This window comes from Lacinutrix sp. YIN62 (genome assembly GCF_057219185.1).
Genome location: NZ_JBXVVH010000007.1, coordinates 57672 through 115342, shown reverse-complemented (window position 1 = coordinate 115342; position 57671 = coordinate 57672). Strand labels below are relative to the sequence as shown.

The following is a 57671-nucleotide window of genomic DNA, read 5'->3' as shown; positions in this document are numbered from 1 at the left end:
CCTTAAGGGTGTTTCATATATGGTTTTGAACAAGTTAGGCGATATATTTTGTGATAACAAATACATCATTTTAGCTATTGCTGCCTCTGTAGTGATGTCTTTTCCTGAAATTATTCCTGTTTTTTTTAGTTTTTCACTTGTTTCATACTGTCCCATAATGACACTTCCTCCATAACACTGTGTTACGTTTACAATATGAACCCCTTTAGAAACCGTTTCTTTTAATAAAGAAATGAACCACTCTTGAGTTGTACAATTCCCTGCTCCATAGGTTTCCATAATAACGCCTTTAAGGTTTTTTGCATTAAAAACACTACGTATTAATGTTTCTGAAATACCAGGGAAAAGCTTTATTAAAGCAATATTAGAATCTAAATGTTTGTGAACAATTAATGTTTTTTTAGGTTTAGGTTTATATAAATACTCTTTGTTTACCTTTAAATGGACTCCAGAGGCTACTAAATCTGGATAATTAGGTGACGCAAAAGCCTCAAAATGCTCAGCATTAATTTTAGTTGTTCTATTGGCTCTGTAGAGTTTATATTCAAAATACAAACAAACCTCTTGAATTATGGACTTATTCCCTTTTTTAAGGGAAGCAATTTGTATTGAAGTAATTAAGTTCTCCTTTGCATCTGTACGCAAATCCCCTATTGGTAATTGTGACCCAGTAAATACGACAGGCTTTGCTAGGTGCTCTAACATAAAACTCAACACAGAAGCAGTATAGCTCATGGTATCGCTTCCATGTAATATTACAAATCCATCAAAGTGATCGTAACGCACCTCGATAAGCTCTACTATTTCAACCCAATACTTAGGCTCCATATTACTAGAGTCTATAGGCTCTTTAAAAGAAACCGTTTCTATATTGCAGTCCAATAATTTTAACTCTGGAATCCTAATTAGTAAATTATCGAAATCGAAAGCTCTTAAAGCACCACTTTCTGGATCTTTTATCATCCCTATTGTTCCGCCTGTATATATAAGGAGTATGTTTGGATTTTTTTTTAGCATATTTGAACTAATATTAAAAGAGGTCTTTCATAAATATTATAAAACAGAAACCTTACAACCACGTTAAATTAAACACCAAAAACAGTTTTCGAATTTTCTGTTGTTATCGCTGCAATTTCTTCTTCAGAAATATTATAAATCTCAGATAGTTTTTCTATCACCTTTATAATGTAACTACTTTCATTCCGCTTTCCCCTAAATGGCTTGGGTGCTAAATATGGGGCATCTGTTTCTAAAACGATATGTTCTAAACCTATCGTATTTAAAAACTGATCAATTTTACCATTTTTAAAAGTAACTACGCCTCCTATCCCTAGTTTCATATTTAAAGATACAGCCTGTTGTGCCTGCTTTAAATTCCCAGTAAAACAATGGAAAATACCAAAAAGATCATTGCCTTTTTCAGCCTCCAAAATTTCAAAAACTTCATCAAAGGCCTCCCTACAATGTATAACGATAGGGAGATTTTGTTTTTTTGCCAATTTAATTTGATATCGGAACGCCGCTTGCTGAATCGCTAATGTTGTTTTGTCCCAATACAAATCAATCCCTATTTCACCAACCGCATAAAACTTATGCTTTACTAACATTTCTTCCACATGCTGTAACTCTTCCTTATAATTCTCTTTAACATGAGTAGGATGTAACCCCATCATCAAAAATACGTTTTTAGGATATTTAAGCTCTAATGCTAGCATAGATTCGGTATAAGTAGAATCGATTGCAGGCACAAATAGCCTTGACACATTAGAATTGAGTGCTCTATCCATCATGTCATCTCTATCGTCATTAAACGACTCACTATATAAATGCGTGTGTGTATCTGTAATTATCATGCTGTAAAAATAAAAAAGTCCGCTTTAATTGCGCGCTTTAAAGCTCCTATTTTTACTTATTTGAATTTTATTGTCCTTTTTTAACACCTCCTATTCAATAAATATTTAACAACAAGATCAACACTTAACAAGGATGTTTTTTTTAAAATCGAGAGGCTAGAAACTATAAAATAATGCGGTATAACAATACTCCATTTTTTTAAAACAAATAAATATTAATAATATAAAAATTGCACGACTTATTGTAGTATTTTTACTTCGAGTATTCAAAAAAAGAAATGGAAAATACACTTCAGGAATTTTTACTAAGTAAAGGCTATAAAAAAATCAAACTAAAACTTACAAAAACTAATCATTTTGAAGTTAAAGCCTCGATTAACAATGTTAAAGGGTTATTTATATTAGACACTGGAGCATCTAGTAGCTGCGTTGGTTTTGAAAGTATTGATCTATTCAAGTTAAAAGTTAAGGATACCGATGTAAAAGCAGCTGGTGCTGGAACTACAGATATGGCAACACAAATCTCTAAAAAAAATACTATTAAAATTGGGAGATGGAAAACTAAGCGAAAATCCTTAATCCTATTTGATCTTACCCACATTAATACAGCCCTAACAAATCACAATGCAAAAGCTGTAAATGGTATCATAGGTGCTGATATTTTAAAAAAGGGGAAAGGCATTATTGACTACGAAAAGAAATATTTATATTTAAACCCTCTTTAATCACAGCTTTTTAATTACTTTTAGACTTAAGGCCTTCTAATAATAAATTTATTTTCGCGAATGAGTGTTTCCATTATTATAGCAGACGACCACCCACTTATGTTAAGAGGATTAAGTGGTTACATATCCTCTAAAGGATATAATATAATAGGTAGTGCCGAAGACGGCAAAACCGCATATAACCTAATTGTCAAATTAAAACCAGACATCGCAATTCTTGACATACAAATGCCCTTCTTAACAGGTCTTGAAATTGCTGCGCACTGCAAAAAAAATGAATTAAACACTAAGGTCATTTTAATAACTTTTGACAATGAAGAACAACTCTATGACAAAGCGATATCATACGGTGTTTATGGTTATATATTAAAAGAGTTTGCTGTTGAAGAAATTGAAAATTGTATTGAACATGTTAAAAGAGGTGAACCTTATTTTAGTGAAGAAATAGCATCCTATCTTAACTCCAAGATTAAGTACAGTAATTCTAAGATCATGGAACTGTTAACTAAAACTGAACTAAAAATTGTTCAATCTCTTTCTGAAAATAATACTAGCCTTCAAATAGCTGAGTCGTTAAATAGTTCTGTAAGAACTGTTGAAAAACATAGAAGTAATATTATTAAAAAACTAAAACTTGAAAAGTCTCATAATGCCTTAACTATTTGGGCAAATCTAAACAAAAAGCTTTTAAATAAATCTTGACAAAATACTGCTATTAGCATTGTTACAGCATGTATATAAAATACTATTTATAAAGCACTGTAATAAAAATTTTATAGACACTAGACTAAAAAAAATACGTAGTTCTACGTATTTCACAGTTAAGATATTCACTTTATCTTTGCATTGCAATTAGTTAATTCTTTAGAAAAAATCACTAAGCTCTATAACAATAACAACTGTTTATGGAGCTTTTTTATTTTTAATAAATAAGCTAAAACGAGCTACCATTTTATACCGTTTCTATTTAAACCATTTCCAAAAACCATCTAATAAAAAAAGGTAAAACCACTCATTTACAACACTTAAATAGCCAGAAAACACAAGAAAGAGTGTTAAAAAAAATACGTAGTTCTACGTATTTTTTTGTTCAATTAATAATCTTATCTTTACAATGCTATTAATTAATTCTTAGGGAGAATTATTAAAGAGCTTCAAAACGACAGCGTTCGGCTTTGAAGCTTTTTTTATTTACAAATCATAACTAACCGATAATTACTAATTAAATTCTCTCAGAACACATTATCTTTTCTTTTGTTTTTTAATAATCAGTTATACTATTCTTATTCCATTTAAAAATACGTAGTTCTACGTATTTCACAACTCGAATATTCATTCTATCTTTACAATGCTATTAATTAATTCTTAGGGAGAATTATTAAAGAGCTTCAAAACGACAGTGTGCGGCTTTGGAGCTTTTTTTATGTTTAAAATTAAATACTAAATTTCTTATCTAAATCACACTTAGAGCCATCATAACTTTTAAATCTATACTCTAACTTAGAACCCTATAGTTAGTAACAAAAAGCAACACAAATCGTATAGTAATCATTTTTTTTGTTTTAGTTAACTATTTTCAGATGGTAAGCCGAAGATGACAAGAAAAATAAATCTATTATTTATAGGCTATATAATCGTTTACTTTAAATGTTTACGAATTTTAAAAAGAGAACAAAAAAAACTAAACCACTAAAAAACAGCAGATTACAATCATGTAAAAATACGTAGTTATACGTATTTCACAGCTCAACTATTCATTTTATATTTACATTGCTGTTAATTAACTCTTAAAACAAACTACAAATAACATTTTACCGTTATAATATAGAAGGATTATCAGTTTAATAAAATAGCAGTCTAAGCTCTATTAATTATGGAAAAAATAAAAGGAGAAAATAATAAAAACCTAATCATAGGTGTTATGATTATTGCGGTTATTGTAATTTCAATAAATATTGTTGCTGGTTTCTTTTTAAACAACTAGTAAATATAAAGTATATAAAAAGCGCAATCTTATAGTTAAGATTGCGCTTTTTATATACTTTATATTAAATATTTTATAGCTCTAGAGCTCTTTTAATATTATTATCCATCAACAATTCTGCTGGATTCTCTAGCGCTTCCTTTACTGCCACTAAAAAGCCTACACTTTCCTTTCCATCAATGATTCTATGATCATACGATAATGCCACATACATGATTGGACGAACAACAACTTGACCATCTATCGCTACTGGGCGCTCTACAATGTTATGCATTCCCAAAATACCACTTTGAGGCGGATTAATAATAGGGGTAGATAACATACTTCCAAAAACCCCGCCATTAGATATTGTAAATGTCCCGCCTGTCATTTCATCAACTGTAATTTGTCCATCTCTAGCACGGATCGCTAAACGCTTAACCTCAGCTTCAACGCCTCTAAAGGATAAATTTTCAGCATTTCTAATTACTGGAACCATCAATCCTTTAGGTCCAGAAACCGCAATACTTACATCAACAAAGTCATAAGAAAGCATTTCTTTACCATCGATCATTGAATTAACGGCTGGATACATTTTCAAAGCTCTAACAACTGCTAACGTAAAAAAGGACATAAAACCTAATCCTACGCCATGCTTAGCTTTAAATGCTTCTTTATATTCTTTACGCAACTCAAAAATGGGAGACATATCTACCTCGTTAAAAGTAGTTAGCATTGCTGTAGTGTTTTTAGCTTCTACCAAACGCTCTGCTACTTTACGACGTAACATTGACATTTTACTTTTAGAAGTTCCTCTATTGCCTCCTGTTGGTGTCCCCATAGAAGGCACAGCTTTAACAGCGTCATCTTTAGTTACACGACCATCTTTACCTGTTCCCGAAATGGCACTAGCATCTATGCCTTTTTCAGCTAAAATCTTTTTAGCTGCAGGACTTGCGGTACCTGTTGCGTAGGTTTTAGACTCTATGGCTTTAGGTTTTACAGGCTCTGTTTTAGCTGTTTCTACTTTTTCAACTTTAGCAGGCGCATCTCCTCCTTCTGGTTTTGTTGCACTAGTATCTATTAAGCAAACCACTTGCCCTACTGCTACGGCATCTCCTTCTTCAGCTTTAAGTGTAATAACACCACTAACTTCTGCTGGCAGTTCTAATGTTGCTTTATCACTATCTACTTCTGCAATAGCTTGATCTTTTTCAACATAATCACCATCTTGAACTAACCATTCGGCTATTTCAACTTCTGTAATTGACTCTCCTGGAGAAGGCACTTTCATTTCTAAAATCATCGTACTGTAATTTTATGTATTTTAAGTCTGCTATAAATTAATTTAGACTAATTTGTTTTTTAATTCTTTTATTTTTTTGCGTTAGCCACAATATACAAGCCCCTTACACCACCGTTTTGCTCATTTAAACTTAAACGAACATCCATAATATCTTTATCGAATGTTGTTTTGTAAACAGCGGCATCATTCTTAAGGCTATAATATTCCATTGTTTTTATTTTACCACGAGAATCTTTAATCCTTTTAAAAAAAGCAACCGTTCTTTCCAATGGCATTTCGGCTTTCATCTTTCCATCAAACATATTAAAAATGGCTTCGTAATTAGAAGCGTTAAATGCTACTTGAAAATCATTAGCAGCTTTTTTGTTGGCTTCTGTATTGGCTTGTGAAAAGCCCAATGAGAAACATAATAAAGCAATAATTAAAAGTCCTTTTTTCATTTTTATATGTTTTAAAATTAAACGTTACTATACAACCCTATTTAACGTTGGTTATTTTGCGTTTTATCAAAGATAAAATCTATAACTTCCTGATGACGTTTCTTAGAACGTGTTGAACTTCCAGCCGAAGGCGCTCCATATGGCCTTCTTGATGCGACTCTAAATCCTCTTGCCTCATCTAAATGCATTAGCATATGACTATAGGCTCCCATATTTCTAGGTTCTTCTTGTGCCCAAACCACATCTTTCACACCTTTATAGGTCTCTAATACTTCACGAATTTCATTTACCGGTAAAGGGAATAATTGTTCAATTCTAACAATAGCCACATCATCTCTTTTCAATGCGGTACGTGCTTCATCCACATCATAATAAAATTTCCCTGTTAAAAACACTAACGTTTTCACGTTACTTGAAACAACTTCGGTATCTGCTATTACTGTTTTAAACGTTCCATTTGCAAAGGCATCTACAGTTGATACCGCTTTAGGGTGTCGTAATAAACTTTTAGGTGTAAAAACTATTAATGGTTTTCGAAACTCTGCTTTCATTTGTCTACGTAGCAAATGAAACATATTTTCTGGGGTAGTACAATCTACAACATACATATTGTCCTTTGCACATAATTGAAGATAGCGTTCCATTCTTGCAGATGAGTGCTCTGCGCCTTGATTTTCATAACCATGAGGCAATAACATTACCAATCCGTTCTGAGTTTTCCATTTATCTTCTCCTGCAGAAATATATTGATCTAGCATAATTTGAGCACCATTACTAAAATCGCCAAATTGTGCTTCCCAAATGGTCAATGTTTTAGGGCTTGCCATTGCATAGCCGTAATCAAAACCTACTACACCATATTCAGATAATAATGAATTGTAGATATAGAAATCGCCTTGTTTATCACTTATATTATTTAATAAAACAACTTCTTCTTCACTATCTTCAACTTTCACAACAGCATGCCTGTGTGAAAAGGTTCCACGTTCTACATCTTGTCCAGAAATTCTTATATTATATCCCTCGTCTAACAGTGTCCCATAAGCTAAATGTTCTGCCATTGCCCAATCCAATTGATCGGTATCAAACATTTTTTGTCTCGATTGTGTTATGCGCTCTATCTTTCGAATGAACTTTTTATCTTTGGGTAGCGTAGCAATAACTTTCGTTATTTCTGCTAATTTCTCCTTAGAGGTTGTTGTATCTACAGGTTTCATCATTTCTGCTTCATCAACACGTGAAAAATCTTCCCACTCGCCTTGCATAAATGGTGTGATCACCGTTTTATCTTCTTTACGTGAATCTATTAAATCTTCTTCTAAGCTATTTAAATATTCTTTTTCTAACTGCTTAACATAATCTTTCGTTACAACACCTTCTGCAATCAGTTTTTCGGCATAAATATCTCTTGGATTTGCATGATTCTTTAATGCTTTATACAGTTTTGGCTGTGTAAAACGCGGTTCGTCTCCTTCATTATGTCCATATTTTCTATAGCCTAATAAATCAATAAAGACATCACGTTTAAATTCCATCCTAAAATCCAATGCAAATAACATTGCGTGTACAACAGCTTCTGCATCATCTGCATTAACATGTAGTACTGGAGACAAGGTTACTTTTCCTACATCTGTACAATAGGTACTTGAACGTGCATCTAAGTAATTCGTTGTAAATCCTACTTGATTGTTAACAACAATATGAATGGTTCCATTTGTTCTGTAACCATCCAATTGTGCCATTTGCACAACTTCATAAACCAAACCTTGCCCAGCTATGGCCGCATCTCCATGTACAACTATAGGTAAAACTTTACTAAAATCCGCTTTATGATATTTATCTTGTTTCGCTCTTGCTATCCCTTCTACTACAGCGCCTACAGTTTCTAAATGCGAAGGATTAGGCGCGATACTTAAATGTATTTTCTTCCCAGAATCGGTCTCGCGATTACTTGTTAAGCCTAAATGATATTTTACATCACCGTCGAAAACTTTTTCTTCATAATCCTTCCCATCAAATTCACTAAAAATATCTTTTGCTGGTTTCCCAAAAATATTTGTTAATGTACTTAAACGGCCACGATGTGCCATTCCCATTACAAACTCCTTAACCCCTAAATCTGCAGCCTTTTCTATTAACGCATCCAAGGCTGGGATTAAAGATTCCCCGCCCTCTAAAGAAAAGCGTTTCTGGCCTACATATTTTGTATGCAAAAAACTCTCAAAAGAAACAGCTTCATTTAATTTTTTAAGAATATATTTTTTTCGTTCTCCAGAAAATCTTGGCTGATTATCATTAACATTTAGTCTATTCTGGATCCATTGTATTTCTTCAGGCTTACGTATATACATATACTCTACACCAATAGAATTACAGTAAATAGATTCTAAATGATCTATTATTTGCTGAAGTGTCTGCGGTCCTAGTCCTAAAATGTCTCCGGCATTAAAAGTTGTTTTTAAATCTGAAGCAGACAGTCCAAAATTCTCAACCTCTAAAGTAGGGGCGTATTTTCTTCTGGCCCTAACAGGATTCGTTTTGGTAAATAAATGCCCTCTATTGCGATAACCATCTATTAACTTTACTACTTGAAATTCTTTTTGAACATGTTCTGGAATCTGAGTTGAAACACCTTCAACGACCTCTCCTTCAACCCCATAATTCTCGCTACCAAAATCGTAACCTTGAAAAAAGGCTCGCCAACTGGGTTCCACAGAGTCCGGGTGTTCTAAATATTGTTCATATAAATCAGCAAAATATGCTGTATGTGCTGCGTTTAAAAAGGAATATTTATCCATATTATGTATTAGACGTGTTGTTCGCTTCAACAAAATTTCTTCAAAAATACAACTTTTAGTAAAAACAGTTACGCTTTTATTATATTTATAAGCTTTAGACTTAACAAATCTCATCTTTATAAAAACAACAACCATTTATTTTATGAAAAATATAGCATTACTAATCTTATCATTTCTTTTCTCAAGCTTTATCATTGCTCAAAACAACAACAGTAAAAACTATGGATTTTGGGATAATGTTAGTTTTGGAGGCGGCTTAGGTGTAGGTGTAGATAATGATTTTTTTAGTGCCACTCTTGCGCCTAGTGCAATATATCATTTCAATCTTCAATTTGCTTTAGGGCTTGGTCTTAATGCAACATATAATGAAAGTAAAAACCATTACGAATCTACTATTTTTGGAGGTAGTATTATTAGTCTTTTTAGTCCGATTGAAGCATTACAGGTTTCTTTAGAGTTTGAAGAACTACACGTAAACAGGAACTTTAATGATAATTTATTTATTGATGAGAGCTATTGGTATCCCGCATTATTTATTGGAGCTGGCTATAAAAATCAAAACATCACCATAGGCTTAAGGTATGATCTACTTTACGATGCTAATAAAAGTGTTTATGCAGATAGTTGGGGGCCTTTTGTTAGATTTTACTTTTGATTTTTTTTATTACTGTTGAGAATATTTATTTTTAAACCAAACTTTTTGCCATTCGCGCTTAAGGATTAAAAAACTAACTTCCTCAGATAGTTTTAACACATCACTACCATCTAATGCTTTCACTGCTTTTTCAGGAACATCTACAATATATAGTAAACTTAAATAGTCCGTAAACTTATCTTGCACGAGTCTAAATATAGTCTCATGTAAAACCAATTTTAGTTCCTTTGGCGAAACACATTCATCGATATCCAAATCTAGATTAGCAAACAAAAAATCTTTATTTAATTGATGAATAAGCTTTTTATACAAATCTAATCGATTTGCCTCTTCTAATAACGCCCCAAAAGTTAATGGTAATTGCATTTTAATTAAACTTTTTTTAGTTGTTTTAACACTGCAATTTAAACTTTACGAATCATTAATGTGTTACCAAATTGTTTTAAAAGTGATTTCTTTTCTTCAGAAATACTTAATTTATCTAAAACACTAAACGCTTTATTTGTGTAATTCTCTATTTCTTCTTGTGTTTTTTTTGCAGATCCGCTAGAGATAAAAAACTGCTTTACTGTCTCAATCTTCTCTATATTATCTTCAAGATTAAGCGTAAATAATTGTTGTAATTGCATACGTTTATAAGGCTCCAAAAACTCAATCGCTTTTAAATACAAATAGGTTTTCTTATTTTCAATAATATCTCCGCCAACCTGTTTGCCAAAGGCTTCAGGATCCCCAAAGGCATCTAAATAGTCGTCTTGTAATTGAAAGGCAATACCGAGTAGTTTTCCAAACTCATAAATTCCATCTTGATCTTTTTCTGATGCATTAGCTACAATTGCACCCATTTTCATTGCTGCACCAACCAAAACAGCTGTTTTATACTCTATCATTTTTAGATACTCCGGAATAGTCACATCATCACGTGTTTCAAAATCGATATCGTATTGCTGTCCTTCACAAACTTCTAATGCTGTCTTACTAAATAATTTTGCTAACAAATGAAATGTAGTTGGCTCATAATTTTCAAACAATTGATAGGCCATTATCAACATAGCATCTCCAGATAATATCCCTGTATTAACACTCCATTTCTCATGTACTGTTTGCTTACCACGTCGCAAAGGAGCGGCATCCATAATATCATCATGAACTAACGAAAAATTATGGAAAATTTCTATACTCAATGCCGCGTCTAAGCCATGCTTATAATTGCAATCAAAAATGTCAGTTGACATTAAAGTTAAAATGGGGCGCAGACGTTTCCCTCCTAATTTTAAAATATAATTAATAGGAGTATATAAGCCTTCAGGCTCCCTTTCTTTAGAAAAAGCCTCTAAGTAATCTACAAAATTAGCTTGGTAGTTTTGAATATCTTGCATCGGGCAAAAATAATGTAAAAGAGAACACTTAAGCAAGTTTTTAAGTTAATGTTAAAAAAATTACAAAACCCAGAAAACTATTTTTGTTTTTAAAGTTTCCTGAACTATATTTGCCATCCAATTTATGAGGAATCAAATAATAAAAAAAACCACCGAACTTTTTCTCACTCTAGGCTTTAAGAGTGTGACTATGGATGATATTGCTAGTGAGATGTGTATCTCTAAAAAAACAATTTACATTCATTTTAAAAACAAATCTAAACTTGTTGAAGCTGTTACTTATTTTCTTTTTGAAAATATATGCGACGGTATTGATGATATTTGTGAGACTTCTACCAATCCTATAGAAGAACTTTACGATATAAAAATGTTTTTAATTCAGCATTTAAAAAATGAAAAAGCATCGCCGCAACATCAATTAAAAAAGTACTATCCACAAATTTTTAATACCCTAAGGCTAAAACAATTTGACAAAATGCATGAATCTGTTATGATAAGTCTTCAAAAAGGGATAGACACTTCTGTTTTCAGATCTAACATCGATATAGATTTTATATCCCGTATGTATTTTAATGGAATGACCGGTATTAAGGATCAATCCATTTTCCCTCTAGAGAAATTCAATATGGATTATTTAATGGAAAGCTATTTAGAATACCACTTAAGAGCTATTGTCACAGATAAAGGCTTCAAAATATTAAATCAATTTATAAACAAAACGAATCTAAAATAAAACGAATGAGACACATTCAAATCATTACATTTCTCCTGGCCACATTCATTGGTTTTTCTCAAGAAGAAAAACAAAGCTTCACCTTACAAGAAGCTATTGATTATGCCTTAGCAAATAACCGTAAGGTAAAAAATGCTGCATTAGACATTGAGGCAGCAGAAAAACAAAAATGGGAAACAATAGCCTCTGGTTTGCCTCAAATTAATGGGAATATCGATTATCAAAACGCAATAAAACAACAATTTGAAGGCATCGATTTTAATGGTGATGGCGTTACAGATTTTGGAGCCAAACAGTCTGTAAACGCTGGAATAACCTTAACCCAAAAAATATTTGACGGATCCTATATCGTTGGCTTACAATCTGCTAAAGTTTTTTTAGAAACTTCAAAAAACGCAAAAGACAAGACCGATTTAGAAATTCGTAAATCTGTTATAAATGCTTACGGAAATGTATTGTTAGCAGACGAAAGTATAAAAATATTTGAACGCAATATAGAAGTCCTTAAAAAGAACTTAAATGAGACCACCAAAATCTATGAAAATGGATTAGAAGAAGAGGAAAGTGTTGAGCAATTACAAATTACGCTATCTGATATAGAAAGTAATTTAAACAAAACAACCCGTTTAAAGCATATAGCTACCCAAATGCTAAATCTTACCATAGGCTTAGACATAGAATCGGAAACAACCCTATTAGACAACCTAGAAACATTAACTACTCAAAACTTAAATTTAGAGATACTGGATGCGCCTAATGATGTAGAAAATAATATTGATTATAAAATTGCTATTAACGACAAGACCTCAAAAGAATTATTACTTAAACTAGAAAAAAGTAAAGCTTTACCTACAATAGATGCTTTTATAAATGGCATTTATATAGGTAACAACGATGAGTTTGAGTTTTTAAGCAACAATCAAGTATGGGCCGGAACTTCTGCCTTTGGTGTTGGGATAAAAATACCATTTTTTAGTTCAGGCATGCGTAATGCCGCAACACAACGCGCAAAAATTAATTTATTTAAAGCAGAAGACGATCTTATAGAAATAGAGCAAAGCTTAAAACTACAAATTACCTCTGCAAAAAGCGACTATCAATTCTCTATAGAAGATTACGAAAATAAAAAGAAGAATTTAAATCTAGCCGAACGTATTGAACTTAAGAATCAAACTAAATTTTTTGAAGGTATTGCTTCTAGTTTCGAATTAAGACAAGCACAAACACAATTATATTCTGCGCAGCAAGAACTGCTTCAAGCAATGCTAGATGTCATTAATAAAAAAGCCGAACTCGAAACTGCTTTAAATAGCATTCAAAACAATTAATCAATCCAAAAAAACAAAAAAACAATGAAAAACATATATTCAATACTCATCCTAACCGCCCTCTTGACTGCTTGTGGAGGTGGTAATAAAAAATCTGTTGAAGATATTATTGAAACTAAAGACCTAAAACTCATTAGGCAAAAAAAGACAGAATTAGATGCTTCTGCTCAAAAAATATCCGCTGAATTAAGATTACTTGAAAAGGAAATTAAAACCCTAGATCCCTTAGAAAAAATCCCTTTAATTACAACATTTACAGTTAAGGATACGACTTTTAATCATTACCTAGAATTACAAGGAAATGTTAGCACAAAACAAAACTTAGTAATATATCCTGAATTTTCAGGCGTTTTAACTCGTGTTTATGTAACAGAAGGACAGCATGTAAGAAAAGGGCAGCAATTAGCAAAAATTGATGATGGTGGATTGAGCCAACAAGTAGCACAATTACAAATTCAAGCGAATCTAGCAAAAACAACTTTTGAAAGACAAGAACGCCTTTGGAATCAAAAAATTGGAAGTGAAATACAATATCTTCAAGCAAAATCCAATTATGAAGCCCAACAAAAAGCAATCGATCAGTTACAACAACAGGTAGGAAAAACAATTGTTCGCGCACCATTTTCCGGAACAATAGACAACGTTATTACAGACCAAGGAAGCGTAGTTTCACCTGGACAATCCCAACTATTTAGAATAGTAAACCTAAACAATATGTATATCGAAACAGATGTTCCAGAACGCTACATATCTAATGTTATCCCAGGGAAATCGGTAAAAGTTGAATTTCCTATTCTTGGAAAATCTCTAAATGCAAAAATCCGTCAAGCAGGGAATTTTATCAACCCTTCAAACAGAACCTTTAAAATTGAAGTTGCAATTCCGAATAAGGATAAAAGCATCAAGCCTAACTTAACTGCAAAACTTAAAATAAATGACTATACAAACACTAAAGCGGTATTAATCCCGCAAAGTATTATTTCTGAAAACGCACAAGGTCAACAATACGTATACATCGTTATTGACAAAAAAGGTAACCTAGCAAAAGCAAAACGCGTTATTATAGAAACAGGTAAAACACAAGGGGATGATATAGAAGTTCTCTCAGGACTAAGCAAAGGGGATGAAATTATCGAAGAAGGTGCAAGAAGCGTAAAAAACAAACAAGAAGTGAAAATTCTTGAAATTAAAAACTAATTCAAACCTTTAAAATGACTAAAAAACAAAAAAAAGTAATTAAGGAGTTTGGGTTGTCGTCATGGGCAATAAATAATAAAACAACAATGTATGTTTTAATTACGCTCATTCTTTTCCTTGGGGGTTCTGCCTATTTTAGTATGGCCAGAGAAAACTTCCCTGAAATCAAAGAAACTAAAATTTACATTAGCTCTGTATATCCTGGAAATACCGCCGAAGATATTGAAAAGCTAATTACCGACCCTATAGAAGACAAACTTAAAACGGTTAGTAACATTGTAGAAATAACCTCTACTTCGCAGGAAGACTACTCTATCGTTATTGTTGAATTCGACGAAAACATCTCTGTAGACGCCGCCAAACAAAAAGTTAAGGACGAGGTAGACAGCGAAACCTCAAGTGAAGACTGGCCTACCTTTAACGATGCAAAAGTTGAGCCTAATATTTTCGCTTTAAGCATGTCTGAAGAAGTCCCTATCTTAAATATCAATATCTCTGGAGATTACCCTGTTGATAAATTAAAAGACTATGGCGAATATCTTGAAGATGAGATCGAAAGTCTTATGGAGATTAAGCAAGTAGATATTCGTGGAGCCCAAGAAAAAGAAGTAGAAGTTGCTGTAGACATCTACAAAATGATGGCTGCTCAAGTTAGTTTTAACGATATTATTGGAGCGATTAGCAATGAAAACCTAACCATGTCTGCTGGTAACTTAATTTCAAGTGGCCAACGCCGTACCATTAGAATTCTAGGTGAAATAGAAAAGCCTTCGGAACTTAAAGATTTTGTTGTAAAATCTGAAAAAGGCAACTCAATTTATCTTAAAGATATTGCAAAAATAACGTTTAAAGACGAAGATAAAACAACGTATGCCAGAGAGTTTGGGCATCCTGTAGTTATGCTAGATGTAAAAAAACGTTCTGGTGAAAACATGGTTGCTGCAGCCGATCAAATTCGCGTTATCGTAGATAAAGCAGTTGCAGAAGTATTCCCTCAAGACCTTGAAGTCACAATTGCTAATGATCAATCGTCTAAAACCATTGGACAGGTTGATGATTTAGTAAACAATATTATTTTTGGAATCATACTAGTTGTAACAGTATTAATGTTCTTCTTGGGTTTTAAAAACGCACTTTTTGTTGGTTTTGCAATCCCAATGTCTATGTTTATGTCCTTGATGATATTAGACTATTTAGGCTTCACCATGAATACAATGATTCTTTTTGGACTAATCATGGGGCTTGGAATGTTAGTAGATAACGGTATTGTGGTTGTAGAAAACGTATATCGTTTAATGGATGAAGAAGGAATGAGCAGAATTGAAGCTGCTAAAAAAGGAATTGGAGAAATCGCCTTTCCTATTATCATTTCAACCGCAACTACAGTGGCCGCATTTATTCCACTAGGACTATGGCCTGGAGTTATGGGACAATTTATGATTTACTTCCCAATTACACTTTCGGTAGTATTAGGCTCTTCATTATTTGTTGCAATCTTCTTTAATTCTGTATTAGTTTCTCAGTTTATGACTACCGAAGATAAGAATATGCCCGCAAAACAAATCATTAAAGTGTCTACTATTATGACCATAATAGGTGCCTTGATTTTTATTTTGGGTGACACCTATAGAGCTATAGGTTCCGTAATGGTTTTTACTGCCATTATGCTTTGGGTTTATAGATTATTCTTAAGAAAATGGGCTAACGGATTTCAAAACAAAGTATTACCACGATGGGAACGTTTTTATGAAAAAGTATTACGTGCAGCCTTAGGCGGCAAAAAACCAGCATTAATTACAATAGGTACATGTATTCTTTTAATAGTCGCTTTTATTGGTTTTGGCGCTTCTATTGGAAGTCAACGTACCAAAGTAGAGTTTTTTCCAGACAATACGCCTAATCAAATTATTGTATACATAGAATATCCTGAAGGTACCGATATAAAAAAGACCAACACAATTACAACAGACATCGAACAGCGGGTATATAAAATAATTAACGGAGAAGCTTATACTAATAATGATGGTTTCAATGTTTTAACAGAAAGTGCGATCTCTCAAGTTGGTGAAGGTGCCGGAAACCCACAAACAGATGGAGGTTCTTCGGCTGAAATGCCACATCGCGCAAAAATTACCGCAACAATGCGTGAATACAAGTTTAGAGAAGGCACAGATAGTCAAGAGTTACTTAAAAAAATACAATTAGCACTTAAGGATATTTATCCAGGGGTTGCCATTTCTGTAGAAAAAGATGCTGTAGGCCCACCTGCAGGGTACCCTATCAATGTAGAACTTGAAGGCGATAATTACTCAGAACTTATTACGACTGCTGAAAGAATGCGCGATTTTATTAATTCCAAAAACATTCAAGGGATTGATGAATTAAAAATAGATGTCAACAAGTCTAAACCCTCAATGCAAGTACAAGTTGACCGAAAGAAAGCGGGCGAACTAGGCGTTACTTCTGGACAAGTAGGCCAACAATTACGTAACGCTATTTTTGGAGCCAAAGCAGGAATATATAAAGAAGATGGAGATGATTATGATATCTATGTCCGTTTTAATGAAGAAAACAGATATAATACCAGTGCGCTATTCAATCAGAAAATAACCTTTAGAGATCTTGCTAGTGGCCAAGTAAAAGAGATTCCTGTTTCTGCTGTTGCGAAACAAAGTAACACCTCTGGATTTAGTGCCATAAAACACAAAGATGTTAAACGTGTAGTAACGCTATACTCTGCCTTAGCACCTGGATATACTGATGCTGGAGCCATAGTTTCTCAAATTCAAAATGAAATGCAAAGTTTTTCAGAAAAACCAACTGCGGTAAAAATCGATTATACAGGACAAATTGAAGAACAGCAAAAGCAAATGACCTTTTTAATGGGCGCTTTCTTTACTGGATTAGGCCTTATTTTCTTTATCTTAATCTTTCAATTTAACTCCATTTCTAAACCTGGTATTATTATGCTTGCCATTTTCTTAAGTTTAATTGGCGTGTTTGGAGGGATTATAATAACGGGAAGCTCTTTCGTTATAATGATGACAATGATGGGTATTATTTCACTAGCAGGGATTGTAGTAAATAATGGAGTCGTCTTATTAGATTACACACAATTACTCATTGATAGAAAAAAAGTAAATCATAGTCTAGAAGACAACGATTTCTTAGAAAACGATGATTTACTTGATGCCATAATAAAAGGTGGTCGCGCACGTTTACGCCCCGTTTTATTAACTGCCATTACCACTATTTTAGGACTTATTCCTTTGGCTACTGGTTTTAATATCAACTTCTTCACTTTATTTAGCGACTTTAACCCTAACATCTATATGGGAGGAGACAATGTTATCTTTTGGGGACCACTAGCATGGACCGTAATATATGGTTTATTAATAGCCACATTTTTAACTCTAATTGTTGTGCCTATTTTATTTTATCTCGTTACAAGGTTTAAAATGTGGCTACATAATAGATCGGCATCTAGAGTTATTACTCCCGAGTAACGATTTGGTGTTGTTACGCTTTAAATAACCAATAAAAAAGCCTGTGACCAATTAAATCACAGGCTTCTTTATACCGCTTTATTTCCAAAGCATTTAATTACGTTAAATACCTCAAGCTTTAGCTAAGAGATTATTGATTCTCTGTTGCAGGGATAGGGAACTCTACCCACACATCGTCATCTACTCGATCTATTGGTAACTCATCCAACCTGTTAAATCGCCTCATATCGACCCATCGGTGACCTTCCGCATATAAAGAATATCGTCTTTCATACAAGATACGATCCACATCTACAGATCCCGATACAACAGCACCTAATCCTGCAGCACTTCTTATTACATTTATCGCTGTTTCTGCCTCACCTGGATTAGAAGTTATATTAGCTTCAGCATATAGAAGAATGAGTTCTTCATTTCTTATCATAGGGATAGAAGACACGTTTGTAGGATAAACAAACACATCATAACTTCCTGTTAAACCATCAAAACTTAACGGCTCATCTCGTAAAAAAGTTTTACTTAACACTCTATTGTCATTAGGTTCTGCATCTGTTATAAAACTAGGCTGAACTATTCTAGCTCCTGCTGAAGTTGCGTTTTTAGGAAAAAACATTGGGTTAAACAAATCCCCTCCATTAGAAGAATATTCATAATAGACACCATTATTTAAATCCCCCGTTAAATCCAGAAAAGACTCACTTAAAGCAGACAATACTGCTGCATTATCCCCTCTATATATAGCGACCCTTGCAGCCAGAGCTCTATTAAACATTCTAAACGTACTTGGCGTATTAAATCCAACAAATCCATCGGTCATATTAAACGGAAAAACACTCCCACCACTACTTAAACTTGATGCCCCTTCATCCAATATTGCCGTTATAGCATTTAAAGATTCTGAATACCCCAAAAATGGTCCTAAATTCTGTGCGTCTACAACATCTACTCGTATTCCATTTTGATACATTAAATTTAAGTTTAAGAGTAACTCATAAGCTTGAATCGTTTTTGCAAAACCGACAACTGCATTCAATTCTTCAGCAGAATATGCTGGAGATGTATTTGGAATAGCCTGCAATATGATATTGGCACTTTTTACTGTCCCATATCGACCACTCCATGGTCCTGTTGTATAAAACGTATTATTATCTAAAACAGCACCTCCTTTCCCTAATAAATCGGATGTAAATCGTGGATCTGAACTCGAAAAACGATAGTACTCTCTACCTACAACGCCAACATCGTCATAATAGGTGCCCATTCTAATTCTCATATCACTCAACACCCCACCCACAAGGTCTTGAATATCACCACGAGTACTACTGTCTAGAATACTCTCTAATGTAGGCCCGTTCAAATCGCCTACCTCATCTATAGTACAAGATGAAAAAGCCAACAGGCTTAACGCTCCAATAGTCAATATTTTATTCAATTTTTTCATAATTTCTTTTTTTATAACCCCACGGATAAGTTAAACATAAATCTTTTAGAAGATGGAAACGGAGTGACCTCAACTCCAGTAGAAATCCCACCAGAACCAAAATTAGATACCTCAGGATCGTAACTATTATAATCAAAGATATTGATCAAGTTTGTTCCTGAAAATCCAAGCCTCACACTATCCAGATGTCCTCCCAAGATATTTTTTAAAGTTTCGTCTGAAAAATTATAATACAAACCAACTTCTCGCAATCTTAAATAAGAAGCATCTTCAACAAAAGGCGCTGCAGAAACACCTAATTGACTTAATCTATAATCCCCATTCCCTAAAACACCATCAGGATCAAGATCTACGGTATCGTAATCATGACTCGTACCATTTAAATCGGTTAAAAGAGGTGTAAGGTTGATATTATCTCCTCCTTTTTTCCAATGAAATAAAAATGAAAAATCGAAATTTTTAAAAGTCAACGAATTCTGAAATGACATTTGAAAATCGGCTTCAGCATTACCGTGTACTACAACACCGTCTGGACTAATACCTACAATTTGCGTTGCACTCTTCCCTTCTTCAATTCTGAAAGTCCCTAGTGTTGCACCAAAAGCACCGGTGTTAAAAGCAGGAACGTTAAGTTTTGTTATCTCAGATTCATTTTTAAAAAATGACAGGTTACTATTCCAAGTAAAATTTTCAGTCTCGAAAGGCACAGCATTCAATGCGATTTCTACCCCTTTATTTTCTAAATTTCCTACATTCACAACCTTATTCACAAATCCTGACGATGGCTCTATGGAGGATTGAATAATTAAATCATCAACTTTCTTACTGTAATAAGTAAATTCTAAGCCTATTCTATTATTTAAAGCCCTCACGTCGAAACCTAATTCTAATTCCTTTTGTCTTTCCGGCTCTATTTCAGTATTTCCTAATTGACCAACCAAAGTGATCCCGCTCAAACCATCAATCGTTGTATTTGTAAATATTGTTTTATTAGCTCCAAAAAACGGAAAATTACCAGCTTCACCATAAGCAACTCTAAGTTTTAATTGGTTAATCTTTTCCGACTCAAAAAATCCAATTTTATTCACATTTAATGCTAATGATGCTTTTGGATAATAGAAAAACTCATTTACATCTACATTGTTTGTAGATTTATCTCCTCTAACCCCTGCTGTAGCAATCAACATATCCTTATAATTAAACTCCTCTTGTACAAAAAACCCCATATCATGTTGTTCTAATCTATTCTGCACAGTATTTCTATTTGCTGCTAAATTTAAATTAGTTTGACCTGAAACCAGACCTGTAGCCGTTGTTAAAATACCATCCCTATCAAAGTTTTCTTTTGTTACTCCCAATTGAGTTCTAAAATTAAGATCATTATCCGTTTCATAATTATGCACTAAAAAAGCAGAATAATTAGTATTAAAAACCGTTGTTGACCCTTGAGCAGAGACACCACCTACACCGCCATTATCTGGGTTTTGAAATTGCAACTCTTTAGGAAAAATAGCTCTTGTTTTAAAAATATAAGTATCCAAACCTCCTTTAACAAGCAATTTTAGATCTGATTTATCACCTCTATATAAATTAATATCTAGACTTCCACCTGTAATAAAACGAGAGTTTTCCTCATTATTAGTAACAAGATCTCTAGTTTGCAACACATTAGATGCTCCAGAGGGGCTATCTGGATACACCCCATTCGCATCAGGAAATAAATAATCCCATGGTCTTGTTGCTGTTAAGGCAACCCCTATGGTTGTCCCTGTATTATCATTATTAAAAAAGCCTCTATCTGAAGACGAACGAATATAGTTACTATTAATGTCTAATTTAATGTTATCAGTAATTCGTTGTCCCAAATTCAAACGTATAGACGTTTTCTCATAGCCTGTTCGCTTTACAATACCCTCTTCGTCCAAATGCGATATTCCAGCATAAAACGTTGTTGTTTCACCACCACCACTAGCACTAATATTAGTGGTATTAATAAACCCTTTCTCTCCAAAAAGTTCATCTTCATAATTTGTATAAGTGCCATTTTCCACAGCATTATTAAACAAAGCTACCTGAGCATTAGCTTGATCCATAGATTGTTGATCCAAAACAGGGTCTGCATTAGGCACATAATACTGATTGTATACACGGTCTTCAGTCCAGTCTCTTAAACCTTGTAAATTTATTGCCTTAGCAAAACCTACCGATTGAGAAAAATTAACCTTCGTTTCTCCTGCTTTTCCTCTTTTAGTTGTAATAATCACCACACCGGCTGATGCTCGAGATCCATAAATTGCAGCTGCAGATGCTCCTTTAAGAATTTCTATATTTTCAATATCATCAGGGTTTATATCCGCAATTCTATTGGTAGGGTTATCTTGATTTGATGCACTGCCGCCAGCTGCTGCACCAGAGACCGTATTTAAACCTGCAGAAATTGAAGAATTGTCAATATAAACACCATCAACAATATACAACGGTTGGGAATTACCTGCAATAGAAGTGATCCCTCTTAGTTTTATAGATAACCCGCCTCCTGGTGCTCCAGAATTTGCACTAACTATGGCTCCTGTAAATTTACCATAAAGCGCTCCATCTAACGTTGAAGGTGGTGTCGTGCCTGTTAACTCTGTTGCAGAAATACTTGAAACGGAATTGGCTGCATTTCCTCTTTTAATTGATGTTGCTAAACCTGTAACAACAATTTCATCCAGAGATGTTGTCGATTCTAGCAACACTACATTTACAGTCGAAGCTTCATTAACGACTATTTCTTGTGATTCGTAACCTAAAGAAGAAAATTGTAAAGTTACTGGGTAATCCAAGATGCTAAGCAAATAATTTCCATCAAAATCTGATGTGGTTCCTATAGAGGTTCCTTTAATAATAACATTAGCACCTGGTAAAGGCGTGTTAGTTGTCCCCTCTGTTACAACCCCGGTAACCTGTTGAGAAACAGCTACAAAAGGGGCTAATAACAATGAGAACAAAAACATTTTTAAAGACAATGCTTTGTTCATAATTTTTAGTTTTTATTTATTAATCCCTTAAATATCTTAAATTTTTAGTTAAAAATTATTAAAAAATCGAATTATAAGCAAACAAATACATTTAAAACCTAAAAACATTTAAACTAAAAACTAGCATATCTAAACAACTTTAGAAATAACCTAATATGCTATTTTAAAACATAATATCTTAGTAAATTTGCATCTTTAAAATTACACTATGTACAGAAGTCATAATTGTGGTGAATTAAACGCATCACATATAAATACAGAAGTTACACTTTCAGGGTGGGTTCAAAAATCCCGAGACAAAGGTTTTATCATTTGGGTAGATTTACGCGATCGCTATGGCATAACCCAGCTTCTTTTCGATGAAGAACGTACTGCAAAGGATCTCTTGGAGCAAGCTCAAAAACTAGGTCGCGAATTTGTTATTCAAATTAAAGGAACGGTTATAGAACGCGCTTCAAAAAACCCAAACATCCCCACGGGAGAAATAGAGGTTCTTGTTTCTGAGTTAACCTTATTAAACGAAGCATTAACCCCTCCCTTTACTATTGAAGACGACACAGATGGCGGAGAAGATATTCGTATGAAATACCGCTATTTAGACATTCGCCGTAATCCGGTAAAGGAAAGTTTAATCTTTAGAGCTAAAGTAACTCAAGAAGTTAGAAACTACTTATCTAGCAATGATTTTATTGAAGTTGAAACGCCTTATTTAATAAAATCCACACCAGAAGGTGCTCGAGATTTCGTTGTTCCTTCTCGTATGAACGAAGGAGAATTTTACGCCCTTCCACAGTCTCCACAAACCTTTAAACAGCTACTTATGGTTGGAGGAATGGATAAGTATTTTCAAATCGTAAAATGCTTTAGAGATGAAGATCTTCGTGCCGACAGACAACCCGAATTTACTCAAATTGACTGTGAAATGGCATTTGTTGAACAAGAAGACATTCTAAACATTTTTGAAGGATTAACACGCCATTTATTAAAAGAAGTTAATGGTGTTGTTATTGAAAAATTCCCTAGAATGCTATATGATGATGCTATGCGTTTGTACGGAAATGACAAACCAGACATTAGATTTGGCATGGAATTTGGCGAGCTAAATGAAGCTACCCAGCATAAAGACTTTGGTGTTTTTAACAATGCTGAATTAGTTGTAGGAATTGCTGTTCCTGGAGGTAACACTTACACTAGAAAAGAAATAGACAAACTAATCTCTTGGGTAAAACGCCCACAGGTTGGTGCTTTAGGCATGGTTTATTCTCGTTGTAATGACGATGGTAGTTTTAAATCATCTGTAGATAAATTCTATGATCAAGAAGACTTAGCCAAATGGGCAGAAATCACTGGAGCTAAAGCCGGTGATCTAATCTGTATCCTATCTGGCGATAAAAACAAAGTTAGAGCACAATTAAGCGCTTTACGTATGGAACTTGCAGAACGCCTAGGCTTACGAGACCCTAAAGTATTTGCCCCGCTATGGGTTATAGACTTCCCGTTACTAGAATTAGATGAGGAAACGGGTCATTATCACGCTATGCATCACCCATTCACTTCTCCAAAACCAGGTCAAATAGAACACTTAGACACCAAACCAGGAGACGTAAAAGCCAATGCTTATGATTTGGTTTTAAACGGAAATGAGATTGGCGGAGGCTCGATTCGTATCCATGACAAAGCGACTCAATCCATTATGTTAAAACATTTAGGATTTTCTGAAGAAGAGGCTAAAGCGCAATTTGGATTTTTAATGGATGCTTTTGAATATGGTGCTCCTCCACATGGTGGATTAGCTTTTGGTTTAGACCGATTAGTTGCTATTTTAGGAGGGCAAGAAACCATTCGTGATTTCATTGCTTTCCCTAAAAACAATTCAGGTAGAGATGTAATGATAGATGCTCCTGCTCCTATAGACAAACAACAACTAGAAGACCTCCATTTAAAATTAGACATATAATAATAACATTAGTACCTATTAAACAACCGTTTATAGTATGTCATAAAAAAACCTGCAAAAAGCAGGTTTTTTTATTAGCTTTAGACAATGAAAGTAAAAAAAATAATAAAATTTACTATTTGGTTGCTTAGCATCTCACTATTAGTTTTAGGGGTTTTAATAGGATATTCATATTATCGTTTTTCCAAAATTTATAGTACAGAGAATAAACCTTATAAAAAATATATAGGTTATATCGACCAAAAAAAAGCCTTACTAAATGACACCTATAAATTATGCAATCAAGGTCAAATTTATCACACCTTTAGTAGCGCCTCTCTTAAAGCTTATTCAGGCTCTAAAAAGCAATTTAGAAAGGCTATTGCTTCAGAATACAACACCAATAATTACACCGACTCTGGTTATTTAAACTTTAGATTCCTAGTGAATTGTGAAGGAAATGCGGGTTGGTTTGAAATTATTGAAATGAATTTAGATTTACAGGAATCGCCTTTAGATACAAAAATGGTTGAAGAGCTTTACAAATTTACGATGCATCCTAAACATTGGAATATTATAACATATAATGAAGTCTCACAAAATTATTACATGTATGTCTCTTATAGAATTGAAAATGGAAAAGTTACAGAAATTATACCTTAGTCTATTCTGCTTATTACTGCTTTTTTCTTGTAAAAAAGACTCCCGAAATTTAAATGCCATTGAAAAAAGAGAGCTTGCAGAAGACACTTATAACGAAGCCATCCATTTCACTCAAGGCTCTACCCCTTTTCAGAATGGGATTGCAGAAGCAGTATCCATTGATTCGACCTTTGAACCGGCTGTTTATGAATTATCTGTAGCACACTTAAAAAGAGGAATGCCTCACAAATGGCTTCCGCAATACAACAAGTCCGTTAAACTAGACTCCATAACTAGAATCCCATGGCGAGGTTATTTATATCTTTGGTTTTATAGGGATTATAAAAAAGCTATTGAAGATTTTAACGCATCCGACTCATTAACGCCTAATTTTATAGATGCCCCACAAGGCCATAGTGTTGATTATTGGAGAGGTATCGCTTATTTAGGCTTAAAAGACTACAAAAACTCTAATGCCTATTTTGAAAAATACATCGCCAAAGAAATTAAAGATTTTGGCGAAGATTATATTGAGTTAACCGCTTTTTTATATAATGGCATCGCATATTATGAGTCAGGGGACACTATAAGAGCATTATACAACTTAAACAAACAATTAACACATTCTCGCAACCTAAGTGCGGATGCAAAATATTACAAAGCGTTAATTTTTAAATCGCAAAACAAATTAAAACAAGCAAGAGAAACAATCGTTTCTGCTATCGAAGATTTTGAACAAGGCTATAATAATAAAAGAGCATATGTAGAAACACTCCGTCAAATTTACCTTGAAGATTTAATTCATTTAAAAAAGAACCTTAAAGAGGAAAAGACAATTAACAACTAAATCTTTTCTAAATGGGGATTTTACAGTATTTTTAAATTGATGTCAGCAAAAATATCCTTAAAACGTTTTCTTATATGGAGATACAAACATATCTCTGAAAAAAACTTCACTTTTATACTAAGTGCTATGGTTGGCCTATTTGCTGGTTTAGCTGCAGTAACGCTAAAAAACATAACCTTTAGCATTGAAGCTTTATTACACAAAGGCATCGCTTTTTCAGAGAATCAATTGTATTTTATCTTGCCTTTTTTTGGCTTATTCCTTGTTTATCTGTTTACAAAATACATCTCTAAAAAAAAGATTGAACCCGCAATCCCGTCCATTCTGTTTTCCCTTTCCTTAAGAAGTGGCTTTTTACGACGCAGGAAAATATATTTCCCTTTAATTACTGCTCCCTTAACTGTTGGCTTCGGAGGTTCCGTTGGGCTATTAGGCCCTGCAATATCTTCTGGTGCAGCAATTAGCTCTAATTTAGGCAAGCTTTTTCATATTAACAGAAAAACAAGAACCTTACTAATAGGTTGTGCAGCTGCTGGCGCTATTTCGTCTATTTTTAAATCTCCAATTGCAGCCATTATTTTTGCTATTGAGGTATTTAGTCTAGACCTTACTTTTACCTCATTATTACCATTACTTATAGCCTCTGTATCCTCTGTAATAACATCTTATTTCTTTTTAGGAGACGATCTATTATTCAATTTTAATTTTTCAGATAAATTTGAAATTAAAGATACTTTTTTCTACATCCTTTTAGGAATCGGAACAGGGTTTGCGTCTATTTATTTTACAAAAATGTATTTTGCTATCCTTCAGTTTTTCAAGCGCTTCAAAACCCGCTTTCATAAACTTGTTGTTGGTGGGTTGCTTATTGGTATTATGCTATACTTTATCCCGCCTTTATATGGTGAGGGCTTTGGGTTTATAAACCATTTATTGGCAGGAGACCATTTAAAGGCACTAGGAACAACCCCTTTTGACGCTTTTAATGACAATATTTGGGTTATTATTATCCTTCTCTTTGGAATTACTATTTTTAAAGCAGTTGCAATGACTATTACTTTTGCTTCAGGAGGTGTGGGCGGCATCTTTATTCCTACAATGGTAATGGGAAGTGCTTTAGGTAATGTTGTTGCCAAGGTTATTAATAATATTGGCCTCGGCTTTCATGTTTCTGAGACTAATTTCACCCTTATTGGAATGGCAGGTTTAATAGCAGGTGTACTTCATGCTCCACTAACGGCCATTTTTTTAATTGCTGAAATTACAGGAGGTTACGAGCTATTCATTCCTTTAATGATTGCCGTAGGCATCTCTTTTAGTATCAAAAAAAGCACTATAGACCATACTATATACACGCGTGAGCTAGCAAAACGCGGACAACTTCTAACGCACAATAAAGACAAAAGCGTTTTAACCCTAATGTCCCTCGATAGCGTTATTGAAACCAACTTCATATGCTTATCTCCTACTATGACTCTCGGAGAAATGCTATATCAAGGTGTGGCTAAATCCACTAGAAACCTATTCCCTGTAGTTAATGAAAACCAGCAACTCGTAGGCATTATTCTATTAGACGATGTTCGTAATATAATGTTTGACCAATCACTATACGACACGACCTTAATACACAGTTTAATGCATAACCCTCCTAGTAGCATAGACCACTCAAAGGATTCAATGCAGATCGTTATGCAAAAATTTCAAGATTCTAGCGCCTGGAACCTTCCTGTAATAAAAGATGGAAAATACTTAGGGTTTGTTTCAAAATCTAAATTATTAACTGCTTATCGCAGACAATTAATTAACTTTACAAAACATTAATAGTAATACTAAAATGAAATATATTATTGGATTCTTTTTTATAGCCTCAGTTTCAAGTATTGCATTAGGCTATTTCTTAGATGTTGCCTTTTCGCAAAAGTTAATAGGCTTTGGAGTACTAGGGCTTTTTCTAATAACAATTCCTCTATTTTCTTATTATAGATGGAAAGATAGAGACCCTAAAGATTATATGCTTACCAAAGAAAACCTAGAAAAAATGCGAGAACGTGACGATCATAAACGTTCTTAATTTAAATTTCGCTTCTCAATAAAAAAGCGCTTCATTAACTTAGATGCTTCAGCTTCCATAACACCACCTTCAATTTTAGTTTTTGGGTGTAATTTTGTATTCAAATTAATACAACCACGACTTTCATCTCTAGCAGCATAGACTATTCTAGATATTTGACTCCAATATAAAGCCCCTGCACACATTTGGCATGGCTCTAGTGTAACAAACAATGTACACCCTTTAAGGTACTTCCCGCCTAGAAAATTTGCCGCTGCTGTAATAGCTTGCATTTCGGCATGTGCAGTAACATCATTTAATAATTCGGTTAAGTTGTGAGCTCTTGCAATTATCTTATTTTCTATAGCAATAATAGCTCCGACAGGTATCTCACCTTTTTCAAATGCTATTTCGGCCTCTTGAAATGCTTTCCGCATAAAATAAATATCGTCGTATGGTTCTATCATAGTTACAAAAATACAATTTCATTCAAAAACACTTACCTTTCTATAAAAAAGAACTACATAGTAAACATTTTATTTAAGACCTAACTCTATTAAAAACAAAAACAGGCTGCCCATCAGACAACCTGTTTTAATCTAATCTTTCAATAAACTAATTAGTATCTGCTACAGGGGTTTTAACTTCCCATTCACTAATACTAGTAATCGCATTATTGTTATAATCTATTTCTTTAAGAGTGGTATCATTCCAAAAAAACCACTTGCCGACTTTCTTACCATTATCATAATTTGCAGAAATTTGCTTTTTGCCTTCTGTGTTAAAACGAAACCATTCCCCTTGTAATTTACCATCTAAAGTATAAGCACCTTTTTGGCTTACCACTCCATTGTCATGATAATAAATAACTTCAATTAAATTAGTGTCTTTGTTAAGTTTTAAATCCCGCTTCTCTTGAGCATAAGATACCACAGCAATTAAAAAGGCAATTGAAAATAAAATTGTTTGCTTCATAATTATGGGTTTTTAATATTCATTATACATCAAATATAACTGTTTCGTAACATTTAAACAACTATTACGTAACATTAAATTAACATTGAAAAAATACCCTTTTCAATTATTTCATTTCAAAAGGCTTAATAATTACTTAATATTAGCGTTACAATTAGTTTAACTGCTTTGACCACCTTTGCAAAGTCTTAAGACAAAACAATTAGTACATCATATAATCTATTTAGTTTTTGTCGACTACTTATTATGATTTCTAATCAGGCTGCTTAGGGAGCTAGGCAGCCTTTTGTTTTTAATTTTATTAAAAAAATTAATCATTTAGAAACATTGAGTTAACATTAGAATTAGTTCTTTGCAGTGACAAAAAACTAAATAATTATAATGAAACTTAAAATTAGACTTACAAGTTTGCTTTTATGTGCATACTTTTTTACTTACGCTCAAGAAATTAGCGATACCAAATTTGGAAAAGGTATGATTAATTTCGTAGCCAAAGACAGTTCTTTTAGTGTTAAATTTGCCCCACGCTTTCAAGTACGCTCAATATCATCATGGGATCACAATGGAGATCAATACAATAGCCCAGAACACAACTTTATTGTTAGACGTGCACGTTTAAAATTTAGTGGTTTTGCATATACTCCTAAATTAAAGTATAAAATTGAGTTAGGTTTATCTAATAGAGATGTTTCAGGGGCCAACGAGTTTAATAGAGAGACCCCACGTATTATTCTGGATGCGGTTGCTAAGTGGAGTTTTGCTAAGAATTTTCAATTATGGGCTGGACAAACTAAATTACCAGGAAATGTAGAACGTGTTGTTTCTTCAGCTAATTTGCAATTAGTAGATCGCTCATTACTTAATAGTCGATTTAATATAGATCGTGATATAGGAGTACAATTACGCCACAACTCTAATCTTGGAAACGGATTTTTAATGCGAGAAAAAATAGCCATTTCTCAAGGAGAAGGCCGTAATGTTACCGAAGGAAACATAGGAGGCCTACAATACACTGCGCGCTTAGAACTTTTACCCCTTGGCGCATTCAAATCTAAAGGCGACTATATACAAGCCGATTTAAAACGCGAAGCGTCCCCTAAATTAATGCTCGGATTCACCTACAACTATAACCAAGATGCTGTTAGAGAAAGAAGTGGTTTAGGAGACTATATGTTTTTAAGCGATGGCACACTATTTGAGACCGATATTACAACAGTGTTTGTAGATGCTATGTTCAAATACAAAGGCTTCTCCTTTATGGGTGAATATGCAGACCGTAATGCCGAAACACCTGTTGCAATAGACACAGATGGTATTACACCAACAGGAGATGTAGTACTTGTAGGAAGCGCTACAAACCTACAAGCAGGGTATCTCTTTAAAACAGATTATGAGATTGTTGGTCGATTTACAACATTAACGTATGATGATGTAACGGAGAGTCTACCTCAAGAACAGTATACCCTAGGAGCTTCAAAATATATTGTTGGGCATAAATTAAAGGTACAAAGCGACCTAAGCTACACAACTGTAGATGGGAATGAAGATAATATAACCTTTAGAGTTGGATTCGATGTCCATTTCTAGTAAAAAGTTAACATTGAGATAACATACCCCTCAATAACACTAAAGATATTTGCAAACTTATTTTAATTAAAAATTATGGATAATATTTATTTGTTTATGTTAATTGCCATTACAATTTTAGCGATAGCTGATATTGTTGTTGGTGTTAGTAATGACGCAATTAATTTCTTAAACTCGGCCATTGGTTCAAAAGCCATTTCACTAAGAACGATTATGATTGTTGCCAGTTTAGGTATTTTTATTGGAGCTGTTTTCTCCAGTGGTATGATGGAAGTTGCCCGTAAAGGCATTTTTGTCCCTGCGATGTTTAATTTTCAAGAAATTATGTACATTTTTATGGCTGTAATGATTACAGATATTTTGTTATTAGATTTCTTCAACACATTAGGTTTACCAACATCTACTACTGTTTCTATTGTATTTAATTTATTAGGAGCAGCTGTTGTTATGTCTTTAATAAAAATTACTGCGTCAGATTCCCAAACGTTATCTGATTTAGGAAACTATATTAATACAGAAAAAGCAGTTACCATAATAAGTGGTATTGTAATGTCTGTATTTATAGCCTTTTCTGTTGGCGCCCTCGTACAATGGATCTCTCGTTTGGTTTTTACATTTCAATATGAAAATAAAATCAAGAATTTCGGGGCCATTTTTGGAGCCATTTGCTTAACAGCTATAACTTATTTTATATTTTTAAAAGGCTTAAAAGGCACACCTTATTACAAAGATCTTAAAGGCCTTGTTGAAGGGAATGAAATTTTCATCATTCTTGGGAGTTTCCTACTATGGTTAGGTGTTTCTTACGCCTTTCAATCCATAACAAAGAAAAGCATTTTACTAGTCGTGATTGCTGTAGGGACATTTGGTCTAGCATTAGCCTTTTCAGGAAATGACTTAGTAAATTTTATTGGCGTACCAATGGCCGCTTACCACTCGTATGAAGCAATGCAAGAGGCCTTTTTAACTTCTGGAACGCTACCTGCAGATTTTTCAATGGCTATTTTAGACAAGAAAGTTCCGGCAGAACCCTTACTATTATTTATCGCTGGTGCCATAATGGTCTTAACCTTATGGTTTTCTAAAAAAGCTAAGTCTGTAGCTGAAACAGAACTAAGCTTATCGCGTCAAGGAGATACACATGAAAAATTTGAACCTAATATATTATCAAGAGGCATTGTAAAAGGAGCGTCTTGGTTATCTAATGCAATTAGCTCAATTATACCCATTCCTGCTCAAGAACAAATTGCAAAAAGCTTTGAGAAGCCAGATGCTGTTGCCTTAACAAAAGACCAAAGTATAGATGCGCCTGCTTTTGATATGATTAGGGCCTCTGTAAACTTAATGGTTGCTGGTGTATTAATAGCCATAGCAACATCCTTAAAACTACCGCTATCTACAACTTATGTAACCTTTATGGTTGCTATGGGAACGTCCTTTGCAGATCGTGCTTGGGGTAGAGAAAGTGCCGTATACAGAGTTGCTGGGGTATTAAATGTTATCGGAGGCTGGTTCGGAACAGCATTAGGCGCATTTATTGCCGCTGGATTTGTAGTGTTTTTAGTTCAAGCAAATCCTACGGTTATGACGCCAATCCTATTATTATTAACTATAATTTTATTGGCTAGAAACTACTTATCACATAAAAAAAATGCAACTAAAGATATCGATGAAGATAGTTTAACAACCTCAGAAAGTAGTTCTGTACAAGGTGTTATTCACGAAAGTGCAAAAAACATTGCTAGTGTTGTAAAACGTGGAAATAGAATTTATACTAATGCGGTTAAAGGCTTAGCAAAACAAGACTTAATAGCACTTAAAAAGAACAAAAAACAAGTTGTTAAATTATCTGAAGAAGTAGACAACCTACGAGACAACATCTTCTATTTTATTAAAAACCTAGACGAATCTAGTTTAGGAGCTAGTAATTTTTATATAAATGTGTTAGGCTATCTACAAGATATGACGCAATCCTTAGAACACATTTCGAAAGCCAGTCACAAGCACATCAATAACAACCATAAAAAATTAAAATTTAGCCAAATAAAAGAGTTAAAAGAAGTTGATGATGTTTTAGAAGTTTTATTAAGCGATGTTAAGAGTGCTTTCGACTCTAGATCTTTTGACGAGATAGGAGCCATTTTAGGACGTAAAAAAGAAGTATTCGATTTAGTTACTTCTAAAATTGTTAAGCAAGTTGCACGTACAAGAACAGAAGAGTCTAGCCCAAAAAACACGACGCTTTATTTCGGGATATTATTAGAAACTAAAGATTTATTAACTGCGACAATGAATCTATTAGAAGAATATCACAATGCGCATGATAGGGATGTAACGCCTGCGACTCTAAAAAATGAAGAGTAACAGAACCCCCTCTAAATAAAAAAAAACGACTAAAAATATTTTTAGTCGTTTTTTTTTGAGTATAGGCCTCAAATAATATTATGTTTTTTTATTTATGTAACTTTAACTGAATCCGTTTTCTAGTAACATCTACTTCTAAAACCTTAACTATAATCTGTTGGTGTAAATGCACGTGCTCATTCACATCTTTTACAAAGCTATCTGAAAGATTTGAAACATGAATCAATCCACTTTCTTTAATTCCAATATCTACAAAACAACCAAAATTTGTAATGTTATTTACGATTCCTGGAAGAAGTTGTCCAGAATGCAAATCAGCTATATTTTTTATATTTTGATTAAAGGCAAACACTTTAGCTTGTTCACGAATATCTAAACCAGGCTTTTCCAATTCTTTAATAATATCTTCTAGTGTTGGCAACCCTACGGTTTCAGTACAATACTTTTTTAGGTCTATGCTTTGAAGCACACTTTTATTTCCTATTAATTCAGACAGAGAAACCTTCAAATCTTTAGCCATTTTTTCTACAATCTTATAACTCTCAGGATGCACGGATGAATCGTCTAAAGGATTTTTAGCTGCTTTTATTCTTAAAAAAGCGGCACTTTGCTCAAAAGCTTTCCCGCCTAAACGTGGTACTTTTTTAATCTCTGCTCTAGAACCAAAGCTGCCATTTTCTATTCTGTAATTAAAAATATTTTCGGCTAATTTTGGTCCAATTCCAGAAACGTAGCTCAACAAAGACTTACTTGCTGTATTAACATTAACGCCCACTGCATTAACACAATTCTCAACTGTTAAGCCTAATGATTTTTGAAGTTTATGTTGATCGACATCATGCTGATACTGCCCTACTCCTATAGATTTTGCATCAATCTTTACCAATTCGGCAAGAGGGTCTTGTAAACGCCTACCTATAGATACAGATCCACGTACCGTAACATCATAATCAGGAAACTCTTCTCGTGCAATTTTTGATGCAGAATAGATACTTGCGCCAGCCTCACTAACAACAAAGACTTGAACCTCTGTTTTAAAACGCATTTTACGCACCAAAGCTTCCGTTTCTCTGGAAGCGGTTCCATTTCCTATAGCTATGGCTTCTATCTTATAAGCATCGACTAAAGAACTCATTTTTTTTATCGCTCCCAGACTGTCATTTTTTGGAGGATGCGGATAAATAGTTTCATTATATTTTAAGTTCCCTTGGGCATCCAAACAAACAAGCTTACAACCTGTTCTAAACCCAGGATCTATCGCTAAAACGCGCTTCTCGCCCACAGGAGCCCCTAGCAATAATTGCTTTAAATTCTTGGTAAAAACAGTTATTGCAGATGCGTCTGCTTTATCTTTTGCATGGTGTAGTGCCTCCTTACTTAATGAAGGAAATAACAAGCGTTTATAGGCATCAGAAATTGCCAATTCTAACTGATCTGCACACGCATTATCACTACGTATAATTTTATGATCAATACGCTCTAAAGCACGGACATCGTCAACCTCAATTTTTACGCGTATGTAACCTTCACTTTCTGCTCTTAAAATAGCAAGCAATCTATGAGAAGGTATGCGACTTAATGCTTCTTCCCATTCAAAATAATCCCTAAACTTCTGTGCTTTTTCATCATCGGCCTTCGTTTTAACTACTTTTGTAGAAATCATAGCATAACGCTCCAGCTGATTTCTAAAATTATTTCGAATATCGGTACGCTCGTTTATCCATTCAGAAATAATATGCCGTGCCCCTTCCAGAGCACTATTTACACTAGCGACATCTCCAGTAACGTACTTATTAGCAATAGCATCTATATCTTTTGCTTTTTGCCCCATAATAATCTTAGCCAAAGGCTCTAATCCATTTTTACGAGCTGTTTCAGCTTTAGTCTTCCGTTTCTTTTTATACGGCAAATATAGATCTTCTAAAGTTGCAAGATCCATCGTATTACCTAACTTCAGTTTTAATTCATCATTTAAAACGCCTTGTTCTTCGAGCGCTTTAAAAATAGCTGTTTTTCTTTTTTCTATGGCTTCAAATTGCTCCTTGTATTTAACAATATCGGCAATTTGTACTTCATCTAGATTACCTGTTCGCTCTTTTCTATAACGTGAAATGAAAGGGATTGTACAGTCTTCATTTAAAAGTGTAATCGTATTTTTTATTGAAGTCTCAGATAGTTGCGTCTTTGAGGTTATGAAACCTATTAATTGAATCATTACAGTGTAAATTTTAAAGAAGCAATGTAATTACTAGTCCCTAAATAAACAATAAAAACTATCAAATATCCATTTATAATAAAGTGATGCGCTTCACTATTATCTTTTTCAGGCATAGTGAATCCCCTTTACTAAATAAAGGCTTTTATACAAACTAAAAAACACACCCTAACTTAGTATATCAATATTAATTTATAAATTTTATAATATTACAGCTTTTACCTACTTTGTTCACGACTCCTAAAAACAGATTGTTTTTATACTGAAATAAGTTTTTTGTATTTATATCCCTTTCCTTACCATCTAAATATTTTGAAATCTTATGAAAAACATCATCAGAAACAGAGTCGTTTACAAAGTTAAAATTTTCATTAAAAACTGCTGAAATCGTATGATCAACAATCTCTTTTTCGGTATCATAAAAACCAATAAAAGAACTTGTTAACGAGACATAATTAAAAACTATATTTCCTCTAGCACTCATTGAAATTGTGGCAAAGTTATTTCCCGGCATAGCATAATTATAACTCGGTTCTTTATAAATCTCATAAGAACCAACATTTAGTTTAAACCCCTGAGTAGACTTCTTAGCCCTAATTCCCATAATTTTACTAGCGGCGTTTTTTAAAAAGTTTTTTGTATCTCGCTTCTCTTTATTACTTGGTAATACTGATGCGGTCTCATTTAAGATTAATTTACGCCCTTTCTTGATTACCACTTCTTTTATTTGGTCTAAATTATTTAAATTTTTGATACTGAAAATAAAATTATTTTTAATAATTGAGGCTTGAAATATAATATCATCGACAATAAAAGAATTACTATTTTTAAATTTCAGAGCCCTGTCGTCTTTTTGATTCTGCATAACCTTACTTAGAGAATACGTAAAATCTTTTAAATTAAGCTTGATTATTTGTGTATACCCAAAATAATTATCTAGTGTGAATGTAACCATTTCATTACGAGGATAAACTTTAACCTTACGAAAAGAGTTTTGTAACGTATTTGGAACTTTATTACTTATTTTTGGTATTTCTTTTTCACCATTTACTTTAAACAGGTCGTATAAAGGAGTATTGTAATTAAACCTATTTACAAATTACTGCCTTGACAGGTCTATGATTTGTTTCTTATAAGAACCCTCTGTATCAAACACATAAACATTAAATATTGAACTATTTAAGCTGAGCGTTATTATTTGAAATGTATTATTATACATAAAAGCCTGAAGAAACTTCTCGCCTTCCAACTGTAAACTAATTTCCTTCGCTATGGACACATTATTTTCAAAATCGAAAGACTGCACACCAAAACTTGACTTGCGTTTATTTGAAAAATAAAGACTATGTTTTGAATCGGAAACGGCATTACCAAGAAAATGCTTGTATTTTTTCGGCAAAGAATGTGCTGTTTTTAATTCCCCTACTGCTATATATTTTGCATTTAATAAATAGCCATATATCGTATCCGCATCCTATAAATATATGGCTAATTTATCCGTATTCTGATCTACTGAAGAAAAGGTCTTTTTAATTTTTGAATTACTGGTTTTTAAACTATTCTCTATAGTTTTAACCTTTTGCTGAGAAAAAAGAGAAAATGTAATAAGAAAAGCAAAAAAAAATAAAAATTTATTCATTATTTAATTTAATTCGCTTAACTAATATGTAATCCGTTATTAACGCTAGTATCATCTGGGTTTACAAACACCAATTTACCTTCAGCAGTTTCCGTCATTAAAATCATCCCTTGACTTTCTACTCCTCTTAATTTTCTTGGTGCTAAATTTACTAAAACAGTCACTTTTTTACCAACAACCGATTCTGGTGTAAAACTTCCTGCAATACCAGAAACTATAGTTCTTACATCTATTCCTGTATCTACTTTTAAAACTAAAAGCTTTTTCGTTTTCGGCATTTTTTCTGCTTCTAAAATAGTTCCAACACGAATATCAAGCTTAGTAAAATCTTCAAAAGCAATGGTGTCTTTTTGAGGCTCTATAACTTTATTAGCAGCTTCGTTTGCCTTTTTACTGGCTTCCAATTTATCTAATTGTACTTGTATCTCTTTATCTTCAATTTTAGAGAATAGTAATTCAGACTGCCCTAATTGATGCCCAGCTGGCAATAGTACCGCCTCTGTAGCAATGGCTTCCCAAGCATTCCCCTCTGTGTTCAATATATTTTTTAGCTTAGTAGAAGTAAACGGTAAAAAAGGTTCACTTAAAGTCGCTAAAGCAGATGCAATTTGTAACGCGACATACATAATGGTCTGGGTACGTGCTTCATCTACTTTTATAACCTTCCAAGGTTCTTCGTCTGCTAAATATTTATTCCCCAACCTAGCCAAATTCATTAATTCCTGACTAGCTTCTCTAAAACGGTAACGCTCTATAGCGCTAGAAATAACTGAAGGATAAGCTTTTATTGCAGCTAGTGTCGTTTCATCTATTGGAGACAACTCGTTTGGTGAAGGCACAATACCATTATAATATTTGGTAGTTAATACTGCTACTCGATTAATAAAATTACCAAAAATGGCAACGAGCTCATTATTATTTCTTGCCTGAAAATCTTTCCAAGTAAAGTCGTTATCCTTAGTTTCAGGAGCATTTGCAGTTAAGGCGTAACGTAGCACGTCTTGTTTATCTGGAAAATCTTCTAAATATTCTGGTAACCAAACAGCCCAGTTTTTTGAGGTAGATAATTTATTACCTTCTAAATTTAGGAATTCATTAGCAGGAACATTGTCTGGTAAAATATAAGAACCTTCTGCTTTAAGCATAGAAGGAAAAATAATACAGTGAAATACAATATTATCCTTTCCTATAAAATGCACTAGTTTTGTGTCTTTATCTTTCCAATAAGGTTCCCAATCTTTATTTTCTTTAGCGGCCCATTCTTTGGTTGCCGAAATATAACCTATAGGAGCATCAAACCACACATAGAGTACTTTCCCTTCTCCTCCTTCTACAGGAACAGGAATTCCCCAATCTAAATCTCGCGTTACAGCTCTTGGTCGCAAACCCTCTGTAACCCAAGACTTAACTTGCCCATAAACATTAGATTTCCAATCCTTTTCATGGCCTTTTAAAATCCACTCTTTTAAAAACGCCTCATGTTTATTTAACGGCAAATACCAGTGCTTAGTTTCTTTTAAACTTGGCACGTTTCCTGTAATTGCAGATTTAGGGTTTATAAGATCTGTTGCATTGTGACTTGTCCCGCAACTTTCACATTGGTCGCCATAACTTTCTTCATTGCCACATTTAGGGCACGTTCCAATAACAAATCTATCGGCTAAAAATTGATTCGCTTCAGCATCATATAATTGCTCAGAGACTTCTTCTACAAATTCATTTTTATCGTATAAAGTTTTAAAAAAATCTGATGCTGTATCATGATGAATTTTCGCAGAGGTACGAGAATAATTATCGAAAGTAATTCCGAAGTCTTCAAAAGATTTTTTAATAATCTTATGATATTTATCTACAATATCTTGAGGACTCACTCCTTCCTTTTTAGCTTTAATGGTAATAGGAACACCATGTTCGTCACTTCCGCAAATAAAAGCAACATCATTCCCTGTTAATCGCTTATAACGCGCATAAATATCTGCTGGCACATAAACCCCTGCTAAATGCCCAATATGAATGGGTCCGTTAGTATAAGGTAATGCTGCCGTAATTGTATATCTTTTTGACATTTTTTTTCTTTTGAAGCCGTAAAAGTACGCATTTTGACTCCGATTTAGAAAAAAAATGTACATTTACAATATGTCAAAAAACACATTAATCACAGTGTTGTGTTGTGTTCTTTTCTGTTTTGAAAGCACAAATGTAACCTCACAAAACAATACAACACCAAAAACAAACAAGACTTTGATACAACCGCCTTATTTAAAAGCAGGTGATACTGTTGCTATTGTTGCGCCTTCGGGAGTTTTAAAAAACAGAGATAGAGAGATCGCACAGGCCAAAAAACTTTTAAAAGACTGGGGCTTAAATGTAATTATTGGCAACAATGTATTTAACCAAAATAATCACTTTGCTGGAACAGACGAACAACGTTGTGAGGATTTTCAAAAAGCACTAGACAATCCAAACATAAAAGCCATTTGGAATGCCAGAGGTGGTTATGGCTCCGTTAGAATATTAGACAAATTAGATTACATCAAATTTAAAGAACACCCGAAATGGATTATTGGATATTCGGACATTACAGCGCTACACAATCAAATACACAATCTTGGTGTAGAAAGCATACATGGGTTAATGTGTGTGAACTTAACTGAAGATTTGGAAGACATAAAAGAAAGTATTACTACATATAAATCGGCAATTTTCGGAAAGCCAATAACTTACAAAATAAAAAGCTCTAAGTTTAATAAAACAGGCAGTACTTCGGGACAACTAGTTGGAGGAAACCTAACTATTTTACATACAATGTTAGGCTCTAATACAAGTTTGGATATGAATGGAAAAATCCTATTTCTTGAAGAAATAGGAGAATATGCTTACCATATAGATCGTATGTTGCAAAGTTTAAAACGCGCTGGTTATTTTGAAAACTGCAACGGCCTTATTATTGGTGACATTTCTAAAGTTAGAAAAAACACAACCCCTTGGGGAAAACCAGTACAGCAGTTAATTTTAGATGTTCTTGCAGATTATGATTTTCCTATTGCGTTTAATATGCCTGCGGGACACGAAAAGGACAATCGTGCACTAATTTTAGGAAGGACGCTAACACTGAATGTTGACAACAACAAAACGACCATTGTTTTTAATGATTAAATAAAGACACATCATAGCTTAACAAAAAAGAAATGGCACAACATAATGAGCTTGGTAAAAAAGGAGAACAACTGGCTGTAGAGTTTCTTCTGAAGAAGGGCTACAAAATTATAGAGCGTAACTACCGTTTTAACAAAGCTGAAGTAGATATTATAGCACAAACAGAAGACGTTTTAGCAATAGTAGAAGTAAAGACGCGTTCTACATCAGATTTCGGAAATCCGCAAGACTTTGTAAAACCCAAACAAATGCAACGCCTTGTTAAAGCGGTTGACGAATACGTAACGGCAAATAAATTAAATGTTGAAGTGCGTTTTGATATTATTGCCATTATAAAAAAAGCCAAACATTTTAGCATTGAACACTTGGAAAATGCATTCTATCATTTTTAAGCATGCACATTAACGCTCTATTAAAACAAAATGCCTTTTCTAATATGTTCTAAAAAAAGTAAGAACAAAGCCTAACAAAGCCCCTACAACTATTGTCCAAATGGGGTTAATTTTTGTTCGAAACACCATAAAAGCAGTCGTTAGAGCTATTACCATACCTTTCCAATCCACTAATGTTTCCTTTGCCATTACAAAGAGTACAGCCAACATTACGGCAACTGCCGCAACATTTACAGCATCTAAAAAATAACGCAACACTCTTGATTTACGCATTCGCCCTATAAATGGATTCAATATTAAAACAAATAAGAATGAGGGTAAAAATATACCTGTAGTTGCAGCTAAAGCACCTGCAAAACCTGATAATTGATAGCCTATAAATGTTGATGTTGATAAAACAGGCCCAGGGGTAAACTGACCAACAGCTATAGCATCTATAAGCTCGCCTCTTGTTAACCATCCTGTAGTTACTAACTCTGCATCTAAATAAGCAAATAAAACATAACCGCTACCGTATAAAATGGCTCCAACTTTTAAAAACACAAAAAAAACATTAAGTGCAGAAACTTTAAAAAATGAGGCCCCGATACCAAAAGAGATAAAAAGAGGAGAAATACCATTTAAATTTGAGCTTGATTTTTCCTTGATATAAAAATACAACATCCCTAAAACTCCAGCTGAGAGTAACGCAAGCACCTCATTAACACCCAATAAACTAGCGATTAAAACTAAAGTTCCTAAAACAGCTAATTCTTTTGTTTTCACAGCTTTTTTACCCAACTTAAGAATTGCCGATGCAATAATTGCCAAAACTGCAGGTTTTATGCCATAAACAAAAGGTTCTACTTGAGGTAAATTTCCATATTCTACATATAGATAGGCCAATAGTCCTGTAATAACTATCGCTGGAAAAATAAATGCAATACCTGCAACAAACAAACCTGCATTTCCTGCACGTTGGTGTCCACAATGCATTGTCATTTCTGTTGAATTTGGTCCAGGAATTAAGTTTGTGGTTCCTATAAGATCCAAAAAGTAATCTCTTGTCATCCATTTTCGTTTAACTACAACTTCGTTTTCCATCATAGCTATATGGGCCGCGGGTCCTCCAAAAGCAAAACAGCCTAATTTAAAGAACACTAAAGCAACCTCTTTGAGAGATTTATTCATCAAAAATCTAGTATTATTTTTTAACTTTAAAAATATCTAAGCACAAGTTATAAGTGCAAGACTATTTTAAATATTCGTCTTGCATAAAAATTTAGCAACAACCGACTTTAAAACAAAGGTATCAAATTCAACGTCTCTTACAAACTGGTTTTTATACAAAAAAAAACAGTTTCTATTATTCTCCTAAAAAAGGGAATCTTCGGTTTCATCAGTTTAAGGAGGTTAATTATTTGGGGGCTCTAATATAGAATCTTAAATGTATTGCCCTCTTTTCTGTTTTTTTAAATATAAGCACTAATATTATCTAAGAGATAAAATAGAATCTTTTTTTTAATATATTTTGTTCTAAAACTTCTTAATCTAATTTTAAAACCCAATCTATTTTTACTTATTTTATTGAATTTCAGGATTTTTAAATCAAAAAACTATTTTATTAATTCTTTCAAAACATTTGAATGAAGGACATCATTAAAATTCATATATTTATAAAACATTAGAAATAATACAAACAGAAAAAATTGATCACAAAAAAAACACCTTTTCAGCCTCATATTACTTCTATTTCAAATTTAATTTTATGAAAACCATGTTAAGTAAAAAAGCAAAAAATAATGTAATGCTTATTATGAGCATTGTATTAAGCATTCCTGTAGTCATTAACTTAATTTTCGACAATGCTATAGGTAATAATGACCTTAATAGCACATTAGGTTCTGCAGCAGTTATATTTATAGCCATCTATTTTTGGGGGAGATATAAAATGAATTAAGTCTATAACTTTCCTTTAAACTCAAAAAACGGATTCACTTATTTTTTTGTAAAAACTATGGTTTTGAACCCTTCATTGAAAGCTTGCCACAAGATTATGCAAGCATTTTTGGAGAGGAAGGCATTAATTTGTCTGGTGGTCAAAAGCAAATATTGCCCCTAATAAGAACCTTGCACAAAAAGCCTCAATTATTAATTCTTGATGAGTTTACCTCTGCTATGGATAGGAAAACTAAAAAATTTGTATTGAACTTATTAAGCAAATTCATTTCACACAGATTACAGTCCTTGAAGCATTTGGCAGACCGAATCCACATCATAGAAAACAAATATGGAACGCACGATAAACTATTAGAAACCAATAATTTTTATAGCGCCTTTTGGAATGATTTAAAACTGAAAAGCGATTAAAAAAACCCCAAGCTAAAGACAAAACAATCCTTTTGTAAAATTTATTTTCAAAAAAAACCGAATCTCGAAATCCATTATGCAAATTATTTCGTATTTATGTTAAAAATATAAAACAGTATTTATGAGAATTATTTCAATTGCATTATTATCTCTTTTAATAATGACATCATGTGTTTCCAAGAAAAAATATTTAGCATTGGAAAAAGAAAAGGGCGAATTGACAAATGAACTTACTAAAACTAAGGTTGAAAAAGACGATTTAGAAGCAAAATTCAATAAAATTGAAGCGAGAGTAGAAGAATATAACACCAAAATTAACTCATTAACAGAAAATGTAGAGGTTCTAAAATTAGAAAACGACTCTAAAGTAGCTATTTCTGATGATGGCGCGGTTGCTTCTACCATTACAAAACGCAAAATGCGTGAAACATTGAAAAATGTAGATCCAAAAAAATTAAGCGAAGCTAAAACGCTAAAAGATTCTATGAATTTAGCTGTAGATTATCACCTAAGTAAAGCGATAGATACTAGCGCTTTAAATGAAGATGAAGATATCGCTGTTGATATTAACGAAACAGTTGTTATGATTTCTATTTCTGATAAAATGTTATTTAATAGCGGTAGCTACAGAATAAGTTCAAAAGCTAACAAAATTTTACAAAAACTAGCAGACGTTATTAACTCTGAGCCTAGTATTGATGTAATGGTAGAAGGTCATACAGATTCTAGAACTATTAGCACAGGAAAAATAGCAGACAACTGGGATTTAAGTGTACTTAGAGCGACTTCTGTAGTTCGTAAATTACAAAAAGATTACGGTGTTGCTCCAGAAAAATTAATTGCATCTGGAAGAAGTAGCTACCACCCTTTAACTGGAAATGAAACAAAAGATGGTCGTTCTAAAAACAGACGTACTCGAATTATAATCTTACCAAACATTAATAAGTTTTTCGCATTGATGTCATCTACAGATGATAAATAAAATTAACTTATATATTTTTACTAATAAAAGCATCCTAATTAGGATGCTTTTATGTTTTATACCCCTTGCTTGTTCACCGCTTTCCTTTTTAAAGTCCTTTTATTTATTTTCTCAAAGACTTACTAATACCGGCACGCTTTTAATGAGAATTCACCTTTAAGTTTTCGAAACAAAATAAGCCTCATCCACCTTTTTAAATTTACATATATAATTTATTAGTAAGATTTTAAGCATGCTATATTCTAACAAACTTACTGATCGTTTCAGCTATTAATAGCAAACAAAAAAAGCATCCTAATTAGGATGCTTTTTTTGTTTAATTATTCTTATTATTCAACAGGCTTTTTGCTAAAGTCCTTCTTTTATTCAATTACGAACCGCACATTAAACAATCGTCCCCTTCTCCACTTTTAGCTTGTGCAATAAGCGCTTTCATTTCTTCTGCCGTCATTGGCTCTACTACTTCTGTTTTTTCTTTAGCAAATTTAGCCGCTGTATTTACTGCTTTCTGTTGTTTTTTTACAACTTCTGCTTCCACTACTTTAACAGGTTGTTCTACCGGCTCTGTTTTTTTAGCTTTTGTTACCGTAAACTTAATAGCATCTACAGCACTTTTGGTACGCAAATAATACATTCCTGTCTTCAAACCACTTTTCCATGCATAAAAGTGCATAGAGGTTAGTTTTGCCATTGTAGCACCTTCTAAAAATAGATTCAACGATTGAGACTGATCAATAAAATACCCGCGCTGACGCGACATATCAATAATATCTTTCATACTCAATTCCCAAACCGTTTTATATAAATCCTTTATATCTTGAGGGATACTATCCACAGCTTGAATAGACCCATTAGCTCTCATTATCTCATTCTTTAAATCTTCATTCCAAAGCCCTAATTCTACTAAGTCCTCTAATAAATGCTTATTAACCACAATAAACTCTCCAGACAACACTCGTCGTGTATAGATATTTGAGGTATAAGGTTCGAAACATTCATTATTCCCTAAAATTTGAGATGTTGATGCTGTTGGCATAGGTGCAACCAGTAATGAATTACGAACACCATGTTTAAGCACCTTTTGGCGTAATTTATCCCAATCCCAAAGTCCGCTTAACTCACTATCTTCTATCCCCCAAAGGTTGTATTGAAACTCTCCTTTACTTATTGGGGAACCTTGATAACTCTCATAAGGGCCATCTGCTTTAGCTTCTTCCATTGAAGCTGTAACCGCTGCAAAATATAGGGTTTCAAAAATGTCTTTATTAAGTTTTTTTGCTGCTTCACTTGTAAAAGGCATTCTTAATTTAATAAAAGTATCTGCTAATCCTTGCACTCCTAAGCCAACCGGCCTATGGCGAAAATTAGAATTCTCAGCTTCTTCTACAGGGTAATAATTTCTATCGATTACACGATTTAGGTTTTTTGTAACCCGCTTTGTAATTCTAAACAATTCTTTATGGTCAAATGCTCCATTTTTAACAAACATAGGTAAAGCAATAGAAGCCAAGTTACATACAGCAACTTCATCTGGAGATGTGTACTCCATGATTTCTGTACACAAGTTAGATGAGCGTATAGTCCCTAGGTTTTTCTGATTAGATTTTCGGTTTGCCGCATCTTTGTATAACATATAAGGAGTCCCCGTTTCGATTTGAGATTCCAGTATTTTCTCCCATAATTCACGCGCTTTTATTGTTTTTCGTCCTTTTCCTTCTGATTCATACTTCTCATATAATGTTTCAAATTCTTCACTATGCACATCACACAATCCAGGACATTCGTTTGGACACATTAATGTCCAATTCGTATCGTCTTGTACACGTTTCATAAATAAATCGGGCATCCACATAGCATAGAACAAATCGCGTGCACGCATTTCTTCTTTACCGTGATTTTTCTTAAGGTCTAGAAAATCAAAAATATCTGCATGCCACGGTTCTATATACATTGCAAAACTCCCTTTTCGCTTTCCTCCACCTTGATCCACATAACGCGCAGTATCATTAAAAACCTGCAACATTGGAACAATACCATTACTTGTCCCATTGGTTCCTGCTATGTAACTTCCTGTAGCGCGTACATTATGAATAGACAAGCCTATACCTCCTGCCGACTGTGAAATTCTAGCGGTTTGTTTTAATGTATCATAAATACCATCAATACTATCGTCTTTCATTGTTAACAAAAAACAAGAAGACATTTGAGGTTTTGGAGTTCCTGAATTAAACAATGTTGGCGTTGCATGTGTAAAATATTTTTTAGACATTAACTCATAGGTCTCTATAGCGGCGTCCAAATCATTTAAATGAATTCCTATAGAAACACGCATTAACATATGCTGTGGTCGTTCAGCTATTTTCCCATTAAGCTTTAAAAGATATGAACGTTCTAGAGTTTTAAAGCCAAAATAATCATATCCAAAATCTCTATTGTATATAATTGTTGAGTCTAGACGCTCTTTATTGTCCATTATTACTTGATATACATCGTCTGCTAGAAGCGGAGCTTTTTTTCCTGTTCTAGGGTTTATGTACTCATACAAGTCATGCATAACATCACTGAATGATTTTTTGGTATTTTTATGCAAGTTTGAAACAGATATTCGTGCAGCCAAACGCGCATAATCTGGATGAGCAGTCGTCATTGTTGCCGCTACTTCTGATGCTAAATTATCTAACTCGCTCGTTGTTACACCATCATACAAGCCTTCTATAACTCGCATTGCTACTTTTAAAGGGTCTACTAGTTCGTTTAAACCATAGCATAATTTACGTACTCTCGCAGTAATCTTGTCGAACATTATCTGTTCTTTTCTTCCGTCTCTTTTTATTACAAACATACTTTACACTTTTTTATATTTTCTGAACGCACATTCAGAAAAAGGATTTGTTGGTTCTCCTGAATATATAATACTGCGCATTAAAGCGAATTACATATTCAAGTAATGAATTAATTATAAATGGGACTAATTGAGTTTCTATCTAGCACATTAGATTTTACAGAAACGCTTAGTTCTATTTTTTAAATGGTTTTATAAGGGATTCTTTTATATAGAGATGATGATACTTATTTAAAAATCAGCATCAAAACTGAATTTATCATCTTCTTCTTCTTTGTTAAGCACACCTGCTTTTTGATATTCTGACACTCGCTTTTCGAAAAAATTTGTTTTTCCTTGGAGTGAAATCATATCCATAAAATCAAAGGGGTTTGGTGTATTGTATTCTTTTTCACAGCCTAATTCACCTAAGAGTCTATCTGTTACAAACTCTAAATACTGTTTCATTAACTTCGCGTTCATACCTATTAAACTTGCAGGTAGCGATTCTGTAATAAATTCTCTTTCAATATCAAGAGCATCGATAAGAATTTCTCTTATTCTTTCTTTTGGCACTTTATTTATCAAATGTTTCTCATGTAGATGTACCGCAAAATCACAATGCACACCTTCATCTCTAGAAATCAATTCATTAGAAAAAGTTAAACCAGGCATTAAACCTCGTTTTTTTAACCAAAAAATAGAACAAAAAGCTCCTGAGAAGAAAATACCTTCTACGGCTGCAAATGCAATTAAACGCTCCGCAAAACTTGGCGAATCTATCCATTTAAGTGCCCAATCTGCTTTTTTCTTAATTGCAGGGAAATTTTCTATAGCATGAAATAAATTATCTTTTTCTTTTTCATCTTTTACATAAGTATCAATCAATAATGAATAAGTTTCGCTATGAATATTCTCCATCATTATTTGAAAGCCATAAAAGAATTTTGCTTCACTATATTGCACTTCATTAACAAAGTTCTCTGCTAAATTTTCGTTAACAATACCATCACTTGCAGCAAAAAATGCTAAAATATGTTTTATAAAATAGCGCTCATCGTCATTTAGTTTATCTCTCCAATCTGTAAGATCTTGATGTAAATCTATTTCCTCGGCCGTCCAAAAACTTGCTTCCGACTTCTTATACCATTCCCAAATATCGTGGTGCTGGATAGGAAATATAACAAATCTATCTTTATTTTCTTGCAATATTGGTTCAACGTTTTGAGACATATTATTTGTTATTTTTTTTGTAAAAAAATTAAGTTGAGTTACACCTTGTTTGAGACTAACAAAGATTAGAAATTACATCTAATTGTGAAAGGCATTTACACCTAAAACTTCACAAAGTTTTTAACACCGAATGTTGAAATGTAATGCCACAAGCATATTTTATTGAGGTTTAAAGTGGTTTTACATTTTTGATAATTTTTTTTCAATTTTATCAAAAAATTAAAGGTTTGATTTCTCAAAAACCTTAAAACGCTTTAACGACAAGGTTTTATGCCATTTAGAACTAAATTATAATTGATTTAAAAAAAAAGACGATATAAAATTGAGATTATTTTTTCAATTTTTCATTTGCAACCTTTTCTAGTTCAGCATACCAATCGTCTCCAAACCGTCTAATTAATGCTTCTTTTACGAATTTATAAATTGGCACCTGTAGTTCCTTTCCTAAAGTACATGCATCATCACAAATACTCCATTTATCGTAGTTTACTGCTGAAAACGCACTATAATCCTTAACTCTTATAGGGTACAAATGGCAAGACACAGGTTTCTTCCAAGAGATTTCACCTTGATTATATGCTTCTTCTATTCCACAAAGAGCTGTTTTATCTTTATTAAAAATAACATAACTACAATCTGCCCCATTAATTAAAGGAGTTTCTAATTCCCCAAAACCATTCGTTATAAAGGCACCTTGAGATTCTATAACCTCAATCCCTTCTTTTCTTAAAAAAGGCTTCACTTTTGGGTAAATCTCGTTTAACATCTCTGTTTCTTCCTTAGTTAACGGCGCACCAGCATCTCCATCTATACAGCATGCTCCTTTACAAGCCGAGAGGTTACATATAAAATCATTCTCTATAATTTCTTCTGAAACAATTGTTTTTCCTATTTGAAACATAAACATTAACTTTAATATCGTGCAAATATAGGTCTTATTAACACAAAAATACTACCTTTAAAAAGACTATAAAAGTTCATATCGTTTTATATGACATATGATGTTAATATACTATTTTCGCCAAAACTTTTAAAGGTACAAGCTATGCATTTAAATTTTAAAGAAATATTTACAGCATTTATGGTTCTTTTTGCCGTAATAGACATTATAGGAAACATTCCTATTATTATAGATTTACGCAAGAAAGTCGGACATATTGAAAGTGAAAAGGCATCTATTATTGCTGGAGTTATTATGATCGTATTTCTTTTTTTGGGTCAAAGCTTATTATCTCTTATCGGAATTGATGTAAATTCTTTTGCTGTAGCTGGTGCTTTTATATTATTTTTTATTGCTTTAGAAATGATTCTAGGCATTACACTTTATAAGGACGATGATGACTCTAGTGGTATTACAGCTTCTGTTTTCCCTTTAGCTTTCCCATTAATTGCAGGCCCTGGAAGTCTAACAACGCTATTATCCTTACGCGCAGAATTCAGAATAGAAAACATTATTATAGCTGTAGTTTTAAATGTTATATTTATATACGGCGTCCTTAAAACCTCTAAACGCATAGAACGTTTTATTGGCCCTAATGGCATTAAAATTATACGTAAGATATTCGGAGTCATCCTACTGGCCATTGCTGTTAAGCTGTTTACCCAAAATTTTAAAGCCTTATTAGCCTAAAGAAAGCTATTATATAACGAATAAAAACTTTAAACTAATGAAAATATTCACATACCTATTTAACATTGTTGCCATAGGTTTAATTATTTATAATACCACTAAAATTAATTGGAACTCCTCGCTAACTGAAGGTAACAATATTATTGGATTGATTACTATTTTTGCAGCACTTTGCGGTATTATTTTATTGCAAATTTTACGCATCTCTAAAAAAATAGATACACAATCTAAAAAACAACGATAGAGAGGAAAGCTATTAATTTAAATCGAGGGCTTTACTACTGTTTAGCCCAAGGACTTCTTTTATCATTACGTCCTTGTTATTAAGCACCTCTTCAAAAGCTCCTAAGCCATATAATTGATCTGCTAAAGCTGCTTTTAAGCATTGTTTTACTTCGGCTTTATAGGCGACAAATACAACACTGGTTCTTCGTTTTATTTTCAAATAATCTTGAAAATCTTCTATAATCGCATCATCAACTTCGTAATTATTAATAAAATCTGTCCTAGAAACATTTTCAAAAACAGCTCTATCTTTCTCCAATAACTCGAAAGCAAAATTATTTATATATCCTCTGTGTTGTAAGAATAGTATTGTTTCATTTTGCATATTAACATCTAACGGCACAAATACATCTGGAATTATACCGCCGCCGCCATAAACCACTTTCCCTTTTGGCGTTGTAAACTTTAACGAATCTGCAATTTCAATTTTCTCAGGATCTATTAACTCACCACTATTCAATCTAGAATAGTAATCTTCAAAATAATCACTATTTCCTTTTTTATACGAACGTTGTATAGAACGTCCTGTTGGCGTATAATACCTAGAGACTGTTAAACGAACCGCACTACCATCTCCCAATTTCATTTCACGCTGCACTAATCCTTTACCGTACGAACGTCTACCAACGATAGTTCCTTTATCATTATCTTGCAAGGCCCCCGCAATAATCTCACTTGCAGATGCTGAATTTTCATCTATTAAAACGTAAACATGTCCAGTCTCGAAAGCCCCACTTTTGGTAGCAAAACTCTTTTCTATTTTACCGCTTTTATTTTTTGTAAACAGAATAAGCTTATCTTTTTCTAAAAACTCATCTATAATTTGTTCTGCGACTCCTAAAAACCCTCCAGGATTCCCCCTTAAATCTAAAGCTAATGCTGTTGCGCCGCGACTTTTTAACAGCTCCAATGCCAACGTAAACTCCTTATAAGTAGATTCTGCAAATCTGTTTATTTTAATATACCCTAAGGTTTCAGTTAACATATAAGAAGCATCTACACTTTTAATTGGAACATGATCACGCTTAACCTTAAATTTCAATAATTCTGGCTCTCCTTTTCTATATATTTTAAGATGAACCTCTGTATCTATTGGGCCTTTCAATTTTTTAACAAAATCGCCATTAGACAAGCCTTTACCAAACAATGAATCGCCATTAGCATAAACAATACGATCCCCTCCTTTTATTCCTGCTTTGGCACTTGGGCCACCTTCAATTGCCCTAATTACTGCTATAGAATCTCTATATGGATAAAAACTAATTCCTATACCTACAAAATCCCCTTTCATATTCTCTGTAACACGTTCCATATCTTCTTTTGGGATATATACTGAGTGCGGATCTAGGTTTTCTAAAATTTCATTAACGGTTACATCTACAATACTATCTGTATTTATTTCATCAACATATTCGTAATCTATATAATCTATTAATCGGTTAAGCTTATCTTTTTTACTATTTGACGTAAATAGTCGATCTGAACCATCATTAAAATTTAATTTTCCACCAATAAAAATACCAATAGCAATTGCTATTCCTATAATTAAAGGCAAGTATTTTTTATATGTATTCATTAGGCTTTTAAATCTTCTATTTGCTGTAACTCTATACCTGCTTTTTCTAAAAACACAAGTCCAGCATCATCTTTATAACCGTCTTTATAAACCACTCTTACAATTCCAGATTGATGGATTAATTTACTACATTCTTTACAAGGAGACATTGTTATATATAGAGTCGCTCCTTTACAGGATTGTGTAGATGAGGCTACTTTTAATATCGCATTAGCTTCGGCATGCAAAACATACCATTTAGTATACCCTTCATCATCTTCACAAAAATTCTCAAAACCAGTTGGAGTCCCATTAAAACCATCGGAAATGATCATTCTGTCTTTAACAATAAGAGCTCCTACTTGTTTTCTTTCACAAAAGGACAGTTTCCCCCATTCTTCTGCAATTCTTAAATACGCTTTATCGTATCGATGTTGTTTGTGTTTTGGCATAGTTTTAATTAAAACTGTTTTTACTTGCTAAAATAGTAGTAAGAAATCCAACAAGCTATTCAACGCTCTCGTATACAAGTATTTTATAGCAATATAACATAACGAAGATAAGCGGTTCGTATTTTAATTACAATCTAAACGAAGAAGTTTTATGAAAACTTTATGCAATTACTTATAACACTTCAACCGTTTTAATTAAGTATAAAAAAATCAATTTAGAAGATATTTCTATTCAATAACATAGGAATAACTAAACCAACTACAATTGCCGAGACCACCATTACCCAATCGCGTTTTGAAAACCTAAAAACGGTTTGCATTAAATACCCTAAAAACAATACTACAAACACGATAATAACTTGTGCAATTTCAATCCCTAAAGCAAATTCTAAAAGTGTTACTAATTTATTATCACCTTTACTTACAAGAATAGTTAATTCTCTTGCAAATCCTAGACCATGAACCAAACCAAAAAACAAAGTAGAGAAAAACATAATCCCGATCTTCTCTTTTTGCGCTCCTTTACCTGCTGTAAACACATTAAAAAGAGCAACAACAAAGATGGTTACGGGAATTAAAAACTCAATGATATTAGCAGAGATTCTTACAGCGCCATAGGTTGCGAGAATTAAAGACAAAGTATGCCCTATTGTAAAAACGGTAACTAATAAAAAGACACGTTTCCAATCTTTAAATAAATAAGGCACCGTTAAAACGATTAAAAATAATACATGATCATATGCATTAATATCCAACACATGATTAATACCGTATTGTATGTTAAACCAAAGCTCTTCTAACATAAAAAAATGATTTTAGGATAATCCAAATATACACTAAAACACAACAACAACAACAACTATTCTTAGTTGTTTTTTTAACACATACAGATACTCCAAGCGTAAACAGAAAAACCGCAAGACTCTTCTTTGTTATTCTTTCAAAACAACAACCAGCACTCGCATTTAAATTCACTTATTCTACTAAAAAATTGTTTTTTAAACAAAAAAAGAGAGCTAAAAACTAAACTTGTTTTCACCCCTCTTTCATACATTACATCAACAACGCTATTCTTACTATGTTTTTATAAACTTAATGGTATTCGAATTTTTTAATTTTAAAAAATACATTCCTTTGTTTAAATTCTTAACGTTAATTTTTTTATTTTTTTGGACATGCCCTTTTAATACTCTTTTGCCTAAAATATCATAAATGATATAATCCTGTTTTGCTTTAAATCCTGAGATTAATATAAAACCGTCTGAGGGGTTTGGATATACTCCTATAGACTTTAATTCTTGCCCACTTTCTAAACTTAGGGTAGGTTCGCCCGAAAAAGCGATTTCTGAAAAAGACATTGCACCGACATTATCACCGTAAACACTAACAACCTCCATCCTAATATACAATGCATTAATAGCTGTAAATGAAAACACCTCTGGAGGTGATGCGCCTGCTAGGACTTGTGAAATAGTATTTGGCGCCCCCAATATTGGCACATAGTTAACACCATCTAACGAGGAATAGAAATTAACACCATTAACACCAAAATTAGCATTGGGGTCTGTTTCATTTTGATTCCAAAAAGAAATACCATCTACAGAAAATACACTCCCCAGATTAAAATCTATAGTTCCTGCCTCACCTTGACCAATAAAACCATTTTCGAACAGGAATCCAGCATGATTTGCAGTTAAACTCGGATACGACTCCAACCCCACACCATTATAAGCATTAACGAGATTTGTTACAGGAGCAGGCACAAAAGTTGTTGTTGCCGAAACTGGGTTTATTATAGACTGCGCATTAGATTGTATAATACAAAATAATAACACTGATGTTAAAATATGAATTTGTCTCATCGTACTAAACAATTTAATTCGTATGCTTTACCTTCAATCGCTTTCAATATACATGGATGCTATTATATTAATAGCGAACAACTATTTACAGTATTATTTTAATCCTTAGATTAAATATTCAATCAATCGCAACGAATGCCGTTTATCGAACTTAATAAAAAATCATTCGGTATCAAAATTAGAGAAGCACTAATTATCAAAAATATGTTGTTTTACAAATTTCAAGGTTGAAACGTCATTACAAAACTAAAACACAAGAGATTACTCATAAAAAAAACATTAAAAATACACAACCCCCTATTAAGCTCAACTTACTAACAAAACACTAATCGTGTTTAATTTATCACGTTAAAACACAAATTTTTCAACAAACTCAAACTTATAATACATTAGACTTTTACATAATTCAGTCTATAGTAATTCATTACAAATCTTCCTTTTTTACTATCATTTTGAAAAAAATAAAGGCAACTTAAAAAAATAAAAAACAACTTATCTTTCATAATAAACTAGTTTAAAACCGTAAAACAAATACTATTCAATAGGTAACAATATTAAATTGACTCAATCTCACCAGTTTCTAAATTTAATAAATATGTATTTCCGTTTGCAAAATCTATCTGAGCTTCATTTTCATTTAGAAAAAGCACTTCCCCATTAAACAAATGACTACCTGCACTCTCGCTATACTTTACATTTAAACTAAAACGTGAAGTTCCTGACACTATATAATCGGTATTTTTATCTACATTTAAATCTGAAAAATCCATTGTATATACAACATCTAACTGGTCTTTATATATTTTAGAATACCAATCACCATCACGCACATAAGCCCCACTATATAATTCATAATTAGTAGTGTCATCTAGACCTTCAACCACAAAATTAGCGTCTACATCCTGTTCTGAAGTAAAGTACACAGCATCAACCTCTTGATCAGCCTCAATTTCATAATTTATACTTTTAACCTCTGCACATGTTTTAGAATACGACTCACTAAATTGATATATAGAGCTTACATTACCAAAAATAGAAGTATAATAAATTGTTCCGTTATTACTCCCTTCTTCATCACACTCAAGTTGCTCCGAGACCTTACGGCTTACATAATTAACGTTTGCAACCATACCATAGGTATTATACGCTAAAGATGTTGCTACTATTTCCGCTGCTTGTTCTTCAGATATCACTATCGTTACCACATAGTCATCATCTTCTTCACAAGACGTAAAAAAGAGACTTATAATTGACAGCCCTAATAAGCTAAGTGTTCTAAAATTATTTTTAATTGCTTTCATTATCTACTTATTAATAATTGTTTGTTCTTTAAAAAAGAGGCTCAAAATATTTACTGAACCTCTTTAATTACTAACCCTAATCAACCAAACTTATATATGAAAATTTAAATTCATCTTAATTTACCGAGGCAACAGTATTAAATATGCCGCCAATACAATTTATGAAAATGCGTTAGCTACAGCGTTTGTGCTTTCCACTTCCCATAAAAATATCTTGTTTTTTTTTGATTTATTTTCATTGTCCAACAAAAATGAACTCACAATTTTTCGTTCAATCACAAAATCAATTTCATTAATCTCTTTTAACAATTGCTTAGCATCGTTTACAGTTGGTGCAGTACCAGAAAAACGACCATTAGTTGTTATTGCATACCAATCATAAACAACCTCAATCTCACCACTTACCCCTTCTGCATTAATAAATGTTGCATTTGTTTTCATTTTTAAAGCGGACTGATTATACACTGCTTTAAATTCTTTTAAGCATGCCTGATATTGTGTTATATTTTTCATCTGTTATGTATTTTTTTTATTTGTGTATCTGTAAAGCTTACGACTCCACCTTTCCAACAACCTTATATGCTTTACCACTTACTGTTTTTATTTTTTTATAAAGCGTTTCATTATATTGATAATAGGTCTCGTCATCTATTTTCACTTTTTCTGCTTCATCAGGCAATTCGTAAACTATAGCATTTATTGGAGGTGCAACGATTTTGTATTTCTCATCACTCTTTACATAAAAATTCCCTTGATAGTAATAATAAATATCCGTTCCCACTACAACCTCATTATAATCGACAGGTAATGTCTCGACAGTTATTCCAATAGGTGGCGCAACTACGACATAACCCGAATTATAATATCTATAATAATACCCGCCGTAATAATGGTATGTTAAACCTCCATAGGTTACAACAACAGTTCTAGACGGAAATGTTCTAACAACTCTAACCGCAGGTAAAGGGCGTGCATATACAACTCTTGGACTTGAAATTCCAACAACCGTTCTATGTGGTGTTCTCACAACCACTCGTCGCTGGGCATTTACTGTCTCTGAAATAAAAAACAGTCCTATAACACATAACGTTGTTATTATTTTTATAGCTTTCATTTTTAAAATTGTTTTAGAGTATTCACAAGGCAAATGTACCCTCAAAAAGAAAATCATTATCAATTTTTAAAGTGAAGTGTCTCAAAATGAACGCAAAACAACTTTTACAAGCAGTGAATTTAAAAGGTTTGGAAATATGTTCTCACAAAAAGAGTTTTATTTAATTTTGAAAACAACTAAATTTAGGGTAACACTTTTTATAAACTCGCTTTAAAGCGGTTTTCAAAAGAATAATCAAACAGAGACATTATGAAAATTATAGATTTATCCAAACCTATTAAATACAATAAATCTGACCCTTGGTTTATGAAGGTTAAAATAAAACATAAACCACATCATAAAGCGAAATGGTTAATTCGCTTTTTAGGACTCCCTTTTAAATTATTTCCTAAAGATTTTATAGGTTGGGCAGATGATACGATACAAAAAATGGGCGTTCATTCTACAACACACATAGATGCACCGTGGCATTACTCCCCAACGACCAATGGAAAAAAATCTAAAACTATAGATGAAATACCATTGGAATGGTGTTATGGCAATGGCTTAGTTATCGACATGAAACACAAAGCTGATTTTGATCCAATTACAATAAAAGACATCACGGTTTTTTTAGACAATAATAAGCTAAAAATCGAACCCGGAATGATTGTTCTTATTAAAACAGGCAGGGATAAATTTAACGGAACAAAAGACTTTCATAAGATAGGAACAGGAATGAGCGCAGAAGCTACAGAGTGGCTTATTGACAATGGAATAAAAGTCATGGGAATCGATTCTTGGGGATGGGATTTACCATTACCTTACATGTTAAAAAAAGCAAAAGAAACTGGGAATTCTGAATTGTTTTGGGAGGCCCACTTAGTAGGAAAAAACAAAGAGTATTGCCATATGGAACAACTCGTGAATTTAGACGCACTTCCTTATTATGGCTTTAAAATTGCTGTTTTTCCTTTAAAAATTGTTGGAGCTTCGGCTGCACCCGCTAGAGTAGTTGCTTTATTTGATTGAATTCCTACATTTGTAAATTATAAGACATTAGGACGCTATTCCACTAATCAACAAATAAAAAGCAACCTTTTATTTAAGAGATTACACTCCTAAATTCTTACTATGCTTCTATATTAAAGAATCAATTTACTTTATAACTAAGAACACAGACCTTTTAAGACCTTCTTAAGTAAAATATTAACGGACTAATTTGAAAATTTAAAAAAACCTCAACTACTTGTAATTAAATAGATGAGGTTTTATATGTACTCAAGGTGGGAATCGAACCCACACTCTCGAAAGAACTGGATTTTGAATCCAGCGCGTCTACCAATTCCGCCACTTGAGCAATTAAAGAGGCGCAAAAATATATCTTTTTATTTAATTGAACTAAAAATTGTACAAAATTATGCTTATAGAGATCAAAAAAAACTCTAAATTTGCACCCAATTAAAATTAACGCAATCTTATTGCACTGCAAAACAACATTTTAATACTATGTCTAACATACAGCCAGATGCTAGAATTTTCTCGATAACGCAAAGTAAAACTTTAGCAGAAGATATTGCAACCGCTTATGGAACTACCTTAGGAAATGTTATCACCTCAACTTATAGCGACGGAGAATTTCAACCTTCCTATGAAGAATCTATTCGTGGGAAACGAATTTTTATTATTGGGTCTACAAATCCAAGTTCAGAAAATCTCATGGAAATGTTATTAATGCTAGATGCTGCTAAACGTGCTTCTGCAAGACACATCACTGCTGTTTTACCATACTTTGGCTGGGCTAGACAAGATAGAAAAGACAAACCTAGAGTCCCTATTGCAGCAAAGATGGTTGCAAAAATGCTTGAAGTAGCTGGAGCGACTCGTATTATTACAATGGATTTACATGCAGATCAAATTCAAGGTTTTTTTGAAAAACCCGTTGATCACCTATTTGCATC

Annotated in this window: 49 protein-coding genes and 1 tRNA gene (2 of these 50 cut by a window edge); 23 read left to right on the top strand and 27 right to left on the bottom strand. The window is 33.1% G+C overall.

Annotation, left to right across the window (positions count from 1 at the left end; translation table 11 throughout):
- Together AC2D8I_RS06490 and AC2D8I_RS06485 are read right to left on the bottom strand one after the other, a co-directional pair.
- On the bottom strand, positions 1 to 1017 hold the 5' portion of the coding sequence (locus AC2D8I_RS06490; RefSeq protein WP_484705181.1) for an asparaginase. It extends 15 nt beyond the left edge of the window; 1017 of the gene's 1032 nt are visible here — the first part of the coding sequence; its start codon is at positions 1015 to 1017; the stop codon falls past the left edge of the window.
- 68 nt (positions 1018 to 1085) lie between these two features.
- Positions 1086 to 1853 carry a TatD family hydrolase gene (locus AC2D8I_RS06485; RefSeq protein WP_484705180.1) on the bottom strand — a complete coding sequence of 256 codons (768 nt, stop codon included), beginning with the start codon at positions 1851 to 1853 and terminating at the stop codon, positions 1086 to 1088.
- Between the two features lie 278 nt (positions 1854 to 2131).
- Between AC2D8I_RS06485 and AC2D8I_RS06480 the strand changes: the two genes are divergently transcribed.
- Positions 2132 to 2578 (top strand): retropepsin-like aspartic protease, encoded by a 447-nt coding sequence (locus tag AC2D8I_RS06480; RefSeq protein ID WP_484705179.1) that lies wholly within the window; start codon positions 2132 to 2134, stop codon positions 2576 to 2578.
- A gap of 60 nt (positions 2579 to 2638) precedes the next feature.
- Positions 2639 to 3280: a response regulator gene (locus AC2D8I_RS06475; RefSeq protein WP_484705178.1), complete on the top strand. Its 642-nt coding sequence runs from the start codon at positions 2639 to 2641 to the stop codon at positions 3278 to 3280.
- A gap of 1355 nt (positions 3281 to 4635) precedes the next feature.
- Here AC2D8I_RS06475 and odhB read toward each other — a convergent pair.
- The 3 genes from odhB to AC2D8I_RS06460 all read right to left on the bottom strand — a co-directional run bounded on the left by odhB (position 4636) and on the right by AC2D8I_RS06460 (position 9085).
- Entirely contained in the window at positions 4636 to 5847 is a 1212-nt protein-coding gene (gene odhB / locus AC2D8I_RS06470) for a 2-oxoglutarate dehydrogenase complex dihydrolipoyllysine-residue succinyltransferase (protein WP_484705177.1), read from the bottom strand.
- A gap of 68 nt (positions 5848 to 5915) precedes the next feature.
- Positions 5916 to 6287 carry a DUF3887 domain-containing protein gene (locus AC2D8I_RS06465; protein ID WP_484705176.1) on the bottom strand — a complete coding sequence of 124 codons (372 nt, stop codon included), beginning with the start codon at positions 6285 to 6287 and terminating at the stop codon, positions 5916 to 5918.
- Positions 6288 to 6328: 41 nt separating this feature from the next.
- The gene (locus AC2D8I_RS06460; RefSeq protein WP_484705227.1) at positions 6329 to 9085 is read right to left on the bottom strand and encodes a 2-oxoglutarate dehydrogenase E1 component; all 2757 of its coding nucleotides are present in this window, start codon (positions 9083 to 9085) and stop codon (positions 6329 to 6331) included.
- 142 nt (positions 9086 to 9227) lie between these two features.
- Here AC2D8I_RS06460 and AC2D8I_RS06455 point away from each other — a divergent pair, with 142 nt between their 5' ends.
- Positions 9228 to 9740 (top strand): alpha-ketoglutarate decarboxylase, encoded by a 513-nt coding sequence (locus AC2D8I_RS06455; protein WP_484705175.1) that lies wholly within the window; start codon positions 9228 to 9230, stop codon positions 9738 to 9740.
- Positions 9741 to 9749: 9 nt separating this feature from the next.
- Here AC2D8I_RS06455 and AC2D8I_RS06450 read toward each other — a convergent pair whose 3' ends face one another.
- Together AC2D8I_RS06450 and AC2D8I_RS06445 are read right to left on the bottom strand one after the other, a co-directional pair.
- Positions 9750 to 10106, bottom strand: a complete 357-nt coding sequence (locus AC2D8I_RS06450) for a hypothetical protein (RefSeq protein ID WP_484705174.1) — start codon at positions 10104 to 10106, stop codon at positions 9750 to 9752.
- 38 nt (positions 10107 to 10144) lie between these two features.
- The gene (locus AC2D8I_RS06445; protein ID WP_484705173.1) at positions 10145 to 11119 is read right to left on the bottom strand and encodes a polyprenyl synthetase family protein; all 975 of its coding nucleotides are present in this window, start codon (positions 11117 to 11119) and stop codon (positions 10145 to 10147) included.
- Positions 11120 to 11243: 124 nt separating this feature from the next.
- On the opposite strand from AC2D8I_RS06445, the gene AC2D8I_RS06440 reads away from it, so the two are divergent.
- From AC2D8I_RS06440 to AC2D8I_RS06425, 4 genes are read left to right on the top strand one after another with little or no spacing between them, the layout of a single operon-like run.
- The gene (locus AC2D8I_RS06440) at positions 11244 to 11852 is read left to right on the top strand and encodes a TetR/AcrR family transcriptional regulator (RefSeq protein ID WP_484705172.1); all 609 of its coding nucleotides are present in this window, start codon (positions 11244 to 11246) and stop codon (positions 11850 to 11852) included.
- Positions 11853 to 11857: 5 nt separating this feature from the next.
- A complete protein-coding gene (locus AC2D8I_RS06435) occupies positions 11858 to 13180 on the top strand; it encodes a TolC family protein (RefSeq protein WP_484705171.1) in 1323 nt (440 codons plus the stop codon).
- Between the two features lie 24 nt (positions 13181 to 13204).
- Positions 13205 to 14377, top strand: coding sequence for an efflux RND transporter periplasmic adaptor subunit (locus AC2D8I_RS06430; RefSeq protein WP_484705170.1), 1173 nt, complete (start codon positions 13205 to 13207; stop codon positions 14375 to 14377).
- Between the two features lie 14 nt (positions 14378 to 14391).
- On the top strand, positions 14392 to 17883 hold the full coding sequence (locus tag AC2D8I_RS06425) for an efflux RND transporter permease subunit (protein WP_484705169.1): 3492 nt from the start codon (positions 14392 to 14394) through the stop codon (positions 17881 to 17883).
- 130 nt (positions 17884 to 18013) lie between these two features.
- Here the strand turns inward: AC2D8I_RS06425 and AC2D8I_RS06420 are convergent, their stop codons facing one another.
- Both AC2D8I_RS06420 and AC2D8I_RS06415 read right to left on the bottom strand, forming a co-directional pair.
- Positions 18014 to 19324, bottom strand: a complete 1311-nt coding sequence (locus AC2D8I_RS06420; RefSeq protein WP_484705168.1) for a RagB/SusD family nutrient uptake outer membrane protein — start codon at positions 19322 to 19324, stop codon at positions 18014 to 18016.
- Between the two features lie 11 nt (positions 19325 to 19335).
- Positions 19336 to 22344 carry a SusC/RagA family TonB-linked outer membrane protein gene (locus AC2D8I_RS06415; RefSeq protein WP_484705167.1) on the bottom strand — a complete coding sequence of 1003 codons (3009 nt, stop codon included), beginning with the start codon at positions 22342 to 22344 and terminating at the stop codon, positions 19336 to 19338.
- A gap of 208 nt (positions 22345 to 22552) precedes the next feature.
- Here AC2D8I_RS06415 and aspS point away from each other — a divergent pair, with 208 nt between their 5' ends.
- The 5 genes from aspS (at position 22553) to AC2D8I_RS06390 (ending at position 27840) form a co-directional block, all read left to right on the top strand.
- The gene (gene aspS / locus AC2D8I_RS06410; protein WP_484705166.1) at positions 22553 to 24301 is read left to right on the top strand and encodes an aspartate--tRNA ligase; all 1749 of its coding nucleotides are present in this window, start codon (positions 22553 to 22555) and stop codon (positions 24299 to 24301) included.
- A gap of 87 nt (positions 24302 to 24388) precedes the next feature.
- Entirely contained in the window at positions 24389 to 24943 is a 555-nt protein-coding gene (locus tag AC2D8I_RS06405; protein ID WP_484705165.1) for a hypothetical protein, read from the top strand.
- Entirely contained in the window at positions 24915 to 25769 is an 855-nt protein-coding gene (locus tag AC2D8I_RS06400; RefSeq protein ID WP_484705164.1) for a tetratricopeptide repeat protein, read from the top strand. The genes AC2D8I_RS06405 and AC2D8I_RS06400 overlap by 29 nt, the downstream gene beginning before the upstream one ends.
- 39 nt (positions 25770 to 25808) lie before the next feature.
- A complete protein-coding gene (locus AC2D8I_RS06395; RefSeq protein WP_484705163.1) occupies positions 25809 to 27590 on the top strand; it encodes a chloride channel protein in 1782 nt (593 codons plus the stop codon).
- 13 nt (positions 27591 to 27603) lie between these two features.
- A complete protein-coding gene (locus AC2D8I_RS06390; protein ID WP_484705162.1) occupies positions 27604 to 27840 on the top strand; it encodes a hypothetical protein in 237 nt (78 codons plus the stop codon).
- On the opposite strand, the gene AC2D8I_RS06385 is transcribed toward AC2D8I_RS06390, so the two are convergent.
- Together AC2D8I_RS06385 and AC2D8I_RS06380 are read right to left on the bottom strand one after the other, a co-directional pair.
- Positions 27837 to 28286, bottom strand: coding sequence for a nucleoside deaminase (locus tag AC2D8I_RS06385; RefSeq protein WP_484705161.1), 450 nt, complete (start codon positions 28284 to 28286; stop codon positions 27837 to 27839). The two genes, AC2D8I_RS06390 and AC2D8I_RS06385, sit on opposite strands and share 4 nt — an antisense overlap.
- 148 nt (positions 28287 to 28434) lie before the next feature.
- Positions 28435 to 28794, bottom strand: a complete 360-nt coding sequence (locus tag AC2D8I_RS06380; RefSeq protein ID WP_484705160.1) for a toxin-antitoxin system YwqK family antitoxin — start codon at positions 28792 to 28794, stop codon at positions 28435 to 28437.
- 381 nt (positions 28795 to 29175) lie between these two features.
- Between AC2D8I_RS06380 and AC2D8I_RS06375 the strand changes: the two genes are divergently transcribed.
- Both AC2D8I_RS06375 and AC2D8I_RS06370 read left to right on the top strand, forming a co-directional pair.
- The gene (locus AC2D8I_RS06375) at positions 29176 to 30381 is read left to right on the top strand and encodes a porin (protein WP_484705159.1); all 1206 of its coding nucleotides are present in this window, start codon (positions 29176 to 29178) and stop codon (positions 30379 to 30381) included.
- Positions 30382 to 30456: 75 nt separating this feature from the next.
- A complete protein-coding gene (locus tag AC2D8I_RS06370; protein ID WP_484705158.1) occupies positions 30457 to 32745 on the top strand; it encodes an anion permease in 2289 nt (762 codons plus the stop codon).
- 88 nt (positions 32746 to 32833) lie between these two features.
- On the opposite strand, the gene AC2D8I_RS06365 is transcribed toward AC2D8I_RS06370, so the two are convergent.
- The 4 genes from AC2D8I_RS06365 to metG all read right to left on the bottom strand — a co-directional run bounded on the left by AC2D8I_RS06365 (position 32834) and on the right by metG (position 38665).
- A complete protein-coding gene (locus tag AC2D8I_RS06365; RefSeq protein ID WP_484705157.1) occupies positions 32834 to 34960 on the bottom strand; it encodes a Tex family protein in 2127 nt (708 codons plus the stop codon).
- A gap of 187 nt (positions 34961 to 35147) precedes the next feature.
- A complete protein-coding gene (locus AC2D8I_RS06360; protein WP_484705156.1) occupies positions 35148 to 35915 on the bottom strand; it encodes a hypothetical protein in 768 nt (255 codons plus the stop codon).
- Between the two features lie 144 nt (positions 35916 to 36059).
- Positions 36060 to 36359: a hypothetical protein gene (locus AC2D8I_RS06355; protein WP_484705155.1), complete on the bottom strand. Its 300-nt coding sequence runs from the start codon at positions 36357 to 36359 to the stop codon at positions 36060 to 36062.
- Positions 36360 to 36616: 257 nt separating this feature from the next.
- A complete protein-coding gene (gene metG / locus AC2D8I_RS06350; protein ID WP_484705154.1) occupies positions 36617 to 38665 on the bottom strand; it encodes a methionine--tRNA ligase in 2049 nt (682 codons plus the stop codon).
- A 70-nt stretch (positions 38666 to 38735) separates the two neighbouring features.
- On the opposite strand from metG, the gene AC2D8I_RS06345 reads away from it, so the two are divergent.
- Positions 38736 to 39755 (top strand): S66 peptidase family protein, encoded by a 1020-nt coding sequence (locus tag AC2D8I_RS06345; protein ID WP_484705153.1) that lies wholly within the window; start codon positions 38736 to 38738, stop codon positions 39753 to 39755.
- Positions 39756 to 39787: 32 nt separating this feature from the next.
- Positions 39788 to 40147, top strand: coding sequence for a YraN family protein (locus tag AC2D8I_RS06340; RefSeq protein WP_484705152.1), 360 nt, complete (start codon positions 39788 to 39790; stop codon positions 40145 to 40147).
- Positions 40148 to 40186: 39 nt separating this feature from the next.
- Here the strand turns inward: AC2D8I_RS06340 and chrA are convergent, their stop codons facing one another.
- Positions 40187 to 41317 carry a chromate efflux transporter gene (gene chrA / locus AC2D8I_RS06335; RefSeq protein ID WP_484705151.1) on the bottom strand — a complete coding sequence of 377 codons (1131 nt, stop codon included), beginning with the start codon at positions 41315 to 41317 and terminating at the stop codon, positions 40187 to 40189.
- 577 nt (positions 41318 to 41894) lie between these two features.
- On the opposite strand from chrA, the gene AC2D8I_RS06330 reads away from it, so the two are divergent.
- The 3 genes from AC2D8I_RS06330 (at position 41895) to AC2D8I_RS06320 (ending at position 43478) form a co-directional block, all read left to right on the top strand.
- Positions 41895 to 42086, top strand: a complete 192-nt coding sequence (locus AC2D8I_RS06330) for a hypothetical protein (RefSeq protein ID WP_484705150.1) — start codon at positions 41895 to 41897, stop codon at positions 42084 to 42086.
- 83 nt (positions 42087 to 42169) lie between these two features.
- Positions 42170 to 42496 (top strand): ATP-binding cassette domain-containing protein, encoded by a 327-nt coding sequence (locus AC2D8I_RS06325; RefSeq protein WP_484705149.1) that lies wholly within the window; start codon positions 42170 to 42172, stop codon positions 42494 to 42496.
- 121 nt (positions 42497 to 42617) lie between these two features.
- A complete protein-coding gene (locus AC2D8I_RS06320) occupies positions 42618 to 43478 on the top strand; it encodes an OmpA/MotB family protein (RefSeq protein ID WP_484705148.1) in 861 nt (286 codons plus the stop codon).
- 370 nt (positions 43479 to 43848) lie between these two features.
- On the opposite strand, the gene AC2D8I_RS06315 is transcribed toward AC2D8I_RS06320, so the two are convergent.
- The 3 genes from AC2D8I_RS06315 to AC2D8I_RS06305 all read right to left on the bottom strand — a co-directional run bounded on the left by AC2D8I_RS06315 (position 43849) and on the right by AC2D8I_RS06305 (position 48433).
- The gene (locus AC2D8I_RS06315; RefSeq protein WP_484705147.1) at positions 43849 to 46320 is read right to left on the bottom strand and encodes a ribonucleoside-diphosphate reductase subunit alpha; all 2472 of its coding nucleotides are present in this window, start codon (positions 46318 to 46320) and stop codon (positions 43849 to 43851) included.
- A gap of 231 nt (positions 46321 to 46551) precedes the next feature.
- Positions 46552 to 47532, bottom strand: coding sequence for a ribonucleotide-diphosphate reductase subunit beta (locus tag AC2D8I_RS06310; RefSeq protein WP_484705146.1), 981 nt, complete (start codon positions 47530 to 47532; stop codon positions 46552 to 46554).
- Between the two features lie 328 nt (positions 47533 to 47860).
- Positions 47861 to 48433, bottom strand: a complete 573-nt coding sequence (locus tag AC2D8I_RS06305; RefSeq protein ID WP_484705145.1) for a DUF3109 family protein — start codon at positions 48431 to 48433, stop codon at positions 47861 to 47863.
- Positions 48434 to 48577: 144 nt separating this feature from the next.
- On the opposite strand from AC2D8I_RS06305, the gene AC2D8I_RS06300 reads away from it, so the two are divergent.
- Both AC2D8I_RS06300 and AC2D8I_RS06295 read left to right on the top strand, forming a co-directional pair.
- Complete coding sequence (locus tag AC2D8I_RS06300) at positions 48578 to 49162, top strand: MarC family protein (RefSeq protein ID WP_484705144.1); 585 nt, start codon at positions 48578 to 48580, stop codon at positions 49160 to 49162.
- 37 nt (positions 49163 to 49199) lie between these two features.
- The gene (locus AC2D8I_RS06295) at positions 49200 to 49406 is read left to right on the top strand and encodes a hypothetical protein (RefSeq protein WP_484705143.1); all 207 of its coding nucleotides are present in this window, start codon (positions 49200 to 49202) and stop codon (positions 49404 to 49406) included.
- A 12-nt stretch (positions 49407 to 49418) separates the two neighbouring features.
- Here the strand turns inward: AC2D8I_RS06295 and AC2D8I_RS06290 are convergent, their stop codons facing one another.
- From AC2D8I_RS06290 to AC2D8I_RS06260, 7 genes are all read right to left on the bottom strand, one after another.
- Entirely contained in the window at positions 49419 to 51023 is a 1605-nt protein-coding gene (locus tag AC2D8I_RS06290) for a S41 family peptidase (protein ID WP_484705142.1), read from the bottom strand.
- On the bottom strand, positions 51023 to 51454 hold the full coding sequence (locus tag AC2D8I_RS06285; protein ID WP_484705141.1) for a deoxycytidylate deaminase: 432 nt from the start codon (positions 51452 to 51454) through the stop codon (positions 51023 to 51025). Before AC2D8I_RS06285 ends, AC2D8I_RS06290 begins: the two co-directional genes overlap by 1 nt.
- A gap of 215 nt (positions 51455 to 51669) precedes the next feature.
- Positions 51670 to 52257: a HupE/UreJ family protein gene (locus AC2D8I_RS06280; protein ID WP_484705140.1), complete on the bottom strand. Its 588-nt coding sequence runs from the start codon at positions 52255 to 52257 to the stop codon at positions 51670 to 51672.
- A gap of 273 nt (positions 52258 to 52530) precedes the next feature.
- Positions 52531 to 53316 carry a T9SS type A sorting domain-containing protein gene (locus tag AC2D8I_RS06275; protein ID WP_484705139.1) on the bottom strand — a complete coding sequence of 262 codons (786 nt, stop codon included), beginning with the start codon at positions 53314 to 53316 and terminating at the stop codon, positions 52531 to 52533.
- Between the two features lie 554 nt (positions 53317 to 53870).
- Complete coding sequence (locus AC2D8I_RS06270) at positions 53871 to 54617, bottom strand: hypothetical protein (protein ID WP_484705138.1); 747 nt, start codon at positions 54615 to 54617, stop codon at positions 53871 to 53873.
- A gap of 159 nt (positions 54618 to 54776) precedes the next feature.
- Positions 54777 to 55130, bottom strand: a complete 354-nt coding sequence (locus tag AC2D8I_RS06265) for a hypothetical protein (protein WP_484705137.1) — start codon at positions 55128 to 55130, stop codon at positions 54777 to 54779.
- 37 nt (positions 55131 to 55167) lie between these two features.
- Entirely contained in the window at positions 55168 to 55731 is a 564-nt protein-coding gene (locus AC2D8I_RS06260) for a DUF6515 family protein (RefSeq protein ID WP_484705136.1), read from the bottom strand.
- Between the two features lie 249 nt (positions 55732 to 55980).
- Here AC2D8I_RS06260 and AC2D8I_RS06255 point away from each other — a divergent pair, with 249 nt between their 5' ends.
- Positions 55981 to 56742, top strand: a complete 762-nt coding sequence (locus tag AC2D8I_RS06255; RefSeq protein WP_484705135.1) for a cyclase family protein — start codon at positions 55981 to 55983, stop codon at positions 56740 to 56742.
- A 246-nt stretch (positions 56743 to 56988) separates the two neighbouring features.
- Here AC2D8I_RS06255 and AC2D8I_RS06250 read toward each other — a convergent pair.
- A tRNA-Leu gene (locus AC2D8I_RS06250) sits at positions 56989 to 57070 on the bottom strand.
- Positions 57071 to 57219: 149 nt separating this feature from the next.
- On the opposite strand from AC2D8I_RS06250, the gene AC2D8I_RS06245 reads away from it, so the two are divergent.
- Positions 57220 to 57671 carry the beginning of a ribose-phosphate pyrophosphokinase gene (locus tag AC2D8I_RS06245; protein ID WP_484705134.1) on the top strand. It continues 490 nt past the right edge of the window, so the window shows 452 of its 942 coding nt (coding positions 1–452); it begins with the start codon at positions 57220 to 57222; its stop codon lies off the right edge, out of view.

Bases quoted from the DNA above. Each gene is read 5' to 3' on its own strand.
- AC2D8I_RS06485 (WP_484705180.1), bottom strand. From the start codon at position 1,853: ATGATAATTACAGATACACACACGCATTTATATAGTGAGTCGTTTAAT.
- AC2D8I_RS06480 (WP_484705179.1), top strand. From the start codon at position 2,132: ATGGAAAATACACTTCAGGAATTTTTACTAAGTAAAGGCTATAAAAAA.
- AC2D8I_RS06475 (WP_484705178.1), top strand. From the start codon at position 2,639: ATGAGTGTTTCCATTATTATAGCAGACGACCACCCACTTATGTTAAGA.
- odhB (WP_484705177.1), bottom strand. From the start codon at position 5,847: ATGATTTTAGAAATGAAAGTGCCTTCTCCAGGAGAGTCAATTACAGAA.
- AC2D8I_RS06465 (WP_484705176.1), bottom strand. From the start codon at position 6,287: ATGAAAAAAGGACTTTTAATTATTGCTTTATTATGTTTCTCATTGGGC.
- AC2D8I_RS06460 (WP_484705227.1), bottom strand. From the start codon at position 9,085: ATGGATAAATATTCCTTTTTAAACGCAGCACATACAGCATATTTTGCT.
- AC2D8I_RS06455 (WP_484705175.1), top strand. From the start codon at position 9,228: ATGAAAAATATAGCATTACTAATCTTATCATTTCTTTTCTCAAGCTTT.
- AC2D8I_RS06450 (WP_484705174.1), bottom strand. From the start codon at position 10,106: ATGCAATTACCATTAACTTTTGGGGCGTTATTAGAAGAGGCAAATCGA.
- AC2D8I_RS06445 (WP_484705173.1), bottom strand. From the start codon at position 11,119: ATGCAAGATATTCAAAACTACCAAGCTAATTTTGTAGATTACTTAGAG.
- AC2D8I_RS06440 (WP_484705172.1), top strand. From the start codon at position 11,244: ATGAGGAATCAAATAATAAAAAAAACCACCGAACTTTTTCTCACTCTA.
- AC2D8I_RS06435 (WP_484705171.1), top strand. From the start codon at position 11,858: ATGAGACACATTCAAATCATTACATTTCTCCTGGCCACATTCATTGGT.
- AC2D8I_RS06430 (WP_484705170.1), top strand. From the start codon at position 13,205: ATGAAAAACATATATTCAATACTCATCCTAACCGCCCTCTTGACTGCT.
- AC2D8I_RS06425 (WP_484705169.1), top strand. From the start codon at position 14,392: ATGACTAAAAAACAAAAAAAAGTAATTAAGGAGTTTGGGTTGTCGTCA.
- AC2D8I_RS06420 (WP_484705168.1), bottom strand. From the start codon at position 19,324: ATGAAAAAATTGAATAAAATATTGACTATTGGAGCGTTAAGCCTGTTG.
- AC2D8I_RS06415 (WP_484705167.1), bottom strand. From the start codon at position 22,344: ATGAACAAAGCATTGTCTTTAAAAATGTTTTTGTTCTCATTGTTATTA.
- aspS (WP_484705166.1), top strand. From the start codon at position 22,553: ATGTACAGAAGTCATAATTGTGGTGAATTAAACGCATCACATATAAAT.
- AC2D8I_RS06405 (WP_484705165.1), top strand. From the start codon at position 24,389: ATGAAAGTAAAAAAAATAATAAAATTTACTATTTGGTTGCTTAGCATC.
- AC2D8I_RS06400 (WP_484705164.1), top strand. From the start codon at position 24,915: ATGGAAAAGTTACAGAAATTATACCTTAGTCTATTCTGCTTATTACTG.
- AC2D8I_RS06395 (WP_484705163.1), top strand. From the start codon at position 25,809: ATGTCAGCAAAAATATCCTTAAAACGTTTTCTTATATGGAGATACAAA.
- AC2D8I_RS06390 (WP_484705162.1), top strand. From the start codon at position 27,604: ATGAAATATATTATTGGATTCTTTTTTATAGCCTCAGTTTCAAGTATT.
- AC2D8I_RS06385 (WP_484705161.1), bottom strand. From the start codon at position 28,286: ATGATAGAACCATACGACGATATTTATTTTATGCGGAAAGCATTTCAA.
- AC2D8I_RS06380 (WP_484705160.1), bottom strand. From the start codon at position 28,794: ATGAAGCAAACAATTTTATTTTCAATTGCCTTTTTAATTGCTGTGGTA.
- AC2D8I_RS06375 (WP_484705159.1), top strand. From the start codon at position 29,176: ATGAAACTTAAAATTAGACTTACAAGTTTGCTTTTATGTGCATACTTT.
- AC2D8I_RS06370 (WP_484705158.1), top strand. From the start codon at position 30,457: ATGGATAATATTTATTTGTTTATGTTAATTGCCATTACAATTTTAGCG.
- AC2D8I_RS06365 (WP_484705157.1), bottom strand. From the start codon at position 34,960: ATGATTCAATTAATAGGTTTCATAACCTCAAAGACGCAACTATCTGAG.
- AC2D8I_RS06360 (WP_484705156.1), bottom strand. From the start codon at position 35,915: ATGGTTACATTCACACTAGATAATTATTTTGGGTATACACAAATAATC.
- metG (WP_484705154.1), bottom strand. From the start codon at position 38,665: ATGTCAAAAAGATATACAATTACGGCAGCATTACCTTATACTAACGGA.
- AC2D8I_RS06345 (WP_484705153.1), top strand. From the start codon at position 38,736: ATGTCAAAAAACACATTAATCACAGTGTTGTGTTGTGTTCTTTTCTGT.
- AC2D8I_RS06340 (WP_484705152.1), top strand. From the start codon at position 39,788: ATGGCACAACATAATGAGCTTGGTAAAAAAGGAGAACAACTGGCTGTA.
- chrA (WP_484705151.1), bottom strand. From the start codon at position 41,317: ATGAATAAATCTCTCAAAGAGGTTGCTTTAGTGTTCTTTAAATTAGGC.
- AC2D8I_RS06330 (WP_484705150.1), top strand. From the start codon at position 41,895: ATGAAAACCATGTTAAGTAAAAAAGCAAAAAATAATGTAATGCTTATT.
- AC2D8I_RS06320 (WP_484705148.1), top strand. From the start codon at position 42,618: ATGAGAATTATTTCAATTGCATTATTATCTCTTTTAATAATGACATCA.
- AC2D8I_RS06315 (WP_484705147.1), bottom strand. From the start codon at position 46,320: ATGTTTGTAATAAAAAGAGACGGAAGAAAAGAACAGATAATGTTCGAC.
- AC2D8I_RS06310 (WP_484705146.1), bottom strand. From the start codon at position 47,532: ATGTCTCAAAACGTTGAACCAATATTGCAAGAAAATAAAGATAGATTT.
- AC2D8I_RS06305 (WP_484705145.1), bottom strand. From the start codon at position 48,433: ATGTTTCAAATAGGAAAAACAATTGTTTCAGAAGAAATTATAGAGAAT.
- AC2D8I_RS06300 (WP_484705144.1), top strand. From the start codon at position 48,578: ATGCATTTAAATTTTAAAGAAATATTTACAGCATTTATGGTTCTTTTT.
- AC2D8I_RS06295 (WP_484705143.1), top strand. From the start codon at position 49,200: ATGAAAATATTCACATACCTATTTAACATTGTTGCCATAGGTTTAATT.
- AC2D8I_RS06290 (WP_484705142.1), bottom strand. From the start codon at position 51,023: ATGAATACATATAAAAAATACTTGCCTTTAATTATAGGAATAGCAATT.
- AC2D8I_RS06285 (WP_484705141.1), bottom strand. From the start codon at position 51,454: ATGCCAAAACACAAACAACATCGATACGATAAAGCGTATTTAAGAATT.
- AC2D8I_RS06280 (WP_484705140.1), bottom strand. From the start codon at position 52,257: ATGTTAGAAGAGCTTTGGTTTAACATACAATACGGTATTAATCATGTG.
- AC2D8I_RS06275 (WP_484705139.1), bottom strand. From the start codon at position 53,316: ATGAGACAAATTCATATTTTAACATCAGTGTTATTATTTTGTATTATA.
- AC2D8I_RS06270 (WP_484705138.1), bottom strand. From the start codon at position 54,617: ATGAAAGCAATTAAAAATAATTTTAGAACACTTAGCTTATTAGGGCTG.
- AC2D8I_RS06265 (WP_484705137.1), bottom strand. From the start codon at position 55,130: ATGAAAAATATAACACAATATCAGGCATGCTTAAAAGAATTTAAAGCA.
- AC2D8I_RS06260 (WP_484705136.1), bottom strand. From the start codon at position 55,731: ATGAAAGCTATAAAAATAATAACAACGTTATGTGTTATAGGACTGTTT.
- AC2D8I_RS06255 (WP_484705135.1), top strand. From the start codon at position 55,981: ATGAAAATTATAGATTTATCCAAACCTATTAAATACAATAAATCTGAC.